Raw genomic sequence first — 57671 nt, forward strand, 5'->3', positions numbered from 1 at the left:
CCCGCGGAGCGGGTACCACAGCGCTGCGCGCTGTGCAAGCGATGCCGTTCGCTTCGCTCACGGCATTCGCCTCGCTTCGCTCTGCGTGACCGCGCTTCGCGCGGTCTGCCCGGCTTCGCCGGGTCAACCCCGGCGCTTCGCTTCGGGGTTGATGGCCTGTCAGGAAGCGGGCGAAGCCCGCGCCCTGACAGGCCGATAGGCCTCGCCCGCCTCCAAGCAGGTCTGGCCCCTCGCTTCGCTCTGGACCTCCGGTGCACTGGGAGGAATGCGCTGCTAGATCGATTCGAAATAGGGGTGGGGCCAGGCTCCTGCCACCGTGTAGGGCCGGAAGCCGGGGTCGGTGAGAATGCGGTACAGGAACTGGGTGGTGGTCATGTCGTAGCGGTCCAGCTCGTCGGCGTCTTCCATGGATGCGATGACGGGCCAGGAATCAGGTTCGCCGTCAACCTGCCAGAAGAAGAGGTCGCTGGACCTGGACGATCCCCAAGGAATCAGCCCGCCGCTGATCCCAGGCTCGTGGATGCGGTAGGGCTCGAACAGAGCGCCGTCATCCGCATCGCCTTCTCGAAGTCCGCTCCACAGCGTGAGCAGGTCTCCGACGAGGGTCTCGTCAGCGCACAGCAGTGTGATCGATGCCGAGAACTCGCCGACACCGAACGCCTCGCAGGCCTTCTTGTAGTCACGGGGCAGTGCGGTACCCAGCTGCTCTTCAATCCACGCCCAGGGCTGGTCGACACCACGTGCGGTGGTGCCGGTCGCGCTGAGCAGGGCGTTCACCCACATGGTTCCGCCTCCGTTGGGTTCGTGGGGACTCGACCGGCCCTCCCTGACCGGGTGACGCACACTATCAACGGCTTCGACGACTGCGGGTCCGGCGCCGGCCGTAGCGTTTCCCCGGGGAGGCCCGGTGGGCGGTGGGGGCAAATCGGTTTCAGACAGTTCCGGTCGGAAGGACTCGCAAGAGTGCGTCAAAACTTGTTGTGCGCTAACCTTTGGAATCAGGAACCACCCCCGGAGCACACCTGTCCGGGGCGCGCATCGTCCCGGGACGGGGGAGCGTCAAACCATGGTGGCAGTGGTCACAGCCGAAGCGGAAAATACGGTCGCGAAGATGGACCCGCTTCCGCATCAGATCGAGGCGTCCGATGCGGCGGTGCGGAAACTCGAATTGCAGCCGGGTCAGGAAATGCCCGCGCAGGGTCTACGTACGCAGGTCATTGCGGCAACCGGTTCAGGCAAAACCTTTATGGGCGTGCTGACCGCGCGGAAATTGCGGGCGGCCCGGGTTTTGGTGCTCGTGCCGACCCTGGATCTGCTGACGCAGATGGCGGCCGCGTGGCGGGCCGGCGGGCGCACGGGGCCGTTCTACGGGATCTGCTCGCTGCGGGCGGATGAGGCGCAGGGGCTGGCGGCGTGCACGACGGACGTGGACGAGCTGGTGGCGTGGACGCGCGGCCGGGAGACGCTGACCGTGTTCGCCACCTACGCCTCGGTGGGGCTGGGGACGCTCCAGCGGGCGCATGAGGCGGGTCTTTCGCCCTGGTCGCTGGTGGTGGTGGACGAAGCCCACCGGGTCAGTGGGCGGGGCAGCAAGCCCTGGGCAGCGATTCACGACAACATGAAGATCCCCGCTGACCGCAGGCTCTACATGACCGCAACGCCGCGCGTGTGGGAGGCGCCGGAGACCGACGAGGGCGGCAGCGGTGCGCCGGTGCTGGTCGCCAGCATGGAAGACGACCCGGACGGGCTGTTCGGCAGCGTGGCCTACAAGCTCACCTTGTCGCAGGCCCGCAATTTGGGGCTGGTTGCGGCGTGGCAGGTGGTGTGTGTCGACGTCACCGACCCCGAGCTCCAGGCGGCCGCACTGCTCGGGATCGAGGCCAGGTCGGACAACGTACGGGGTTCACGTCTCGCGGCGCTGCAGACCGCCGCGGTGAAGACGGCCGCAGAGCGGGGGCTTCGCAGGATGCTCAGCTTCCACTACCGGACCAGCGAGGCCGAAGCCATGGCGGCCGGAGTGCCGGCCGTCGCCACACGACTGTGGGAGGACGACCCGCATACGTACCCGCAGCCGGAGCGAGTGTGGTCGGACTGGCTGTGCGGCGAACACTCCCCCACCCACCGGCAGAAAACACTGGCCACGTTCGCCGACCCCGTCGGCGAACGCATCGACGGCAACCTGATCCCGATGCGCCTGCGGCTACTGAGCAGCGTTCGAGTCCTTGGGGAAGGCGTCGACACCCCAGGCTGCGACGCTGTGTTCTTCGGAGACGTGCGCGGATCCGCCGTCGACATCCTCCAGATCGTCGGCAGAGCGCTCCGCATGAAACCCGGAGAAGGCAAGATCGCGAGCCTAGTAGTGCCGGTTTTCCTGGGCAAGGACGAGGACCCGGACGCCATGCTCACCTCCAAGGGGTATGAGTCGCTGGCCAAGGTTCTGGCTGCGCTCCGCAGTCACGACACGGACACAGTGGAGGCCCTGGCGGAGCAGCAATCGAACACCCGGCACCGGAAGCCGTCAGCGGCCGAGCGCGACGTGGCAGGACGGGGCGAAGAGGCTGGTAGGTCTGCTCCTGCGCAGAGTCTGCTGTCTTTCTCTACCCCGCGTGACCCTGCGGTCCTGGCGCAGTTCATGAAATTGAGGATTCTCCAGCCGGAAAACACGTACTGGCGGCAAGGAATCCAGGCAGCGACCCGGTACGTGAAAGAAAACGGGGATCTGAAAGTCCCATACGCATTCACCACTCCGGAGGACTGGCAGCCCGCCGGATTTCCGCTGGGAACATGGATCGCCGACCAGAGGCGGTTTTACAACGCGGGCGAGATGAAGCCCTCGCGGGTCAAGGAACTCGAAGAACTGCAGATGGTCTGGTCGCACTGGGACGTCGCCTTTCAGGAGGGACTGTCAGCAGCACGAGGGTGGGCGGCCGAACACGGTCACCTCCTCCCGCCCACCACAGCCACCTGGAACGGGTACCCCATCGGGGTGTGGATGAAGAACCAGCGGACCGCGGGCCGCAGACTCATGGAGATCGAGGCGCGGCGGGAGGCCGGCCTGCCGGTCGGCTCCACCGCCGGGGCGCTCACCGAAGAACGCCGCGACGCGCTCGAGGCGATCGACCCGAGCTGGTGCCCGGCCTGGCCGGTGGTCTGGCAGCGCGCCTACCGGCTCTGCCGAGGCCTCATCGAGACCGGCACCCCGCTCCCGGGGCCGGGCGAGGCCACGGTCCAGGGCGAAGACCTCGGAGCGTGGGGCCAGGCGCAGCGCCTGAACTGGGACCAGCTCCGGCCCGCACAGCAATGGATGCTCGAGCACATGCTCCACCTGTCTCCGGCAGAGCCTAACGAGCAGCCGCCAGCGCCCCGCACACAAGCCGACAAGTGGGCGGCGAACATCCGGGCCGCCAAGCAGTTCCACACCCGCGAAGGCCACCTCCAGCCGTCCAGGAAGCACGTCGAGGACGTCGACGGCGCCCCCTACAAGCTGGGCATGTTCATCGACAACGCCCGTCGGCGGGCCGACAAGCTCACCCCGGAGCGGCGGGCGGAACTCGACGCACTCGGCATGCGCTGGTAGGCAGCAGCGCCGCGAAGGGCTGATATCGCGTTACTACGGGAGACGGGGGCGCGGGCGCGCGTGGCGTTTGGCGCAGGTTTCTTTCTCGATCGTCATGCGAGTGTCGCAGTGGAGGCATGTCCACTGGCTCGCCGGAGTGGCGAGAGCCCGTTCAAGGCCAGGTCTGGTGTCTTCAGGGATGCTCTGCAGCCCGGTGGCGGCTTCTTGACGGACGAGGAGGTCGATGTCCGCAAGAAGCGGGTGGGCATCGTGGTGAAGGTGCGTGTCAGCGAGTCTGACGGCGGTGGCTCTGGCCAGCCCTGCTCTGGTGGCCGGGTCGTCGTCGGGTACCGGCACGTCGGGCCAGCGGAGAGTGAGCAGGATCGCGGTCATGCGGCGGCCCTCGGCCGGCAGCCCGGGGAGGGCGGCGAGGAGTTGGCCGGGAAGGGCGGCGGGAAGTTCGTGGGCGTGCAGGGCCATGGTCAGGGCCACGTCGGTGAGCCATTGGTTGCCGGTGCGGAGGGTCTCCAGGAGGAGATCGGTGCTGATGGTCTCCGGGATGAGCTGCGTCTGGGGTGTTCGAGTGCTGGCCTGGTAGAGCAGGCCCCAGTCCGGCCGGTCCGCGTTCTCATCATGGAGGGCTCTCATCTGGGTGGTCACGACTGCTGGGTCGAGACCGCTGGCTGCCAGGGCGGTCCGGCACAGTTCCCGGGTCAGATCTTCGTGGTCTTCCACGGCCCGAGTGGGCTCCATTGCCTCCGTCTCTGCCAGCTCAAGCGCTTGGATGAAGGCGGCCGCTTCGTCCAGATGCCACGCCTGACCTGCCGTGAGGTTCGCTGGGGCGTTCGAGAGGAGGCTGAGGAGCCGGAACGGGGGTTTCCAGCTTCCCAATGAACGCAGGACAGCGGCGAGCGACGGGCTCCGGCCTTCGTGCAGGGAACGGATGACGTCGTCCCGGCCGAGCTGGGACATTTCCTCCTCGAACCATTCCAGGGTAGTCAGCGACGACTTCCAGACCGTCGGAATCACGTCCAGTGCTGTCCCGGGCCTGGCAGGCAGGAGGTTTTTCACGGCGGCTCTGACCAGCCTGTCGGTTCCTGCCAGCTGTCCATGTGGGGGGCCGTCGGTCGCCTGGGGTAGGAGAGCTGCTTGCAGGGTGTCCAGTTCGGTGTTGGTCATCGCGGTGCTGCGCTGGCGTGCCTGCCGCTGGGCACACAGGGCCGCGATCACTGCGGCCTGCTGGCTGCCCATGCGCGTGCTGGCGGCGAGCAGGCGTGTCGTCTGGTCAGTATCGAGGTCGTCGTCGGCCAGCAGTACTGCCAGTCGAGCACGTGGCGGCGCCGAGAACAGGCGTAGGAATCCGGGGCCGGATTCGGTAGTGCGAGGTTCCTGGTCGGGCATGTCTTCCAGGCGCTCCAGCTGGGCCTGGCGAACGGCGTGGAGGGCCGTGTCGTCGAAGACGGCCCCGTCGGTAAGCGCATCGTGGATCAGGTCGAGCAGGCTCCCACGCTGGTGCAGCGCTCGCTCGATCAGGACACGGGCCGCTGTAGGTGACAAGCCGGCGGCAAGGCGTGCGCTTTCCCAGCGGTCCTCATCCGCCAATGCCTCGTCCATCCATTGCGGCAGGTCGGCGGGCTCGCGGACCGCCCAGCGTGCCTCGCCGATCTCCGCGAACAGACGGGTTCGTGCCTGGAGCGTTCCTTGGGGCGTGCTGGTGATGAAGATCCCGGCGGTCGCATCCCAGTACTCGACGATGCTTCGCGCGCTGGCCCGGGCGTGTCCTGCAGGCATCCCCCAGTGATGCTGCAGCCGGTCGCTCACGGCAGCGATCGCATCGTCCCACTCCCCCGTGCCTACGGCGACGAGGTGGGCGATGTCGGCGTAGCAGTCCAGCACCGCGTCGGGCGCCGAGTTCGTGTCGGGCAGTGCCAGGCCCGCGCGGCCGGTTTCCCACTGGCGCACGGTTGTCTCGATGACCTCGGCGAGCAGGCCGGCCCGGGAGGTGGGTACGGACGCCAGGGGGTGCTGGGCTATGAGCAGGACCATGAGCGTGGCCATGAGCGGGACTCTCCACAGGTCCGGCTCTGCGGCCTGGGACTGCTTGACCCGCTGCCGCCGATCAGCGATCCACGTGTCCTTGTCCTCGCCACCGGCGAAGCGATTTGCGGTGGTGAGCAGCAGATGGTCCAGCGTGTCCGTAAGACGGTGTGGGTCGATCAACTCGGACGTGGGCAGGTGCAGAGCATCTGCTGCCCGTGCCGATGAGTGCCTCGAGGTGACCAGCACGTCGAGGCCGGGCGGCAGGTGACCGATCAGATGGGTCACCGCTTCCACCACGGCGTCCCGTCGCTGGAGTACTTCGTCCAGGGCATCCAGGATCAGCAGGGCCTCGCCGTGTTCGATGCGCCGGGCAAGGCCTGCTGCCAGCGACGGCTGGTTCGGGCCCACCGCCGCACGGACAACGTCGGCGACTTGCACACGGTAAGGGCCCACGGCGGGCAGGAGCGGCGCCAGGTCCTTCAGCCGCAGCCACACCGGTACAGGGGCGTGGGCGGTCCTCGCCCACTGAGCGGCGATCAGACGCGATGCCACCGTCTTTCCAGATCCGGGTCGGCCGACCAGGAAGAGCCTGCCCTGGCGCCGCATGATGTCAGTAAGCAGGTCCCGGCCCGAATGCCGGCCATCGTCCTCCCGCCCGCTGAGGGCGCTGACGCGCAAGCTGCCGGTCAGTCCCGGCACGTCCAGCGACGTCAGCCCCAAGCCCAGATCAGCCAAAGGCAGGACGTCGCACCCGCGGGCCAACTCCTCCCGGTACGCGGCGACCGCCTCCTCCTGAGCCTGCATACGGGCTGCCAGTGCGCCGTCGGCATCCGCCACCAGGGGCAGGCGCGCCTCCCGCAGCCACCCCTGCCACACCGCCGCGTCAGACGGTGCCCGAGCCGCGGCCAGCGCATGGGCCGCCGCCCGCAGCGCGCGGAAGGCAGCCATCCCATGGCCCGGTTTCACCACTGCGGCGTTCAGGCATGCCGCCCCCGTGGCTTCCTGCGGCCCGCCCTCACGCGCGTCCACAATGCACACCTTGGCCGCGTCCAGCAGACGCGCCACCGCCACGGCGTCCAGCCCGCGCTTCTCGGCCCGCTGCACCAGCACGTCCAACGCGGACCGGGCATCCGGCGTCAGTGACGCACCCCGGCGCCGCATATTCAGCGCCTCGGCCAACTGCTGAAGGTTCGGCGGCGCGGTGGCGACCATGAGCAGCAGCTCATCCCGCTGCGTGCACTCTCCCGCCTTGATCGACGCACACCACTGGCCCACCGTGTCCCCCACCGCATCCGAGCGCCCATCGAGCTTTGCCTGCATGAAAACGCGGGAGCCGTCATCCAGGCTCACAACCACGTCATCCACATGTACGTCGGCTTCCATCTGCAGGGCTACCGGGACAGCCGCAGAAGACAGCCACGGCACCTGCTCCCCCAAAAGCCCGTACACCACGACCAGGGCCGCCACACCCGCCCTATGCTCGGCACCGGCCTCATTCGCCGCCCCGCCCAACGCACCACGCCGCGGTGAGGACACTACTTCCTCCGCCCTGGCGCCTATGGCGATGACGCCGCGTACATAGAGCACCACGTCAGTGCCCGCCAATCACCCCGTATACCGATGCTATGCCGGGAGCAACCGGGACTACTCGGTGGCGGCAGCGAGGTCTTCTCCTGTGATGGCGGTGACTGTGCCTCCCAAGGCTGCGTCAATGGTTTGCTCGATCGCATGCCAGCTATAGACCACGCCCAGATTGAGTTCCTGGGCGATCTTGATGTGCGGTCCATGGCCGACGACAATTGGGTGGTCCTGGTTGCGCACCAGTGTTGCCGCCACGACGCCGATCAGGACGGTCCGGTTGCCGATCTGAGTGGATAAGGGGCCGGTCCGGAAAACGCCTTCGTTGAGTAGGAACACGGGACTGCCGCTGCTGCCGCCGAAGACTGATCCGTCCACGAGAAAACTTGGTTTCCCCGCGAAGGGCAGCTCCAGCGGAGTCACCGTAGTACCGCGCCTAACGATCGGTGTGAGATGGGCTGGATCCTGCTGGCCGTTGGGGTACCCGATGAAGGTGATCTCTTCGATGGCATCGAAGAAGAGGTCATCGCTACTGGAGGGCATCAGAGTAGTCGGGATGGACTTGAAGAAGAGTCGTTCGGAAGCTTGGAACAGAGGCACCATGCCCATGACTGCAACGTCGACATCGGGGTCAGGGTGACCCACCCATTGGGGGTTGACCAGCACGAAGTTCTCGGCCTGGCCAAGCCTGGGATCTCCAGTCAGGGGGTCCTTCGCTATCGCTCCGATGGTGAGCCGAACGGCACCTTCCAGAACGTGCTTGTTGGTGACCAGGAGGGGCGCATGGCGATTTTCGTCTACCTGTTTGGTCATCAGGAACCCCGTGCCCACACTGGTTCCCCTGTGGCCCTGGTTGACAATGCGAACGGTAGAGAAAAGCAGCTCTTTAGCCGTGGTATCGACCTTCACCGAGTCAGGGTGTCACACGCCGTACCACCAACGCAGCGGACTCTGGAAACAAGTCCTTGACTACGGCGACGTGCGGCGCCCGGAGGCGTTCGCAGACAAGCACCGCGAGCGCCTGGCCGAACTTCTGCACGCCTACGGCCCCGGCAGCGCCCCCGCCGCACACGGCCGCTACGCCCTGGTCGGCCAACCCGAGACGCTGGTGGTCTGCGAATGGATGGAGACCGCGCGGCTGCTGCTGTACAGGCTGTGGGAGGGCGAGCTGGAGGACGTCCTGCTGGACGACCTCGCCTACGTCTGGGGTGTCCGCCGCCCCGCCCGCTGACCACCACTCGCAGCAGCAACCGGCCGGGCCGGGACTCTGAGCAGGGAGCCCCGGCCCGGCCTTTGTGCGCGGCTGTGCCCGCCCCCCTGACACGAGGTGGCACAACCGGCCCGGTGGCTGACATCAGGGCGGCACAGTCGTTGTGCGGGCTCTGCTGTCCTTCGGTGAGAGATCCGCTGTCCCCGCGGTGAGAGTCAGTCCCGGGTGTCGTCCAGTGCCTGGATGATGCCGCGTAGCGGCATGTGGCCGCCGGCGCGGTGCCAGACCGGCCCCTGGGGGCCGTGTGTGGTGAGGTCGTCCAGGGCGGCGACCAGCAGCGGCACGCTGCCGGGCCCGGTGTGGATGCGGGTGGCCGCGCGATGCGGCCGGCTCCGGTGAAGACGATGGCGACCGGTGGCGTGCCGGGGCGGCCGGTGGGCGGGAAAAGCGTGCGTCAGTGCAGCAACGCCCCCTCAGGCCGCGCTGGCGGCAGGCGTCATCAGGGGCAGGCGTGGCCGACGGCCCGGTGGTTCATCCACACCGCCACGTCGCACACCCGCAGCGCACTCACCGTCTCCGGCACCCCCGCTACCTGCCTCAGCTCCAGCAGCTGGCGGTGCAACGCGGCGTCGTCCTCGCGCAGCGCGGCATGGAGAGCGAGCCAAAATGACGGCGGTCGACCAACGGCACAGCGGACGATTCGGTCGTAGACCGGGAGCAGTCGGGGACGCTTGCGGGCCAGGACCTTCCCCGCGATGACCCAGTTGACCCCATACTGCTCGCAGAGCAGATTCCAGGCCTGGTCCGCCGGCGAGCCGTCGGCCACGACGAGCGCGTCCGCATCAACCATGTCGATGTCCCTGGGAATGGCGTGCAGCAGACCGGCCAGCCGCACGCCGAGAGGGCCCTCAAGAATGTCCAGCGTGACAGACGCCGGAACGGTCACCGACAAGGTCTGCACCGCGACCAGGTCCTCCGCCGTGATCCGGTCAGCGACCTCCGGACGGTCTCCCCTACCCGCCAGGTGCTCGAACCGGCTCCCGGTAAACGGCGCCTCACCGGGTGGCATGCCTATGCCGAAGTAACGCCGCAGATCGCCGACGACATGCTCGGAACTCAGCAAGACACGCAACCGCTGCCCCAACGGCGACAACGCCCCACCAGAAACACCGGGCGCTGCGGTAGGAGCGGCCATGAGAACTCCATCCTTCGTCGAAACCTTGAGCAGGTGAGCGGCACCAGAAAGTCCTGTCCGAGAAGCATGCGAGGGCTGTGAACGTCCCGTTGCAGGCCCTCCTCGGTATAGACGGTGGCGCAGCGGGCGAGATGTCGCCCGGGCAGGCCGGAAACGCAGTGTGAGAGTGGCCGCTGGGAGCTGGTCGGCTTTACTCGTCGATGCGTTGGAGCTCGACAGCCCCTCGGTCGCCAGCGGCGGCGAGGCCGTCGACGAGGCGGCGCCATCCGCTCAGAGCAGCAGCGTCGAGGAGCCCGGTTTCGCGGAGGTCGGTGAGCCAGCGGGTGACATACCAGCAGTGGTTGGCGAAGGCGTCGTAGCGGCCGTCGATCACGTGTTCCAGCCAGGACAGGCCCGTGGCGTGCTGCCAGGTGGAGTGGGTGGTGCGGGCGAATCGTGCCAGCGCGTCGGCAGCTTTGGCCTCGCCGCGGGCTCGGTCGAGCCATCGTTCGGTCGCGTCGCCGAGAGCGCTGGGTGTGAGCCAATCGCGGTTCGCCCGGTTGAGGGTGTCGTCGGGGTCGAGGTCGGCGGTGCGCAGTTGTGGGGTGGGCAGCAGCGCGGCGATGGCGTACTCAGCCCAGCGGCTGTTGTCCGCTCGCAGGGTGGCGCCTGCGTCGAGAGCATCGAGCGTGGTGGTGAGGATCAGCGGCCACACGGTTGGGAGAAGTGCGCGCAGTCGGGCGTCGTAGGTAAAGAGGGTAGCGGCGTCGTGCAGTAGCTGTTGCAGGGCGTTGGCGTTGTCGGCGAACGTCCGCAAGTGCGTAGTGAGGGGTTCGGTGCTGCCTGCGGCGGCGAGGGTGATGAGGGCGCGGACGACGAGTTCGCGCTCGGGGCTGTCGTATCCGGCGTAGCCCTCGGTCATCCAGTGGTCGGCGCCGCTGCGGTGCGCGTCCATCAGGGTCGGAAGGAGGAGGGTGGCCTGTTCGGCCAGGCAGGTGGTGTTTCGGGCGGCGGCTGTGCAGGCGATCGGCATGGCAAGCCGGTTCACGAGCAGGTCGGTAGCCGGGACTGCGGGCAGGGTGTCGGGGTAGGGGGGCGGCAGGAACTCCGGCTGACGGTTTCCTGACCGCCAGGGGCCGAGGCGGCAGCCTCCGAGGCCTGCTTGGACGGCGGCCCACAGGGGCTGGTGGCGCCGGCAAGGCGTATCCGTGTCCTTGTCCGCTTCTTCTTTGCAGGGGGACTCCCACACGGGGGCGCAGCCAGCGGCGAAAAGGGTGCGGATGCCGTCTGGCAACGCGGCCAGGCCGATGGTGTTCTGTTTGATGCGGTCCTGGGCGATGCCGAGGTGGTCGAACTGGGCAAGGAGGAGGGAGGGGAGGGCGCGGGCGGCTGAGCCGGAGGCAGCCATCGGATACACCCAGCTGTCGTCATCCCTACTGCCAGGGGGCGCGGTCGTAGGGGTGGTGAGGAGCCTGTCGGCGGCCCAGCGCAGGTCGTCGTCGGGGACGACCGCGAGCCCGCGTGCGTGGCTGATGACGGCGGCGGCCGCGACGGCCGTCGGAGCGTCCTGCGGGTGCAGCGTGCCGAACAACGGTGGATCGGCGGCGACCTTCCGCGCGAGCGCAAGATCAGCGAGAAGCGCATCGGCCTGCCACCCTTCGGGCCGGTTGTCGTAGTCGCCGTAGGTGTGCTGCAGGCGCAGCGCTTCACTGCCGGCTGCGACCTGGGCGGCGAACGGAGCGAATTGCTCGGCGACTTCCGCGGGAGGCGTGTACTGCAGGACGACCATGTCGTTGGTCCGGTAGGCGGGATGGTTTTCGGACCGCAGCAGTGATGCCCACCCCTGGACCCTGGTGAGTTGCCCGTCGGAGTCCTCGCCGGCTTCGGCTCGCGCGGTGGCAACCAGCCGGTCGGCGATCTCGGCCAAAGCGTCCAGCCGTGCCTGATCTCCTGCGACCATGGCACGCTGGGTCAGATCAGCGGCAACTTCGCGCGGGGGCGTCGTGCGCCGGCCGGCACCGGCCACATCGTCCAGCGTCGATCCCCGCACATGGAAGTGGCCCTCGGTAGTCGTCCTCGAGGTCTCGAGGCCCCACACTGCCGGCGAAGTGAGCCAGACATCCAGCAGATCCCCGGCGTCTTCGAGACGACGGACGAGTAGGCCGACGACCAGGCCAGTCATAGCGAGATTGTTGCAGCCGCGCAGCAGCAGACGCACGACCCTCTCGTAGGGCATACCCGCCGCGATAAGACTGTCGGCAAGCCGCTCGACCGCCATCAAGGCGCTCATGCACGGGTAGGGGCCGACGGTCGAACCGCGGTACCAGGCCCACACATGGCTGTCGCCGACGAAGTGGCGAGGCCCGATACCGGGGATGTCGAGGCTGATTCCCTCGAGCGGGGCAGCATCCAGCTCGTCGAGGTTCGCGCTGAGCTGGTGGAGCGTGCGGACACGGCGTGCCGCTGCGTGGTCCAACATCCGGTTGATCATGTCGAGGGCGTCGCCGGGCAGACTGTGCAGAAGCCAGTAGAACGGTCCGAAGTGCCAGGCCGCGAAGGGCGGGCCGAAGCCGGTGTGGCGGTGGCTGCGGATCCCCTCGTCGTGCAGTCCTCCGCCGCCCCAGCGGCTTCGCTTGGGCTGGTAAATGTAGTAGGCCTCGGTGAGGTCCAGCAGCAGTCGCGGATGGGTCCGGGCCATGAAGACGGCACCGAGCGACTCCACGGCGGCTGCCAGGTGGCTTGGGGCCTTGGCGGCTGTGTTCCGCAGCCACTGCTCGCTGGCTTCGTCGGTGTCGGGCCCCAGAGTGGCGAGTGCCTCAACCGCAAAGTCGTCGTAGCGTTCCGGGTGCGCGGCGAGGACGCGGTCGCGGACCTGCTGACGCAGTGGGTCAGGGCCCTGGGTGTCGCGGGCCGAGCCGCGCAGCCACGCCAGCACGAGTTCGCGGATAGTCTTGCCCATCCCCCGGGGGTAAGCGTCGTTCTGTCCCAAGTCACGGTCGGTGCAGTAGGTCAGGGCGACCACCGGTGCAAGGGTGAACGGGTCTGCGACGGTGCTAGTGACGTAGCGCAGGTCGGCGAGGCGCAGCAGAGTTTTGAGCCCGCGATGGTCATCGGCGGCCAGGTCGTCCCAGACGTTTTCGATCGCGGTCTGGGCGTTGCCGAGGGTGAGGAGTGCTTCCATCGGGACTTCCGTCCACCGCTCTCCCCCGTCCTCACCGAGCTGCCGGAATTCGTTCCGCAGTTCGCGCCAGGCGACTGCTCGGTCCCCGGCAAGCAGCTTCGCCTGGCAGGCGAGTCGTACCGCGCGGATCGCCCAGCGAGGCGCTCCGGCCTTCCTCAAGGGCTCCCATCCTTCGCTGAAGAACAGACGACACAAGGCGAAGTCGCGCATGAGGTCGGTGGCGAACTCGTCGCCTGCGGCGAACGCGGGGTTGGCCGGGAGGCGCAGGACCGCGTCGGATCGCAGTCGCGGCAGTGACGCACCGGCGGCGGGTGGGCTGTCCGGCAGCTTGAGCGCGCGGCGAGCAACGGCGAGGACGGCCTGTTCCCGCTCGTCCGGCGACGCGCCTCCGGGAAGGTACTCCTCGCCGTTTCGGACGAGTCCGTTCCAGACGGCAACGAACACATCGGCTTCGGACAGCAGCGTGCTGGTCTCAGTGACGGTGCCGGCTCGCAGCAGGACATCGACCAGGCCCGGCCGACCGACCAGCCACTCGGCTCGCGTGTCGGCGCTGAAGCGGATCAAGGTGTGAAAGGTCTCAACGAGCTGGCGACGCTCGTCGAGAGTGAGCCGTGATACCACGTGCTGGACCACCGTTTCGGGACGGTCCGCCTGCGTTGCAGCGGACTGCACAACCTCGCGCACCCGCGTGGCCCCGTCACTGCGGGTCACGGCAACCACCCCGAGCCCGGCCCTGAAAGCAGCAGTGGCGACGTCCCTCAGCAGATCACGGCGGCCCTCCAGGACAGCTTCTGCACCGTCGATCATTAGCAAGCGAACCGCCCGGATCTCTCCCGCCGCGAACACATCCGTCAACGGGCGCCCGCCCAAGAGGTGTTCGACCTGCACTACCGATTCGGGAAGATCACGCAGGCTCAGACAGGCCACAACCGCGCCATGTTCAATGAGCTGCTGTGCGGTTCGGATCGCCAGAGCGGACTTCCCAACGTCGGGTTCCCCCGTCACCACCAGGCCCGAGCCCGCCCGGCCGGCCTGGTCCATCAAGTCGGCGAGCCGTGCCCGCTCCTCGGTCCGGTCCAGTTCCAGCCGCACTTCACCGGCCCGCAAATCCGGGCGGGTCCCCTCCCGGAGGCGATCCGCTATGCCGTCCAGCATCGACCAGGCCTGCCGGTAAGAAGGAGTCCGTCCCAGTGGGAAACCGCTGAGTTCGCGGCGCACCATCGTCTGGTCCAGGTCCGCGGCGGACGAAGCCCAGGCACCGGAGCGCTCCGCAAGGCGAGCGAAGACGTCGTCAGCTACCGTCGTCGCTTCATCAGCCACGATGCGCCGCAGCGCGGAGACGGCCGTGCTCCGGTCGGACTCGTCCACACCCTCCAATCGCATCTGCCGTACCCGCAACGCCATCAGCCAGCGCCACGTCAACTCCTCGGCATCGACCTGCGACAAATCGTCCTGGTCCTTGACCGCCTCAACGACCAGGGCATCCAGATGCTTGAGACGCTTCCGCACCGCGATCTTGGCCACCCCGGGACGCTCCACAGCAGTGCGGAATTCGGCAGCAGAGGACACGGACCGTGCGATCCGAGCCAGCGCGTCGGTCTGCTGCACGGCCGTACTGGAGATACCGACCGCGAGCGCCACCCGCCAGCGCCCGGCCGCCACCTCATCCCAGCATCTGGTAACCACCCGCAGGAAAGACCGCACCAGCGGGACCGACTTCTCATCGCTCGTGGTCAAGTCAGGATCCCGGCGTACCCCGATCGACACCCGTCGTACAAGGCCGTCACGGGTGCGGCCCTCCACCACAACGTCGTCGATCGGGCTGATGTAGCTGGCCTGCAGACGCACAGAATGCGGGACGACATCGTCACCGAGTTCGCTAATCGGATCCTCGGTCAGCAGGGCGGCAGCCAGCGTCGCTGCGTAACGATGTTCGATCCAGACACCGCCCCCACCAGTGGAGTACGGAGAAGAGGCATCAGTCGTCATCGGCACGCCCGCCAGCTTACGAGCAGGCACTGACACCCCGGCCGGTCCGCCGTACGCCCGTCTCCGGCAACCATCGGCCCTGGACTCGTGTACGAGCAGGAGGCCCTTCGTCAGGAGATCCTCAACCGCCCTGACATCGCCAACACTTACGCGACGTATGCCCACACGTCAGAGGCGATACGGATTCTGCAGTGATCGGTAAAACGGACGAGGCCCACGGTACGGCGGGTGATCTTGGGCGGCCGTGGGCGGCGATCCACGACAACGCCCGCATCCCGGCGGACTTCCGGCTCTACCTCACCGCGACGCCGCGCATCCTGGCCGCGGCGCGGAAGCGGGAGGGCACGGACGACCAGGAGCCGGTGCTGGCTTCGATGTCGGATGACCCGGAGGGAACCTTCGGGGCCTGGCTTCCCGGCGCTGAGCTGGGGCTCTCGGAGGCGATCGAGAAAGGCGTCCTTGCGGGGTTCGAGATCGACGTGCTGGAGATCCGCGACCCCTCGCCGATCCTGGGGCTGTCGGAGGAGTCGCTGCGGGGCCGGCGCCTGGCGCTGCTGCAGACCGCGCTGCTGGAGCACGCGGCCGCGCACAACCTGCGCACCGTCATGACGTTCCACCAGCGGGTGGAGGAGGCCCGCGCGTTCGCGGAGAAGCTCCCGGAGACGGCCGCGGAGCTGTACGCCACCGACATGACGGATGAGGAGTTGGCGGAGACCGACAAGAAGGTCAAGAAGCTGCCCGCGTCGTCGATCGGCGCGGAACTGTACGACCTGGAGCCCGGCCGCCACGTCCCGGCGGACCGCGTGTGGTCCGCATGGCTGTGCGGCGACCACCTCGTGTCCGAACGCCGCGAGGTGCTGCGGCAGTTCGCAGGCGGCATCGACGCCCACAGCCGGCGCGTCCACCGCGCGTTCCTGGCAAGCGTTCGCGTCCTCGGGGAAGGCGTCGACATCACGGGCGAGCGGGGCGTGGAAGCGATCGTCTTCGCCGACACCCGCGGCTCGCAGGTGGAGATCGTGCAGAACATCGGTCGGGCGCTTCGCCTCAACCGCGACGGCAGCACGAAGACGGCCAGGATCATCGTGCCGTGCTTCCTCGAGGCCGGGGAGGACCCGAACGACATTGTCGCCTCCGCCAGCTTCCGCCCGCTCGTGGCGGTGCTCCAGGGGCTCCGCTCGCATGACGAGCGCCTGGTGGAGCAGCTCGCCTCCCGCGCCCTCACCAGCGGCCGGCGCACCGTCCACGTGCACCGCGACGAAGACGGCCGGATCACCGGGGCCGGCGGGGAGGGCGACGGCGGCGAGGACCAGGAGCAGGACGACACGCAGGCCGCCGCCGAATCCGCGCTGCTGCACTTCTCCTCCCCCAGGGACGCGGCCACGATCGCGGCGTTCCTGCGGACCCGGGTCTACCGGCCCGAATCGCTGGTGTGGCTGGAGGGCTACCAGGCCCTCATCCGCTGGCGGGCGGAGAACGAGATCACCGGCCTGTACGCCGTCCCGTACGACACCGAGACCAAGGTCGGAGTCACCAAGGACTTCCCGCTGGGCAGGTGGGTGCACCAACAGCGCAAGGCCCTGCGGGCCGGGGAGCTGGAGGACCGGCGCAAGGAACTGCTGGACGCGCCGGAGGCCGGCATGGTCTGGGAGCCGGGCCAGGAGGCGTGGGAGGCCAAGCTGTCCGCCTTCCGCTCCTATCGGCGGGCAACCGGGCACCTCGCGCCCCGGCAGGACGCGGTGTGGGGCAAGGGCGAGGCAATGGTGCCCATCGGGCAGCACATCGCCAACCTCCGCCGCAAGGGCGGCCTCGGCAAGGACCCGGAGCGGGCGACCGAGCGCGCGAAGCAGCTCGCGGCGATCGACCCGGACTGGAACTGCCCCTGGCCCCTGGACTGGCAGCGCCAATACCGCGTCCTCGCCGACATCGTCGAAGACGAAGGCAGCCTGCCCTACCTCGCACCCGGCGTCATCTGGGACGGCGACGACATCGGCAAATGGCGATGTCGGCAACAAGAACCCGCCACCTGGAAGCAGCTGTCCACCGAGCAGCAGGAGCGGTTGATCGCGCTGGGCATGTACGCCGCTGCGGCCCCGTCTCCCGCCTCGGCGACCGGGGGTGCGCCGAAGGAAGCGGGCAAGGCGTCGCAGGCCTTCCAGCGGGGCCTGGCAGCCCTGGCGCAGTGGGTGGAGCGGGAAGGCATCGACCGGCCGGTACCCCGCGGCCACAGCGAGACGATCACGGCCGACGGCGAGACGGAATCGGTGATCGTCAAACTGGGGGTGTGGATCTCCAACGCCAAAAGCCGCCGCGACAAGCTCACTGCGGAGCAGCGGGCAACGCTCGCTGAGCTTGGCGTCGAATGGGCGTAGAGCAAGCCGATGGCCCTGCACAGAACTTGTGCAAGGCCATCTCACCGTCTCCCGCAGCCGTACCTCAGCGTCGGGGAAGCGCCAGCAGGTTGTCGTTCCAGACACCGTCCGAGCGGGTGCGGAGGTACTTCTCACCATGAGCCGGGGTCACCACCAAGACGTCGGCCCGGTGGCCCCGAGCGTCGTCGGTGTATGCCTTGCCGTTCTCGGTTTCGATCCAGTTGACGATCTGGGCCCGGGTGTTGCTGCCCGTCTTCCCGTCGGCCGGATTGGTCCACCACAGATGGACGATGTGCTCGTGCGCGATCTCGCCGGAGATTCGGACGGCTGTAATCTGGATTGCCATTTTCGTACTCGCTGCTCTTGCCGGCATGAAGCGGCGGTGCCCGGAGCCGGCGCCGGGATCCCGTGCGGCGCCTGTACGGCGCTTCATCCGGGACAGACGACGTAACTCTTCAGTAGCCATATCGGGGGGCGCCTCAGGTCCAGGGCGAGTGCTGTGTCCCTTGCCGTTGATGAGTCAGGGCAGGTAACCGCGGCGGCGAAGCCGATAGCTAACGATGGCCGTGGGTAGCAGACGGCGGATCCCGAAGCGGTAGCTGATCGCGTGTTCCATCGAGGCGATGGTGGCGGACTGGCTGCCGGGGCCGAACCCGCCGAGGTTCATCTGGCCGGCGGCGGTGATGGGTGGCGCTGCCCAGGCGTCACAGCAGGCTGTGGCGACCGGGGTGTTGATCGTGGAGAGGCAGTGATCGAAGAGCTCCCCGAGGGGTCGGCTCTCCGCAGTGATCCATGCGCGGGTCTCGGCGAGGCGTTCTTGGAGGTCGTGGCCTGCTGAGGCGAGGGCGGCGAGTACTTCCGGGCTGTCGCTTGTGCGGCGGCGGATGCGGTAGGGGTATTCGATGCGTGCGACCAGGAGTCGTACGGCGGTGGCGTAGTGGTCGCGGCGGGCTGCCGCTCCGGCACGAAGGCCGGTAAGGATGTGGCCGAGGGCGCCGGCGACGACGGATGAGCCGAGGACCAGCAGCAGGATGGTGGTCAGTGAGTTGTTGGTGGCCGTCGCGGTGGTGCTGGTGTGGCTGGCTGCCATGCTGAGGATCGTCGGGTGGGAGGCGGGGGCGTTGATCACCGGGCCCACCGCCGTGCTTCGTGCTGCAGGGCGAGGGAGCGGACGGGATGTGCGTCGCCGGGAGGCTCACCGTGCGGGGCGTCCTCGGCCGGCCATACGCCGGTCCGGCGCCAGGCCTCCTCGTACATCAGGTGCCGGTGCACGAGGGTGATCAGCGCCTCCAGGCCGTCGTCGGGGATCCAGCGCAGCGCGGGGTCGTCGTGTGGATACTGCAGGCACAGGTCGCGGACGGGTGCGGGGTTGCGGTGCTTGAAGCGGCGTCCGGCGCTGGCAAGCGGGAAGGCGTGCACGGTCAGGTCGGCCCGGACGATCAGGCGTACGCGTTCGTCCGGGTATCCGTCGTGGTGCAGCGCGGGCAGGGGGTGCAGGGTGAGTTCGAGGATGGCTGCGCCGCCGGGCCCGGCGCGGCCCGACGCCTGCTGCACCCCGAAGATGTCTTCGGAGGACAGCAGGTGCCGGGCTGCTGCTGCCGGGTCGGCGAGCGCGCGGCTCAGCGGGTACGCCATGACCGCGCGGGGCGTGCGGGCTGCTGGGCGCGGCGGGAGGACACGGCGCGGCCGGCGGACGTGATGCTGCCTGCGGCCAGGGCTCGCAGGGCGTCGGCAGCGGACTGGGCCTCGGCCTGTGGGAACGGGTCGCCGATCAGCGCGTGCCATATCTCGATCGCGGCCGGGTGGTCGCCGTCCTGTTCCAGGCGGCGGGCCTCAGCCGCGCGGCGGGCCGCGGTCGACAGGACGGCGGCGTAGGAGGAGCGCTCGATGCCGGTCCAGTCCACGGTGAGGTCGTCGATGCCGGTGGGGTCGTAGACCGGGCCGAGGACCGCCTGGGCGGCGTAAGCGAGGGTGTCGGCAAGGGCACGGGCGTCCTCGACCTGGGCGGTGACGGCATCGTGGGCGAACGCCTCCCACAGCAGCCCGCAGGTGTCGTCGAGCACCGGGTGGTCCTTCTTGTACGACTTCAGCATGCGCACCTGGTGGACGAAACGGCCGCCGGTGGCCTGGTTGCGGGCGCTGATGACGCGGTTGAGGGTGCGGGTGTTGGACCACTCCCAGGTGTCGTTCTCGCGGTCGGCGATGTGCACGATCTCGCTGTCGGGATCGGGGTCGGCGAGGGCGGGTACCAGGTCGAAGGTGAAACCGAGGTCGGTGAAGGTCACCTGCAGGGCGTGGGCGGGTTTGTCGTCGACGTCGAACTCGGCCGTTGGGAACAGCTCGGACACGGCTTCCTGGATCAGGGACATCGCGTGAGCTGGGCCGCCAGGGCGGCGGAGGTCGGCCTGCAGGTCCGTGTGCATCACGATGACCATGTCGACGTCCTTCAACGGCTTGAGCATGGTCTTGCGGGCGAAGCTGCCCTGCAGGAACGTGCTGGCTGCCAGGCCGAGCGCGGTGAGCCGGTCCGTGATCTTCACGTGCCGGTTCTGGGCGCTCAGGCGCTCCTTGATGTCGAGGTTGAGATTCTCGTCGAACCTGCTGAAGGCTGATTTTGTGCTGAGCATCGGGTTATGTCTCGCTGTTCTGCCGACCGTGGTGCGGTGGTCCCGGTGTCGGGTGGGCATCCGGTGCGGGTGCCTCGCCGGGAACAGACGACGTAACTCGCCGGTACGGATGGGGACCGGCAGGCGTCAGGAGCATTCGCGGCAACGGTCGCTGCCGGACGTGAACATCGCGGGTGGATGGACGATGAAGCAGCCCTGGCACAGGCGCTCGGCGACTTTCGGGGCGCATCCGCAGCGTCCGCACTCCGGGCACGGGGGGATGCGGCAGGAGGTGCAGGAGCGCTCGAAGGACCGGTATTCGTGGCCGCAGTGTTCGCAGATGTACTCACTCGCCTGGGGACCGGTGTCTGCCGATGAAGGCGCGAAGGCAAGCCAGGGGGCCAGGTCGGTGACGAGGACGACGACGAGGTAGCCGCCCATCCTTGCGGTCTGGGCGTACAGTTCCTGGCCCTGGATGCTGTCGCGGTAGTGGAGGCGGGTGCGCCCGCGCGCGTGTCCGCCGGAGGCGCGGGCCCGGTCGATCACGGGGATGTCACCTTGGAAGCTGCCGCGCTTCAGCGGTGGCAGGCCGCTGGAGGCCGCGAACGCGGTGCAGCCGTCGTCGCCCAGCAGGATGACGTGGCCGGGGGCGGGCAGGTGCTGAGCTGCTCGGACGCACACTGCCATACGCGAGGCTCCGCCGGCCCGCCACAGCTCCACGACGTCGCCGGCGGTAGGTCCGGAGGCGGTCAGATGGCGGTTCACCAGTGTCGCGGGAAGCAGGATCTCCGCCGCGAACGCATCACATGCGGCATCCTCCAGCTGGAGGCCACCGTCGGGCTCCCGGTCGAAGGCGTCCATGAGGTCGAGACTGTTCTTCTGCAGGTGGTGACCCAACTCGTGCAGAGCGGTGAAGTCCCGGCGAGCTCGGCTTGCAGACTCGGCAACGCTGATGCGGGGAGGCGGGCCGATGTCGTAGGCGCCGGCGACGCTGCAGCGGGCGCCGGTCTGGGCCTCGGTAACCTGCCGGACGATCAGCTCCGGCCAGGTCTGCAATTCGGCCAGGCCGCCTCGGGCCAGGGTTCGGCAGGCATTTGGTTTGGATGTCTCCAGCTCCGCCAGCATCGCAGTGGCCTGGGCGCGGGCAGCGGCCGCAAGCACGTAGTTGACCACAGCCGGTCTCCCGTCATCCCAGATGCAGTTCGAAGTAGCGGTCGGCCCGCGCCGTCCAGTCGGCGCGGGCAGGGTCCTCCTGGCGCGCGGCCAGCGCGAAAACGCCGTAGGCAGCGCGGCGCCGGGCCAGACCCTCGCTTTCGCGGTGGTACACGGCAAGGGCACGCACCTGCCCGCGGCGCCGGGGCCGGTTCAGCTCGCGGACCACAGCTGGTGGCGGCGCGGGACCGGCCTTGAGAACTTCGTCCGTGTCCAGGCCGAGGAGTACAGCGAGTTTGTCCGCCTGGTCGCGGGTGAGGGGGGATTGGCCTCGCCGCATCAGCAGGGCTTGTGCGGGCTCCAAATCCAGCTCAGACGCCAGTGCTCGGGTGGTGATTTTGTGCTGCTGCAGCAGATCGGGCAGAGCGCCGGATCCTTCCGGCGCCCATCCTGCGGTCCTCAACATGGCCAGCCGGTCGGCCAGGACCCCCCGGTACTCCGCCACCGCGGCGGCCGGAGATGGCTCAGCTCTCCCCCATCGCGTCCCGGGGGGCAGACCATGCGGAACGTTCGGGGGCGTTGAGGCGGCCAGCGGCACCAGGAGCCGGCTCACCTGGCGGTCCAGGACGTGCCAGGGCAAGGCCTGCCTCAACCCCCACCACAGGGCCAGCGGCTGCTCCAGCGTGGACGCCTCGGCCGGCAGCAACAGCGTGTTTTCGTCGGCGTAGCGTTCTAGGGAGATCGGAATGGCCTGCACTGTGTCGTCGTCGACCGCTGTGATCACCAGCAGCTGAACGATGCCCTCCCACACCGCACGCCAGATCTGACCGGGTTCAGGATCCTGCGGCGGTGCGGTGGCGACGGCCAGGACGGCGTCGGGCACCTTCAGCCCGGCCGCAGCGGCCACCAGCCGCTCGTAGGCGGCACTGCCCTGGGCAGGGTTCATCTGTCTGCCCCCTCTCCTCGGCTGTGATCCATCAGCGCATTCTCTTCTTACCTGATACAGACGACGTCACTCGTACGACTCGAAGGACTCGCACCGCTCGAGCAGTGCCCGCATGACCGCTGCCTGCTCGCCGTCATCGACCAGCGCAAGCCGGAGTTTCTCCTTCAGACCTGCCAGTACGGCCCCGGCCTGCTCCTGCCCGACTTCGAGCAGCTGCGCGGCGTGGTGGGCGTCTTCGTCCAGGTAGGGCAGCACAAGACGCTCGTTCGTGGTCAGCTGCTGCCAGATATCACTGGCGATCCCACCTGCACCTGCGGAGTCGGCCTGTGTCGCCGTGCCCGCCTCGGCTATCGGATCGGAAAACGCCCCATCATCGGCGTACAAAGAGGCGAAGCGGGCCGGTGCCAGCAGCGCGAACCTGTCCTGAAGGACCTTGGCCAGGTCCTCCTCTCTCACCGCTCCGCGGGCGTGCCGCAGAACCTGGACAAGAACAGCTACCAGGGCGTGGACGGTTGCTTTGGGCGTCGGTCCGGAATGATTCCAGCGGGTGATGCCCACACCGCGTACGCGCCAGGCCTCAGCGATGAGATCGTCGAGATCGCCCTGCCACATCGCGTCTGCGGAATATTCGCTCAGCGCCCATCGCGGAGGAGGCCCCGGTACCTGGTGGAAGGACGCGTCCTCGCTCATCAGCCGGGCGATACGGCGCCGCAACTTGCCCCGCGGGGTCTTCTTCGCCTCGTCGATGAGGAAGTTCTTGATCGATGCCAGGAACAACCGCTCCAGCGACGCCTGGTCGAAAGCCTGGGCGAAACAGCCGGTCACGAAGTGCTGTCCCGCACCTTCGCGGGTCAGCATCGCCGTGATCACTTCGTATGCCGCGTCATCGTTCCACTGCGCGTAGCCCTCGGGGGGAGGAAACCCCGACGAGCGGCGGACCTGGTGCACCAGACGCAGCAGCAGCTCAAACGATTCCGGCCCCAACTGGCCCGTCCGCAACAGTTCCTCGTACGCACCATCTGCCATCGCACCACCCCCGATCCACCCGGAACAAACAATCCCGGGCATCGCAGACTGATTACACCCGTCGCCACACCCACTCCAAGCGACACGCCGAAGGCAAGCTGTCCAGCCCCACCGCGCTCCGGGTACAGCTCGGTCGCGATGTCGAGACGTGATGCTGTCCGGCCAGGTCCGGGACCGGGACCGGGACACGACGTGAGCCTCACACGGAAGTAGCGCCCGCTCCGCTGACACGAGGCGAGTCCTTCGTGCAGGACATACAGGCCGTCAGACCTCTTGCTGCCACCGGACGAAGATCCAGGTGCACCTCGACTACCGCAGGAGTTGGGTTGGAACGATTCCGCGTCGGCGCGCCAGCCCCGTCCACGCGGATGCGGTGCCCGAAACCGGCAGGCGCCCTGGCAGCAGCGGCCGACAGCCGGAAGGATGCCCGTAGGGACCGGGCGAAGGTCGCGTCCGAATGTGAGGGGGACAGTTGATCACGGAGGTCGTCGTCGGTGAGGGCCGCGAGGCCGATCTGCGTTCTCTGCACGACTGGCTGCGCCGCGAGCCGTCGCTGCGCCAAACCGAGGTGTCGCTGAAACAGGCGCCCACCCGGCCGGGGGGTATGGGCAGTTGGGTCGAGGCAGTCCAGATGATCACCGACAACGGCTGGCAGGCCGCCTCGTTCATACTGTCGCTGATGACATGGCGTCAGACGAGGGCGGACAGCCCGCAGGTGACGATCCGCCGCGGCGACGTCGAGGTGACCGTTCCGTCCGGCAACCCGGAGGAAGCAGCGCGGATCGCCGTCCTCCTCCAGCAAGCCGTCCAGATCGCCCCTGCCGATGACGCGGACAGGGGCAACGAGCGACAGGATGCCGCTTCTGACCGGGCCACGAGCGGAGATGGCGGCGGCGGGGCCACTGCCGGTACCGGAGATGACGGGGAGGGACGGGAGGGGTGACCGGCCGGCCGGACGCCGGGGCATCGCGGGCGGTGCTGGTTGGGGTCAGCAACTACACCTTCCTGGAACCGCTGCCCTCGGTGGCCAATAATCTGCCAGCCCTGGCGGCGGCACTGGCATCACCCGATGCTTGGGGGCTGCCTCCGGAGCACTGCATCGTCATGGCCGAACCCCACAACGGCAACGAGGTGGCGGACGTGCTCTGGCAGCAGGCTCAGGAGGCCACCGACACTCTGTTGTTTTACTTCGGCGGCCACGGGCTGATCGACGGCCGCGGCGAATTGCTGCTCGGCCTCCCCGGTTCGCAGCACGGCCGCAGTCACACCGGGATCTCCTACCAGTGGCTGCGCGACGCCATGGCCGAAGGCCGCGCGCAGCGCTACGTGCTGATCCTGGACTGCTGCTTCAGCGGCCGGGCGCTGGGCTTGATGAGCGGAACCGGCGACCTGATCGACACCGCGCAGATCGACGGAAGCTACCTGCTGGCCGCCGCCGGCGAGAACGTCACCGCACTCGCCCCGCCCGGCGAGACCCACACCGCGTTCACCGGCGAGCTTCTGGACTGTCTGGCTCAAGGGGTGGCCGACGGGCCGCCCGACCTCGACCTGGAGACCGTCTACCGGCACCTGCGCCGGCAACTGGCCGCCAAGGGCCGTCCGGCGCCGCACAAGCGCGATCGCAACACCGCCGGCTCACTCGTCCTGGCCCGCAACCGAGCCCACCAGCCCCGACCCGCACACCCGCACAAACCGGCTCCGCGAGCGCCATCACCGTGGCCGGACCCGCAGCACTTCACCACCGCGCAGGACTTCCTCGACGGTCTCGGCCAGGTCCGGGCCGTCGCCGGCCAGCAGGTCCGCCACGTCGCCGAAGCGGCCGGCATCTCCCCCGGAACCGTCAGTTCCCTCCTGAACCGCGCGACGCTCCCGGCCAGATGGGCGACGACCGGCGCGTATCTGACCGCATGCGGCCTGGCCCACGAGGAGACCACCGCCTGGCAGGACGCCTGGGAACGGCTGCGCTCCCTACCCCCGCCGCCGGCAGACCCGCCCGTCGCTGACCCAGTCCCACCGCCGCCCCGGGAGGCCGCCCGCCCGCGGTGGTGGAAGTCCAGCAGGACCAGCCGCCGGCCAGGTCCGAAAGCCTGATGCCAACAGCGCGTACGTCACCGTGCGCCAAAGCGATCCGCCCGGACGGGTCGGAGTCGGGCTGCGGCCTGCTACCGGCCCGCAGACGCCGACGGTGCGGGGTGCGGGGTAGAGCCGTCCGCCGATCCGTGCGAGAACAGCCCCAGCCACGCCCCCACGATCAGTAGACCCACCACCGCAGCCGTCGACAAAGGCTTCTTCACCGACCGACGGCCTCGCGAACCGCCGGACTTCTCCACCCAGTGCCCGGCCCGGTAGTAGCGCTGTGAACCCTGCGACACGAATTCCCCCTCCAACTGCCAGCGATGGACCACCCACCACCATCACAAAGTGTGGCAACAAGCTCGCCAACTCGCCCGTAGATCAACCGATTTGGCGGAATTCATTGACTACCTAAAGTGAAATTACTGGTACGCCTAAGCATCCGCGCTGGCCATCGCGACGCCGAACTGCCTTCGGTGGCGCGATGGCCTGCCAGCCTGTCCGGAAGGCGCCGTAGGGCACCCCCGGAACTCCGGTCTACCAGCAGGCACTGACAGTCCCCCCTTGCCGCCGGACCGGGCGACGCCAAAGCGAACCTGCGCTCTTCCCCAGAACGGCCAGTGCCGGGCAGCCCGACGCGCTACATCTGCAGTCAGCACATCGCAACGGGAGGGAAGATGAGGGAGTTCGTCCGACTGTTAGTCCTGCTCGCCGTGGGCGGGGGCGCCTACACGCTCTGGCGCCTCTACAGCTATCCCGGAGGCTGGGCCTACGCTTTCCACCCGCGGCACGCCGCAGCCCGCAACGACCTCGACAAGGCCCGCCGCCCGGCACGCGACCTGGCCCGCGAGGCGAAGAAGGAACTCGACGCAGCCCACGCGGGGATCGAGCGCGCCGACCGCCGGCACCGCGCCGTGGTTCGCAGCATCGAGCAGGAAATCCACCACCTCCGGCACCCAGGCCGGGGACAGGAAGTCGCCGAACTCGGCGGCCTCACTCTCCACCAGCACGCCGTGATCAAAGACGACCGCGAGATACCCCTGCAGGGACTGGCGATCCACCTCGAGCACGCCCAGCAGCAGGACTTTATCCACCTCACACCGACCGACGGCGACCCTTGCCACACGTCCTACCTGCACGCCGAACACGACGCGGACGACGTGCGCCGCTTCGCCGTGCAACTGGAAAACGCCGTCGCCGAAGAACGCTCCCACCGCGTCCGCACGGACAAACTCATCACCCAAAAACAAGGTGAGCTCGCCCGAGCACGGGCAGACACCAGCCTCCACGACGAAGCCCGCGCCCACCTCACCGAAGTCACCAGCCGCCAACGCCAAGACCGCCGACCCCACGCCGCGCAGAGCGAACTCAACGCCGCCCACGACCGCTGGCACAAACTCACCGGCAAACGCCCCCACTGACGGCCACGCCGACCCCTGCGGGTGTGGCCAGGAACCGGGGGCGATGAGTGCCGACCTCACTGCGGCCATCACCCGCACGCTCGGATTCGGAACCGCCGAAGATGTCAGGCTGCCCTCTGAGGCAGTGGAATGCCTGACCATCGATGGGCCCTCGTGGCTGTCACGGACCGTCACCGACGTCGAGGTGCTCTGGAAGCCCCCCCGACATCCGCCCCCGTCGGAACCCCTGTCGAGGTGGCCTTCCTGGCCTCCGACTGCGGCTCAGCCGCCCGCTACACCGGGCGGCTGAGCAATGTCGGCTCCGGGGGGGGTGGGCGCCTCGGTCGATACCGACGTCCACAGTGCTCGGCTGCAGATGCTGCTGCCCTTCGACGACACCACCGCCGGCACGCTCAGGTACTCCTTCGATCTGGAAGGCCACGAGCCCGCAGAGGCGCTGAAGATCATGCGGCTGTACGAGCGGCTTCTGCGCGGTGGAGCGTTCCACCTCAGCCTCGACGGCACGAGCGCCGGTGCCGGAACACTGGCGCCAAGCGGCACTCCGGACCATGTGCGCGAGGTCGAGCACCTGCTGCTGTACCTGTCGGACTGGGCTGTCCTGCAGCAGCACTGCGAGAGCTTCTTCCCCACGCCGCTGACGTATACCGCCGTGGAACGCATCCACGTCCGGATCGCGCGGCTGGTCGTGGAGGGTCGCTGCGTGGCGTATCCCTTCGCCCGAACCCTCACTTTCACGCTCACCGGCCAAGATCATCCGGCTCTTCGCGCCATCCTTGGTGACCGCCCCCAGTACGTGCGGGTCAGTCCCCCCCGGCTTCGAGATCACCGTCGGCGGGCACACCCTCGACATCGAACTCGTGCACCTGTTCCACCCGCAGCTGCACGCCGACAACGCCCGGGAGGCTCTGCGTGCCCTGGACTCCGGCCAGGGCGCGGGCACCCAGGTCACTCTGCGCCCCGCCAACGACATGAACTACCGGCTCTTCCGAGCCGACGCTCCCGACGACGGTCGTCCCCTGGTTCCCACCCCCCTGGGGCTGAACGGCTACACCGACCCTAAGTAGTCCGCCGCCACGTCCCCCAACGTGCACGCGATGAGCAGCGTGTGCCGGGCGAGTCCGGCCGCCACCAGGCGACGTGTAGCGCAGTGCTATCGCCGTGGTGCTCCATTCTCAACTGGCCCCGGTGACGTCTGCGATGGCAAGCCAACCGTGCCTAGATTGCACGAAGCTCGGAGCTGATCCCCATGCCGTCGAGGTCGCTCACGAGCCTCCAGTAAACGTCGCTCTCGTAGAAGCTCGCTGCATCGCCGTTCCCCTCAGCGGGCTCGATCTTGTCCATCTCGGGGACGTCGTAGGCCACCGTGTAACCGGCCTCCGCGTCGTTCCACTGGACCCGGACCACCATGTCCGCTGTGCCGATGTCGTAATTGTCGTTCCCGTAGTTCTTAGCGATGTACTTGAACGGGTACGTGAACGTATAGCTGTCGTCCTTCTTGATCGACCGCAGGTAGTCCAGCTCGTTCTCGAAGCCATAGTTGTTCGACTCACTCCACATGGAAGGAGCGTAATGCTCTGCACCTCTGCCAGAGTCGACACCATAGGCCAGCAGGCAAAGCGCTCGTAGACATCGGCGCCCGTAGACGGTGCCTCCGGGCCACGGTCCCTGGAACACTTGGGTCATGCCGCTCATCCGTGACATCGTCCAAGCCGATTACTCGGTGGTGGAGGAGCTGCTGTACTCGAATCATCTGGGAGACGGCAGGTTCTACGACCCCGAGGGCCTGGACGTCGTCGTGGCCGAGCTCCACGGGTCTGTCGTCGGGGTCGCCGAGTTCCAGCTCCACTGCGACTTCGGGCACGACGAAGGCCGGGAGGCGCATCCCGGCGAGCAGACGTTCATCTCAACGATGGCCGTCGCCCTTACCGGTCGTCGCGGCGGGGTCGGGCGGGCACTTCTCACCGAGATCGCCCGCCGGGCCCAGAAAGCCGGCGACACGTTCCTGGCCCTGGTGCCGCAGGACGGCGCCGACGCAGCTGACCGGCAGGCGTTCTTCCAGGCGTGCGGGTTCACGCTCTACGGCCCCGCCGAACCGGGCGCGGCATGGGGCTGCCCGGTCTCGGAGATGCTCGCTGTGAAGGGCGCGGCTGACGCCGCAGGTGAGTAGCCTATCGCCGGCGTCATCGTCGGCTCCTCCCGCCAGATCACCTTGAGCGGGGTACGCGACGATGCCTCATGGGGCGTCCATGAGACCGAACTTCCCGCACTCCTGTGGACTGTCCCCTCCCCTGACTCCCCCGCCCACGCCGAATGGCACGACCAATGGGAACGCCACGTCCTTACCCGCCAGCCCTGACCTCACCCCACACAGGGCCCCTGGTGTTCTCACCCATGAAGACCGCATCGCCGCCGGCTCGCACACTCGCGCCCCGCGTGCCACCGACAGTGGCCCGCGGGGCGCTGCACGTTCCCTGGCGACCGGGACGCGACCCTGTCCATCCCCGTTGCTGGCCGGTGGCCAGCAGAGGCTACTGCGCGTCGACGCAGGGCCCTTGGGCGCGGAAGCGCGCGCGGGTTTCCGGCCAGGGCGTCGCGCTGTCGTGGCCGGAGCAACCGACGCCTCCGCACAGGGGCGGGAGCCGGGCGCCGGCCTTCCGTTGTGCAGCGCCACTCGCCCGTACGCCTCGTAGCGCTCGCGGCCGTCCTCACCGTCCACGAGTTCGTTCGCGAACTCCTGCTTGGTCCAGCGTGCGAGGTTCTCGCCCGGGGCGTAGCGCCACCTCCGGAGAATCATGGCAATGATCTCCGCCTCAGTGCATCCCGCGCGTAGGCTGGCCGTGCCGCAGGCGTGCCGAATCTGCCCGGCACAGCCCCGAAGGACCTCGCGGGCGACCTGACGGGCCAGGATGTCGCGGTCCACGTACGGGTCGACGGCCTCGAGGACCAGGCGCCGGAGCTCCTCCGGTGGGAGCGCGCTCAGCAATCTGCGGCGGTTGAATAACCGCCGCACAAAAAATTTTCGCACCGTGTGACATTCGCACTTCTACTCTGCACATGACTCCGTACAACCAGATGACTGCTGGTCTTCGGGCGCGCAGAAAGGGCGCGGTCAGGGCGGAAGTGGTCCAAGACGGAGATATTTTTATGCATGTGACAGGTGAGGTCGCGGAGGCCGTCGACGACGGCCTGTCCGCCGAGCGGTCGGCCCGGATCCGGAGGGACGCCGTTCGGGTCAGCGAACTGGCCTCGAGCGGCTTCGAGGGGCCGGCCTACGGGGTGTTCGAGAACGAGCTGTGCCGGGAGGCCTGGCCGATCCTGCGCGGCATGCTCCGCGACGGCCGGCTCCCCCGGACCGCGCTGAAGTGGTGCGCGGAGCGGGGCCTCCCGTTCTGGATCCACCCCGACGACTACGCGCTGTTGCACTCGGACCCCCGGGCCCGCGACGAGATCCTCGTCGACGTGGTGATGCGGGCGCGGACGTCGTTCCGCCGCAATGCGCTGGTCAAGGGCGGGTGGAATCCCGACTACAAACACGGTCGGAGGGCCGGCTGCCTGACCACGTACTTCGTGGGCCAGTGCATCTGGGAGTTTCGCCGCGTGTACACGAGGTGGGCGAAAGACCGCCAGCAATGGGCCAAGCAGCACGCGCTGTACGACGGTTCGGAGGAGGCCGCGCACGCGAACCCGAAGCTCTTCGGCCTGCTTCTGGAGGCCGGCTACCTTTCCGAGCCCGAGGCCACCGTCCTCAGCACCAACTTCGAGGACATCCTGAACGAGCAACCGCCGGTCACTCAGGCCGTCATCCGCATGACCGTCGAAGGGTACGCGGACACCGAGATCGCAGACGCGCTGCGCCTCACCCATGCGGCGGTCCGGATGCGCAAGACCCGCTTCCGTGGCGCCCTGTACGACGCGGCCCGCCAGCGGCGTATCTGGCTCCCCGAGCAGCTTCACACCAAGGCCGGCAACCGCCACCGCAAGCAGCGGGGTGCCGCGTGACCGTGCAACTGCTCGTGGTCCTGATGCTCGTGCTGGGCATGTGCATCCTCTTCTCCGCGCTCGCCGGCCTCATCGGGTTCGGCATCGCCCGTCTGCTCAAGGCCCCGGTCGACCGGGCAATCGGCTGGGGGAGCATCGTGGCACTCAGCTTCATGACCCTGTGCATCGCCCTGCTAGCGATCATCGTGCCGCTCGTAAGTTGAGGGCTGTCACGTGCGTGGGCGCACGGGCTGCACAGCCGTACTGTGCAGCCCGTCGCCACCGGACACCGGCCCCTGCGGCTCCCGCTCCGCTGCCGCGCGCTACGCAGCACGCCGGCAGCTTGTGCAGAACGGCGTACAGCAGGTCGCCATCGGGTGGTCCAGGACCTGGCACAGCTCCAGCACCCGCCGGACCTCGTCATCACCCAGCGCCCATACGACCTGAACAGTGGCCGGCAGCCGGAACACCAGATCCATCGCCAGCCACGGCTAGCTGATCTGCTCGACAGGACGTCCCAGCACCGTCGCCCGCCGCGCCGCCGCCGGATCGACGCCCGCCCCCAACAGCTCCGCATCGATCCGGTCCGCGTTCGGGTTCCGGCCCTCCCCCAGCAGCAGCTCCGCCTGCCGCTCGGTGACCTCCGACCCGGCCACCAGTCCCAGCCCGGCCAGGCCCCGGCCCGTCCAGAAGCCGGGCGGGACACCCGCCTCATCCTGAGCGGCGCGCAGCGGCGTCCCCGCCGCGCGGCGGCCGTCGCCAACCATCACACCGCGAAACAGGTACCGCCGCCCGGCACCCGATCCGACCTTCGACTCGCTCAGCACCCGGCTGTGCAACCCCGCGCGCGACCGGCAGCACGGCCCGGTCCCGGGTCCCTCCCGCCAGGCGGGAGACCGTCACCGGATTTCCCCAGCGGCTCCCGCCAGGCGGGCAGAACCGGCAGCACGCGACGGTAGTCCGCGGCCGTGGGCACAGTGCGCCGCATGGCCAACGAACTGCTCCACGGAGACCTCTGCCCGCTGTGCGACCGGCGCCTCACCCGGCGGGTCACCGCCACGGTCCGGTCAGCCCAGTCCGACTACCCGACACGAATCGACTCGGTGCCCCACTGCGACCGCTGCGCCAGCGACATGCTCCGCGCGCACGAGTGGGCGGACCTGATGCGCGCCCGCTACGAGAGCTGATCCCGGCCGTGCGAGTGCTGCGCCGCAACCACTGCAGTCTCATCTGCCCCGAAATTGCACTTCTACCGTCTCTTCCGGCTCCACCGGTACCCAGAGCACGCCAACCCGCTTCTGCTCCGACAGCCCGCCCCCGCTGACCGCACCACGTCACCCGCCTCGCTTCCACACGGACGACCACCATCGCCCCCGGCACCCGCCGGGGGCTTCGTGTTTCCCGGAGGACCGACGTGTCCTCCGCCCGGACGGCGCCGCGGACCGGTGCCACTGTCACGCGCTGGCCGCCTCCTCTGGAGCGATTGGCCGGGGTGCACCCGCCCTGCGCGGTGGCCCTACGCCGTGCTTCCGGGTAGTTCGATGCGCAGGAGCACTGGACGGGTGAGGGCGGTGTGCGGGCGCCAGTCCGTGTCCCACGCGTGCAGCAGGAGGTAGTACACGCCATCGCGGGCGGTCAGGGCGGTGGCGGCCGCGGCGGAGACCTGCAGCAGGCGGGTGTGTTCCCGAGTGCCCAGATCGGTGCTGTACAGGGCCACTTCGTTGTCAGTCCGGCCGAGACTGAGCATGGCGTGCTCGCCGATCGGGTGGAGGGCGGTGACGTCACTGAGGGGAGCGGCCTGGAACGCCTGGTCCGAATCCGGCGGGAGGTCCAGGCGCATCTCATCGGTGATGTCCAGCTCGCCCGCGAAGTAGCTGGAGGCGATGTACAGGGTGTTGCGGCCGGTGATGGCGACCTGCTTGATCTGGCCGCCGAACTCGATCGGGTGAGGTTTCTCCTCCCCCGCGCGGCTGCCGAGGCGGGTCAGGGTGTGCGATCCGTTCCAGACACGCCCGGTGGGGCCGGTGGTCGAGAACATCCAACGTTCGCCGTCCGGTCCCGCGAGTAGCTGACTGCGCGGTTTGAACGCGCCGGCCACAGCCGTCAGGGCACGGCTGTCCCAGCGCACAACCGCGGACTCGCACGCCGTGAAGAAGCTGGCGTCCGATCCGAGAAGGGCCGAACCCGAGCAGCTGCTCAATGGGAGCTCCCAGTTGGTCTTCCTCGTGTCCGGGTCCAGGCGCATCACGCCCTGGTCGCAGGTGAGCAGCATGGCGCCATCGGCAGATGCGGTCATGCCGGTGAAGGTGAGCGCAGGAGGTTCGTCGGTCACCAGCAGCGCCTGGGCGCGCACTCCATCGGCCAGGTAGGACACGCCAGGCTTGCCACTCGGATCGGTCCAGCGCGGGAGCTCCGGTGGATACGGGTTGAGCATGAGGCGTTCAAGCGGGACGTGGGAGCCGCCGCGCCGGCTGGTCCAGGAGAACAGCAAGTGCAGGAGCTGGTCGGGGTCGACCAGGCCGGTGAGCATGGCCTCGATGTGCGTGCGGTCCAGGAGAATGATCTCGGGGTGGTACTCGGTGAACTCGTGGACGGGCTTGGTGAAGCCGGACATGGACACGAGAACGGCGGCCGTTCCCGGTGGGCGGACCTTCAGCCGCAGATAGAGCTTCGCGACTGGATCCAGATTGATCGGCTTGCGCTCCCACTTCGCCTCGAGGATGTAATAGGCGCGGCCTACGGAGAAGCCCACATCGGTCTCGTCCCGGTTGCGGATGCCCCGCTGGTCGGAGTGCGCTTCCAGCCCCCAGGCGCGCAGCAGATCGCGCAGGAAGAGATTGAAGCGCTGCCCGCGGCAGGTCTCCGCCCCCTTGGGCATGTCCTTCAGCTGCTGGTATCGCGTCAGCAGGTCCCGCAGTTCGCCATCGTTCACGGCCGTCATTCTTGCGCCTGGACAGCAGGCTTCCGCCCCCGAGGAGGAACATCCGCAGGCAACTCACGAGGTGTCGAACCTGCTGCGGTGTCGAATGCTGGGGCTGAGGAGGATCCGATCGACCAGCAGCAGCGGGCTCCCGCTCCTCCCCCACTCTGTCCGTCTAAAAGAGTCCACCCGGGACACCAGACCAGAGTCACCAACCCCCTCATGATCGCTACTCCGTCACAAATGCGGCTTGGGCGGCGTGTCCTTGGCGTCATCCGCGAGCAGTGAGCTGACAGTCTGGCGATACCTGTCTGCCAGCTCCACGGCGCGATGGACCTGTAGGGCCGGACCGGTCGGCCCGTCCGGGCGGGGGTCCGCGTCGGCAGGTTGCTTCGCCCCGGGTGCTTCGGCGGAGGCGCCTGCGCGGTCGTCACGGCCCGCATAGAGCGCCAGCAGCGCGTGTTCGTCGACGTCGAGCAATTGTCCGTAGGACTTGAGCCAGTCCTGTTCGGCGTCGACCGGTTCGCCTGCAGACCCCTCGTCGGCCAGTGCCGCAAGGACTTGGTGGTGGAGCCGCTGAAGTGCAGAGAGTCTGCTGCCTTGCTGGAATCCGAAAGCAGGTTCGTCGATGTTGTTCAGGATCTCCGCCATTCGCCTAGCTCCCGGCGGCGGCCACCCGTTCGGCCAGGCGGTGCGGTGCGCCCACAGGTCGAGGATGGCACGGCGGCACTGCTCGGCCGCGTGGGCGGCCTTCTCTGCCGTTCCGGCCGTCCGTGCATGGTCGGCCGTGGTGATGAGGTCGGCGATGTGGTGGGCGAGCCACCTTGTGAGGGTGTCACCGGTTGCGGTGGCGTCCATTTCGTGGAGGATCTTCTCGCCGAGCTTCATCAGGTCGGTGTCGGAGAGTATCAACCCGCCCGGCTCCGTCGACGAGGTAGAGCCTGCTTCGCTGGGTCCGGGCCTGTGCGGGGCCGTCCGGTCTGAGGTCAATCTGTACCTCCACGATGAGCTGCATGCCGGTGGCGGCGAGGAATCCGAGCAGGCGCTGGCGGACGACGGTGGTGCGGTAGCCCGAAGACTGGACTCGCTGGATACGGTGGCGCGCGTCGAAGTCCTCGTCGGACCACAGCGTGGTCCGTGCCAGGCGGCGTCCCGTGGGATCGAGCAGGGCGTCTCCAGTGGAGGCGACGGTGCACGCGGCCCACCGCCGGAACTCGTCACCTGGGAGGGGGAGTTCCCAGGCCAGTCCGCGAGCTTGGTGATCGAGCTCGTCAAGGCTCTCGCGCTCGTAGGTGCCCGCGGCAAGCCAGCCGCGCAGCCGGAACGGCCCGTGGTCGACCTCGGCCTCCGTGTCACCCTGCATCGGCAGTCTCCACGACCAGAGGTCCTTCGCGGCCTGGAGGGCGCGCTGGAGCGCTCGTGCGTGGGCCGGGCCGACGAGTGCCGATCTGATCGAGACGGTGCCGCGTTCGTCGGGGTGGGCGACGTCGGTGCTCGCCGCGACGCACACGTGTTCCGCAAGGGCGCCTTCTGTCAGGCCGAGCAGGGCGTCGAAGTCGGTAGGCCGGGTGCCGAGCCACTTGTCTAGCGGCCGGGTGCCGAACAGGGCGGGCTCTGCCGGGATCGCGGAGCGCAGGTCGGCGCGCCAGCCGGTGGCGGACACGGGGAGATGCCCAGAGAGCCAGTACATCCACGGGTCGTGCTCGTCCTCGTCGTACCTGCCGATACTCACCGGGGTTCCGCAGTCCACCAGTTCGCCAGCGGCGAGCATCATGGCGTGATACTCCATGTACAGGTGGAGGCCCTCCTCCGGCGGGATGGACCCGTGACGGTGCATCATGCGTCCGGCGGTCTCCTCGTCGCGCAGCTCCCGGATGTCGGCCATCCAGTCGTCCTCGGAGAGCTGCCACTCCTCGACGATCCACCGTTCGGCCCGTTCGCTAACCTCCGCAATGTCCACGCCGAAGACCCGGGCCAGGGGCGTGAACCAGTACGGCAGCGTATCGGTGGCATCGAAGGCGTAGCGGGCGCCGGTCCGGTTGCGGTTCTCGTCTCCGAGGGGGCGGTGTCGGCCTCGGAGTGCGTGGCAGGCAGCGGGGCGGTTCGCCCAGGCGAGGTCGCCGGTGTCGTATCCGGGGGTGGCTGCGGCAAGGGTGAGCGCGGTGGTGCGGGCGAGTTCCCTGATCTGGGCGTGCGGGAGGGTGCGGTCGGTGGCGGTCGCGGCGATCACCGGCAGGTGGCGGGCCAGAGCGGCAGGGTTGTCGTCGGCCACGCGTTGCAGGACGGTGAGCAGCCACACACGGGCCGACAGCCAGTAGAAGTGGAGGTCGCGGCTGCGGAAAGCTCCTGCGGTGGTGCTGTGCAGGCATGTGGCCAGGCGGTCGGCGATGGCCGGGGACAGGGGGCTGTGGGTGTCGAGGAGCAGGCCGCGGGCAGCGTGGGCGGCCTGCCAGCGGACAGCCTTGCGTTGATGTCCGAACGCGCTCCACAGCAGCGAGCCGATGACGTCGGCCGGCGTGGTCGCCGGCGGCAGGTTCGGGCCGGGTGGCGTTGCGGCGGGGACCAAGGTGCGGAGTTCACGGGCGGCGGCGTCGGCCGCCTCGTGCGGTTCGGCGAGTTCGGCGAAGATCAGGGCCAGGTTGAGCATGTGTTCGGCCGTGAGGTGCGGCCGGTGCTCGTGGATCGCGGCCAGGAGGTCGCCACAGAGGGTCTGTGTCGTGGCGAAGGCGCTGAGCGCTGCCAGCAATAGGCGCGGTCCGGCGCCGTGGGTGAGCTCCGGCAGGTGGCGGTTCAGGATGCCGGGCAGTGCCTGGGCGGCCCAGGACCGCACGCCGGCCCATGCCTGCCAGGTGCGGATGAGTTCGGCGACCGCCCTCAGGACGGCGCAGGTGTCGATCTCGTGGTTGCCCATCAGGGCGACGGTGGCGTCGAGGGCTTGGATGCGCTCCTGGGGCGGGGTGTTGTGCACGGTTGCGGCGATGAGCTCCGCCAGCTCCTGGCGGTCGGGGTAGGTCTGGAGGAGACCGTCGAGAAAGGCGCTGTCGGCGAGCCGCCTCCATGCGGGTGCGCCGGCGGCGGGTGCCTTGGCCTGGCGTATGCGGCTCGCGAAGGCCTGCCGGCGGCGCTGGGAAAACTCGTCATCGGTCCGGAAAGGCGTGACCGGATCGAGCATGGCGTGCAGTTCGCTGTCGGTGACGCGGTTGTCCTGCGCCCAGTCGAGCAGGTCCTGGGCGAGGCCGGGCTGTTGGACCGCGGGCACGCTGGAGCGCAGCCATCGGGCGGTGCGTCGCAGTTCCCTGCGGGCCAAGCTGATCCGCTGGGCGTCCCTTGGAAGGGCGTCGAGCAGGGTCAGGGTTATTGCGGTCCGCTGTTCGGGGTCGTCGATCAGGTGCTGCAAGTAAGAGGCGTCCTGGGGGGTGAGGAATCCGGTGGCGACGGATGCGGTGATCAGCGGGGTGACGGCGTCCGCGAGGGCGTGGCGCGTTTCGTCGTCCCAGCGGCTCGCGGCCGCGAAGGCGGTGGCCGGGCTGAGGGCGGCGGCTGCGTGCAGCAGGTTCTGATAGGGGACGGCATCCTCGTCCGCGGCATGGTCGGCTGCGGCCTCCCCTGCCACGAGGAGTCGCTCAGCGAGGTCGGTCGCCTGCTGCTCGGAGCAGGCAGGGGCGCCCCGGGCTGCAAGGCGGGCGTGTGCGCTCAGCAGGCGGGCACCGTTATCGTCGATCCCTGCGGCGGCTTCCGTCGCACGGGCGAAGTACATCTCACCGAGATGCGGTGACACCTGCCCGGCATATTGGGCGCAAGTGGCGAGGAGGTCGACGCGGCCCACCGCGGTGTGCTGGTGTTCCTGAGCGTGGGTGGCTGCCCGTTCGCACAGGTCTGCGGCGAGGGTCGGGTCGGTGTTGCGCCTGTTCAGGGTGGCGGCCATGTCGAGCCACAGCCAGGGGGCCTGGCCGTGGACGAGGACCGGGCCGCGGTCGGCGAGGTCGTGGAGCAGGCTGGGGTCGCTGGTGTGCGTGCCGGCTGCGAGGATCGCCTCGGTGGCCAGCAGTGCCCACGCCCGGTACGTCTTCGCGCCGCGGAACCAGCGGTGGGCGACGCTGTCGTCCTGCCGCCGGAGTTCCTCAGCGATGGCGGACGGGAGGGCGTCGGCGCCCTCGGCGAGGAGCGCCCGTGCCCGGAGCATGCACATGCGCAGCAGCGGGGTGGCGTGGTCCAGCCATTGCCGCCGGTTGTAGGAGTGGCGGTCGCTGCCGGTGCGGTCATTGGGGTCTGTTCGGAGGTGACTGGGCAGACAGGCGGTGATGTCCGGGTCGCGGCCGTCGAGGACAGCGAGCAGGGCGTGCTGGCGCAGTGCCAGAACGGTGCCCGCCTGCGAGTGCCGCATTTCGGACGGGAAGTCGTAGGTGGGACGGAGCCAGTGCTCGGTGAGGCGCCGCGCGAGGGTGCGGTCGCCGTGCTGGGCGGCGCTCTCGCACAGTTGGACCTGCCAAGTGGAAGCCTGTGCGGCTGGTCTGTCCAGGCACGCCTGGACGCATACGTCGATCCAGGCCCTGTCCGAGGCGTCGAGTCGGTCGCTCAGATGCGCGATGAAGGGGGCGTGGTAAAGCGGCGGGATGTTCAGAGACTCGAGGTCGACCCGTGCCTGCCGCGGAGTGGTGGAAGGGGCGGTCGTGAGGGCGAGGGCTGCCACAGTGTCGAGCAGGTCGGCGGGGCTGGTCCAACGCCTGAGCCAGTGGGCCGCAGCCCCGGGGCCTGACAGCAGGTAGTGGGCGTACACGCCGGCGGCGAGGTCTTCGGGTTCCAGGGACCAACCCCAGGTTTTGTGGGAGGGCAGGTCTGTTCGGCGCTGCAGCCATGCTTCGGCGTTGCGCAGGTGTTCGCGGGCCTGCGCGTGCGTGGCGTTGTCCTGGGCGAGGACGACTGCGGCGCGAATGTGGGCCGGGCCGAGCCACGGCTGCGAGGTGTCGCGTACCAGGCGGCGTGCGAGGGTCGGGCGGTTACTGTAGCGGGCGGCGAGGCCTGGTCGGGTGCGCAGCAGTTCTGTCAGCGCGGTGGTGGAGAACGTGGCCGTGCAGGCTCGGATGACCAGGCGTGCGGCCTGTACGCCGGTGCTGTTGTCGGCTGCTGCCCGCAGGGCGAGGTCAAGACGGCGGTCGCGGACATCAAGGCGGTCGAAACCGTCCAGGATGCCGGCGGGCGCGGGCTCGTCGAGGACGAGGTCGATGGTTTCGTCCCCGCGGCCGGCGTCGTAGAGGTGGTCTGCCACGTGCGTGGCAGCGTCGGGATCTGTGGCGCGTGTTGCCAGGAACAGGTCGGCGAGGCGGTGGTGGGCCTCGCGAAGGTCGTCGTCGGTGAGCACGCCCATGACGTACGCCTCGAAGTCCTCGTCCCGGAAGGCGATGGTTTCGCCTTCGAGGGTGACACCGGGCTGCAGGCCGTGGGCGAAGGCGGTGATCTGGGCGGTGGTGACGTTGAGGGCCTGCGCGAGCGGTTCGATCCGCACGGGGCGGGACAGGGCAGCCAGGAGCGCGAGCCATCGGAGGCCGCCCGCGTCGGTGCCCGTGGTCTGGAGTCCCGAATTGACCAGGTCTTCGAAGAGGTGATCCGGAGTGGTGCGGCACTGGGCGAGGATGCCGGGGATCCCGTCGCCTTGGGCCGTAGCAACGCTGAGCGCGTAGAACTGGGTCCGGGGATTTCCTGCGGTCGCCTCGTGGAAGAGCGCCGCTTCGGCGTCGGTGGCGCCGGGCGCATAGCGGCGCAGGTGCGCGCCGGACAGGGAGGGGTCGAAGGGGCGCAGCGTGACGGTCGCGGTGGTGCCTTCGGTGAGTTGGGAGATGCGGTGCGAGCGGGCGGTGAGGATCAGGCTCGTCCGGTCGGGCAGGCCCAGGTCGCGCAGCCCCGGCATGAAGCCTCGCTCCCGCTTACGTTCGGCGGCGGTGGCGGCGTTGTCCGCGGCATCGACGACCAGGACGAGACGACCGGTCTCGGGGAGCGTGTCGACGGCCTGCTGGAGCGTGCGGGTGAACTGCTCCCACAGATCTTCCTCGTCGCGGGATGCTTCCAGGAGCAGCGGAGTTCCGCAGGTTTTCGCCAGGTCGTTAGTGACCTGGGTGATGAACCTGCGCGGGCTGTGGCGGCCCTGTCCGGACTGGAGGTAGCCGCCGGCGCCGAAGCAGTCGTACATCACAACGACCGAGCCGGGCGGCAGGCTGTCCTGGAGCTGAGTCATGGTGGTGGACTTGCCAGCTCCGGCGCCGCCGTGGACGAGGACCCGCGCGCCGGGTGCGGCGAGGGCCGCGGCTGCGATCTCGGGGGCGCTGGGCGCGGGCAGCGGGTCGTCGACCTCGGCCAGCATCGGCGGGGCCGGGTAGAGGGTCTGGGCCCCGGGGACGCCGAGGGCGGCCAGGACGTCCGCGCGGCGGATGCCGGGCCGGTGGGCGAGGTCAGGAAGGGCGTGCCGCCGGATGAGGTCGAACAGCTTCAGCGCGGAGGTGTCGGGCTGGTCCGGGGAGTGGGCGGACATCGCGGCGCGGACGGCGAGCTCAAGGCTCACGCGGCCCTGCTGTCCGCAGTCCGAGAGGTCCAGCACCGTCAGGAAGTCGCAGAAGCCGCCGCTGCCCAGGTCGCCCTTCAGACTCTGGTAGAGCGTGTCGATGACCGTGCGGTCCTGGTCGGTGAGCGCGCTGAGCAGAGCAGCCGCCCGGAGGGTCCCCCGGGTGGCGGCGATGGCCTTCTTGGCTGCTTCGACCGCCCGCGCCAGCCGGGCGTCGGCCGGTTGGTTGCTGACCAGCTGGATGGTCAGGACACGCAGTGCGTAGTCTCGGCCGTGGACCTTGGCGAACTTGGTCCAGACGTCGGCGAGGTCGCGAATGATCGCGCGGGCGGTGCCGGTCGGTTTGCCGGTCACCGAGCTGGTGCGTTGCTTGATTTGGCACAGCCGCGACGCAGTCCACGCTTTGTCGGGGCTGGTGGTGCTGTGCTTGAGCTGGGAGATGACGAGCGCGGTGGCCGTCGTGGCGTCCTTGCCGCCGAAGTACTCGGCGACATCGGCTGCCTCATAGGTGTCATCGGGATCATCGACGTGCACCAAGCCCTCGACCGTAAGCACGCGTAGCGTGCTCGCCGGGTCGATCAGGGCCAGGGCCCGCCTAGAGGCCCACCAGAAGTGGTAGTCGTCACCGGCGTTGGACGGTCGCGCTCCCGTGATGTCCCCTCCTCAGTCACCGGGAATTGTTTCAGATCGCGCCTGCACCCGTCGGGTAGCCGAATCGATGAGCAAGCCTGGCGAAGGCGTGAGCCGGCGTTGCGGCCACCGCAGCTCTACTCCGGCCCGTCGAAGCCGTTCATCTTGCGCAGGAGCCAGAGCACTAGCTCGAGGCTGTAGGTGAGTTCGGGGTTTTCCTCCAGTGCCCGTGTGAGTTCGTCGGTGAGCCCGGCCCATGCCCGGAAGTTGCCGTGGCAGCCAGCGTCGTCGATCACCGGGATGTCCGCGGCAGGGGCTGCGCACCAGACGGGGTGGAACTTGTACACGGTGTCGAGGACTTCGTTGGGTGTGAGGGGGGTGAACTTGGTCCACAGCTTGATGCGGCTCTTCCAGGCGGGCCGGGCGAGCATTTTGCGGCGGAAGTCGTGAGCGCCGACCAGGACGATGGACAGGTGGAGGTCCCGTCTGTCGTACAGGGCGCGCAGGTAGTCCAGGCTGCGGTTGTCGAGTCGCTGGGCCTCGTCGCACAGCAGGGTGTGGGGCCGTTGGGCGAGGACGGCGAGGATGGCTGCGTCGCGGGCGGTGTCGCTGGTCAGGTCGCCGGGGACGTTGAGGCCGGTGGCGAGGGCGTGTCTGAAGGCTTTGATGCCGGTGCCCAGGGGTTGGACGGGCACGGTGGTGTCTGGGGCGAGGTCGTGCAGGGTGACGCCGACGGTGATTGTCTTGCCGGTGCCGTAGTCGCCGTATACGCACATGATCTTGTGTCCGTGGATGGCTGTGGTCAGGTCTTTTTGGGTCCGCAGGACGGCCTGGGTGGGCACGAGGCTGGCGCCGGGGACTTTCAGGTAGGACGCCAGGTCGAAAGGTGGTGCGGCGGGGGCTTCGGGCATCAGTGGTCGCTTTCCGGATCGGCTGCGAGCGGCTCGGACGTTGCGCCCCAGGAGGCGGTCGGGGGCGGCAGCGGCAGGAAGGGCTCGGCCGGGTACTGCCGCGGCGGTTTCGGTGCCTGTTCGGCCGGTCCGGTGGTGGCCCAGATGGGTGTCGGTACGGGGAGTGGCAGGAGGTCGTGCTGCAGGGCGGGGCCGGCTGTAGGTTCGGGTTCGCCGAGTTCGTGCAGGTGTTGCTGGACCTGGTCGTGGGACATCGCCTGGGCGTACTGGGGGTGCTGGGGGTCGGTGACGGGGGCGTGGCGCTCGATGCGGAGTTGTTCGGCGCGGTCACGCTTGCGGCGGATCTGTGTGGCTTTGCGGTCGGCGGCCTGGCGTACCTCGCGGCGCTGTTGCGGGGTTGCCTGATTGGTGGCGACGGCGGAGCCGAGGTGCTTGCCGGTAGTCGCGTCGTACAGTTCGACTTCACGGTCCTGGTTGGGCATGTGCCGCAGCATGACCAGCGTGCCGGCCAACCCGTCGTCGTTCATCCAGGGCGCGATGTAGCGGTTGTTTTTCCAGGTGACGCCCTTGTTCGTGATCTTCCGTGGCTTGTCGGGACCGGCGAGGGTGTAGGTGTGGAGGGCTTCGGCGTCGATATCGAAGATGACAGTGAGGTCGTCGTCCCATGCCTGTGCCGGTGTGCGGTCGCCCAGGTGGGGTTTGGGCCGCTGGTGGTTCCATTCGTCGATCCACCGTTCGACCTCGGTGACGAAGTCCTTGAAGGACATCAGGCCGTCGGTGCTGGCGGGCTTTTCCGATCCGCTGGGTCGGGTTCGGGGCTGCTTGCCTGGCGGGGCGTCGTCGACGAAGCCGGGCAGGCCCTGGAAGAGGTTCGACTTGACGGCGCTGTTGAGGCCCTCGACAGTTCCCTTGCGGTCGGGTCTGCGGGGCGGCAGCGGGTGCAGGGGAACACCGAGGTTGCCGAAGGCCTGGCTGACGACCGTGCTGAGGAAGTCCGCGCCACGGTCGATGCGGACGGTCTTGGGTCGGCCTCCGAAGGGGCTGTAGGGGCCGCCGCGGGCCAGAGCGACGCGTGCGGCGGCCATGATCGAGCCGCTGTTGGGGAACCCCGGGGTGATGGATTTTCCGGGAACTACTTTGGTGAAGCCGTCGATGAACCAGGTGATCCACGGCTTGACGGGCCGGCCGTCGACGTTGACCCACACGCTTGCCTGGACGTGGTCGCCTTCCCAGACCTGGTTGCGGTGGTCGAAGATCTCCTGGCCGTGGACGGCGTAGCGGCGTGCCGCGCACTCGCCGTGGCGCAGGCCATCGAGGAAGGCCTTGTCGAAGGCGGCGTTGACGGCGCTGTAGAAGGTGGCCAGGCACGGCAGCGGAGGGTCGCCTTCGTAGGGGTGGGTGGTCAGGCGCTGGAAGGTGGCATTGATGTTTCCGCGCTGGATCGCGACTTCGTCGATCATGTTGGCGGTGAGGGTGAAGCGCCTGCGCTGGGCGGGGGTGTAGGTGCCGCCGTGGGCGCGGGCGTTGTCCATCCACCGCTTCACGGTCTTTTCGTCGACGCCGTAGGACTTGGCGACGATCTTGCGGTGGGGTGCTGTGTCGGTGTTCTGCTGTTCCAGTTCCAACAGGTGCCGGACGGATTCGATGCGCAGTTCGATGTCCTGCGCGGGGATGTGTGCGGGCATGCGGGGGTAGCTCCTGCGCTGGCTGGGCCAGGGGCGGGCGTTGTCAGGCCGGGGTGTCAGGCCGGGGCGAGGGTGAGCAGGCCGGCGCCGTAGGCCTTGGCTTTGCCGATGCCCCGGGTCAGGGCGTGGCGCAGTTGGTCGGCGTCGGTGATGGTGGCGTGGCCGTCGAACTGGATGAGGGAGTGGCAGGGGCCGGCGGGGTCGCGGCGGTGGAAGGCGCGGATGGTGGCGTCGGTGGTGTGGATGGCCAGTCCGGCGCGGGTGGCCCGCCGGGTCCACCAGGCGGTGGCGTCGGTTCCGTTGAGGGCGATGCGGCGCTGTGGCTTGTCGGGGTCGGTGGGGTGGGGCTGCATGGTGATGGGGTTGGCGGTGATGCGGTAGCGGACCGTCATGCCGCAGGTCAGCAGGTACAGGATCGGGCTGAGGTTGTGGACATGTGCGGTTCCGTAGCCGTCTGGCAGGTGGTGCAGCAGCGGGGGGTGGGTGGTCTGGACGATGAGCGTGGGGGCGGGGCCGGGCTCGAGGCGGAAGAGGACGCCGGAGGATTGGCGGGGGTGGGGTCCGAGGTTGTCGGGGGCCAGGCGCATGACGGTCTTGTGGAGGGCGACGGTGTCGAGCAGGTCACGGCGGGCGTGGGGGTTGCTGCGGCGCAGGCGGATGCGGGTGAGGGTGGCGGTCAGCGGGCCGGCGTCGAGGACGGCGGGCATGGCGGCTCCTGATCGAGGAGGTGGTCGAGCAAGTGGTGGGGGGTGCGGTCGGCGCGGTGGTGGGCGTGCCGGTAGGCCGTCAGGGCGTGCAGAGGCTGGGGGCCTGCGTACAGATCGGCCGGCAGGGGTTCGGTGGTGGACCACACCGAGTAGGTGGTGTAGGTGCGCTGGCCGGGGGTGAGGTCGAGGGGGCTGTGGGGCAGTTCGTGGTGGCGGCAGGCGACGGTGGTTTCCGGGTGCTGTTCCCAGATGAAGCCGACGGGCGTGGTGGTAGCACCTCTCGGTGGGGGTGCGGGCAGGCTGAGGGGCACGGCAGTGCGCAGGGCGGTGACGGGGTCGGGGGCAGAGGCTGCCAGTACGAGGGGCTCGTCGGGGATGCAGCAGCGGCGACCGAGGTAGGGGGCCCAGATGGGGTGTTCCAGGGTGGTGGCGATCCGTTCCACCAGAGGTTGGGGGCCTTGGACGGCGACGGTGAAGACCGCGTCGGCGAGATAGTCGCGGCGGGTGACCAGGGTGGAGCGGTCGGCGCTGCGGTAACCGCCTTTGCTCGTGCGCAGGCCTTCGCCATGGGGGCGGCCGCCGCCGACGGTGTGGAAGTCGGTGTGGAGACTGCCGGGACGGTCGACGCGGATGGTGAAGGTCAGGTCGTGGTAACTGGGCTTGTCCGGAAGGTCGTGGTGGGGGGCCAGGGCGCGCTGGCGGGGCCTGCCCTGGGCGGCGGCGAACATGCCGATCAGGGCGGAGCGGGTGGGATGGGGGTGGGTGCCGCGTCGGTGGAAGGAGGATGCGCTGCCGTAGGAGCTGAGCGGTCCGGCAAGCCGCAGCAGCAGTGCGCTCACGATGCGGCGGCTGCCTGTGCGGGCAGCAGGGGGATGTCGAGACTGCCTGCGGCCGGTGGCGGGGTGGGGGTGAAGGCGGCGGTGGTGCAGGTGGCGATGAGGTCGTCGTAGCCGCGGTGTGCGGTGCCCAGGGGCAGGTCGCCGTCGTCGAAGGTGGTGTAGCCGTGGGCGTGGCGGTGGGCGGTGCCCAGGAGCCGGTCGGTGGCGGCGGCGTAGGCGCACAAGGTCTGGAGGGCGGGGGTGGTGTAGCCGCCGGCGCGCGGGGCTTTGACGGGCTGTTCGAAGGCGGGTGCGTAGGAGACGGGTCGGCGGTCACGGATGGTGTAGTGGACCAGGTGGGGCAGGGTGTGGGGGGCCGTGCTGGTGCGTTTGGCCTGCGGCATGCTGAGGATGAACGCCTCGGTGAACAGCGCGGTCAGACGGCGGGCGTGGTCGAGGTCTCCGGTGTTGCGCTGCAGGTCGGTGATGTTCAGGCAGGCGTAGCGGTAGAGGGTCGCGGTGGTGAAGTAGGCGGTGTCCATGTGGGCGCTGCCGGATGTGCCGGGGCGGGGCCAGTCCTCTACGGCGGTGAACCAGTCGGGTTGCGGGTCGCCGGCGTGGACGCTGAAGGCCGGTGCGAGGTCGACGGTGCCGGACACGGTGCCGCCGGGGATGTCGGTGAGCATCCGCCCGAGCAGGTTGATGGTGCCGGTGCGGTCGGTCAGCAGGGCGTTGACGTCGGCGGTGGGCAGCAGGCGCGTGTCCGGGATGGTGCGGCGCTTCTTGCCGGCGGGTTTGCGGACGGCAGGCGGGGGCGTGTCGGGGGCCGCCTGCGGGGCGCGGTCGGCCGCTTCCTTCGCGGCTTGGGTCAGGACGCCTCGGTGGGTCTGGCACAGGGCGGCCAGGCCGGTCAGGACGTCGGCGGGAAGGTAGAGCATGGTTGCCGTGGCCTGCGGGTCGCTGCCGGGGGCAAGGCCTTTCGGTCCGGCGCAGCGCGCGACTTCCGCGGCGGCGAAGGCCGCGAGGTCCGGCGGCCAGCCGTCGCCGATCAGGTGCTTCGTGAGGCGGTAGGGCAGGTTGCGGGTGCGGGCGGCGTACTCCTGGGCCTGCTCTTCGATGGCGTGGCGCACGGCGTGTTTCCAGCACTGGGAGGACACGCATGCGCGCACGACGTTCCCGTAGGTCAGGGTTTTGGGTTCGCCGTCCTCGTTGCTGTTGAGGCGGGAGGCGGGCACGTTGTGCAGGATGTGCAGTTCGAGGAAACGGGAGGCCATCATGTCTCCGCAAGGTCGGTGAGGGCTGGGGTGTCGCCGCCCACGGCGAGGTGGAACGACAGCGTCCAGGCGCTGGTGATACGGGCCCGGTCGGTGTCCCACCAGACCAGGTCGTCGAGCAGGACGGCGAAGTCGGTGTCGAGTCCGGCCTGGTCGAGGAGCTTGGCCAGGGCCGGCAGGCGCGGGTGGAGCAGGTCGGTGCTGAGCTTTCCCAGGGCCCTCAGCCGGCGGGTGGCGCTGTCGTGTGCGATGGCGCGGCGCAGGACGGCCTCGGCGAGGGTGCGGCCCAGGTCGGGGCGGCGCCGCCATGCCTGCCCTGTGAGGCGGGCCGCCTCGGACCCGCTGGTGGTACCACCGGCCGGTCCCCAAGCAGCGGTGCCGGGGGGATCGGCGGTGCCGGCGCTGTCGGCCGTGTCGTCTGCCGGGCTGCCGGCGGCGCCTTGGGGAGTGCGGGGAGGAAAACCGGCGGCCGGCGGTGAGGCCGGGGTGACCGGGAGGAGCGGGGTGGGCGGCGGTGTGCCTGCGGCGGTCCCGGCGTGCAGGGGGGCCTGCGGTGGTGGCTGGTCGGGGGTGTGCGGGGTGCTGGTGGCGGCGATGAGTGCGGCCACCGTGTAGTGGGCGCGCGGTGCGTACTTGCGGATGGGGTGCCGGAAGACGTGCTCGGCCAGGTAGGAGTGGGCGTCGGCGCAGTGGCTCAGGTCACGGCCGCGGCTGCGGCTGATCGCCCTGCGGGCACCGGGATCCTGGCACAGGCCGTGGACGGTGTCGATGAACAGGTCGTGGTCGGCGCGGTGTTCGGCAGCTGTCGTCATGCGGGGGCCTTGTGGGGTCGCCGGGAAGTGCGGGGGGTTGCGGGGTCGCGCAGCAGGGTCGCGATGGCGGCGGCGAGGACCTCGCCGGCTCGGGCGTGCTGGGACAGGCTCGCGGTGGACACGGTGCGCAGGGCGCGCACCGCGTCGGCGGCGAACGCGGGTCGGACGGGGGCGTCGGGGGTGTCGTGGATCAGGCGCCAGAACGTGGCTTCGGCCTGCGGCCAGTAGGCGGCGCGGGCGCGTGCGGACCACGCGGGATCCTTCGCGCCGGGCTTGTGCGGGCGGGCGGCGGCCGGTGGTGAGGTGATCTCTTTCCAGGCGCGGCCGGCGACCTTGCCCAGGAGGTGGCCGAGCTGTTCGGCGATGGTGCAGCAATCGCGGATCCTGCGGGCGGTGTCCGGGTCGTGTTCCTGGGCCCAGTTCCAGATCGGCGGGGTCAGCGCGCTGTACCACAGGCGGTTTTTGACCAGGCCGACGTCCTGGTCGAAGCCGATCACGCGGACCCGCAGGGCGTCGCGGACGTCTGCGGGCAGGTCGTTGAGGGTGGTGAAGGCGGTCGGGCGTGGGCTGGCGGAGTTCTCCTCGCCGGCCAGGAGCAGCGCGTCCAGGTCGCGCCAGACCGAGCGGCCGGTCTCCGCCAGGCGCGGGACGCGGCGCGTTTCGACCGGTGCCTTGGGGTCGGTGCGGTAGGCCAGGTAGGGGTCGGTTGCCTCCAGCCGTGGCTGCTGGGTGGCCCAGGTCAGGTAGGCGTCGGTGACGGTGGTGCCGTCGGCTCCCGGTACCAGCAGGACCGCGTGCCGGGAGCGGCCGGTCAGCAGCCTGCCGGGCCAGGTCACCGGTGGCAGTGGCGCCAGGGGATCGGGGACAGCCGGCTCTTCCCAGGGGCAGGCGTCGGCGACGGTGTTCTCGTCGTCGGTCAGCGGCGGCAGGCCCAACGCCAGGGTCTCCAGGAGATTGCGGCCCAGCGGGTGGAAGGACAGGGTGCCGCGCAGCGGGCCGGCCGAGCCCTGGCCGCTCGCTGTGCCTCCTACGGTGCGCGGTGTCTGCCGGCCCGGGTTGCCGTAGTAGTGGTTGATCAGGAGGTGCCACAGGGCCTGGTCGGTGGGAGCCGGTGCGGGATCGGTGTCGGTGTCCGGTTCGAACCAGCACAGGTTGTGACCCGAGGGCCGGCCCATGATCAGCGCGTTGATCCCGGAGGGGGCCCGGCACTGGTCGGCCAGCGAGGCGTCCTGCATCCAGGGACGCTCGGCATCGAAGGCGTCCCAGGTGTACCGGTCGAAATAGGCGTCGATACCGGCCGGGTCCAGGCCGCCGCGGGTGTTGAGCAGGTCGGTGCGGCGCTGGTTCCACTCCTGCACGCTGGTGCCGGGCTGGTCCAGCCCGGTCAGGCGGGCAAGGATCGCCACCAGGACCCGCAGCAGGCATGCGGTGGCGGGGGCGTGGGGAAGCGCAAGATCATGGATCTGGTGGGCGCGGCAGAACAGTTCCCTCAATCCGACAGGCTCTACGTGTTCGCCGGTTCGGACCGGCACCCACGGGCGGGTGTCGACGGGATATCGGGGGCGGTCGGCGGGGGCTGATGGGCGGGGAGGAATCGGTCACCTCCGTCGTGCGAGGACCGGTACGCGACCCGACGGCCCGGGGCCTGGCGAGCCCGGCCGCTCCCGAACCGCACCGCACGAGGCGGCGGTTCGGGCGTGGCCGGTGCGACAGCAGAGCCGAAAGTCACGCCCTGTCACATTACCCAGGTCAGTACAGATCCCCGCGAATCACTGCAAAAATGAGATTCTTCTCCCCCGGGTCTGCTAAGCACCCACCGTGCGGATGCCCTGCGCCCTGCCGAAGGCGCCGCGCAGCGGGCCTGTAAGGGGCCGCGGCTCGGCGGCGCGCGGTCAGACGGCGGGGGTGTGCTGGTGCACCAGGCCGAGTTCGGGGTCCAGGTGCACCAGGTGGTCACCGAACGCTGTCGGCGCCCGGTCGGCGGTCAGGGGCAGCAGGACCAGGTCGCCCAGCAGGGGGTGGCCCCTCCAGGCAGTGGGCGGCCGCGGGTGGCCGGCGCCCGGGCGGGCCACCCACGCCGCGGGCACCGGCACGCTCCGGCCGAGGAGAGCCCGCACGTGCGCGGGCCGCAGATTCCCTTCGGGCAGTTCGAAACGGCCCGCCGCGTCCAGGGCCAGCCGTCCGTGCGGCGTGCGGTAGCAGGGCAGCAGCGGGCGGGGCAGCATCCCCAGGCGGGTGGCGGCCGTCGCGGCGGTCAGCGGCTGGCGGTGCAGGTCGAACAGCGACGCCACGCGGTGCGGCGGCGGGATCAACTGGGCGGAGCTGAGGTGCTCCTGCGCCCTGACCGACGCGGTGTAGGCGCGGTGCAGTTCGACATCGACGGCGGCGCCCTTCTCGGTGTCCAGGGCGGCTTGTACTTCTTCCACCAAGGCGGGCACGGCGTCGGGCAGGATCAGCGGCTGCCCGGCAGTGCGGCCAGCCAGCGTCGCGGCGGTGGCGTGGAGAGTGAACGCGGGGATGTGTGACCAGTGCCCGGGCACGTCCAGGGCGCCGTCCGGGCCGACGGGGTGGCACACCGTCAGGCACGCGCCGGCCTCGCGGACCCACGCAGGCCGCCGCTCCTGCCCCGTCCAGGCGTGCTGGAACCGCCACAGCCGGCCCAAGCGTTGCAGCAGCCAGCTGATCGGGGCGAGGTCGCTGATCATCACATCGACGTCGATGTCGAGGCTGACGTCCAACAGGCTCGTGGTGACCACGATCATCCGCCCGGGATAGGGCCGGTCGCGGCCGAGGGCCTGTCGTACCCGGCGCATCAGGCGCTCGCGCTGCCGGCCGGGGAACCGGGCGTGCAGCAGGACCAGGTCAGCGGGCCGCCCGCCGAAATCCAGGGTGTCGCGCAGGTACCGGTAGGTCTCCTGCGCATCGGTCACGGTCGCGGCCGTCACCGCCGCGTATCCCCCGCCGGACACCACCGGGGCGACCAGTTCTCCGATCACCGCCAGGCGCTCTGCGGCCTGAACCTGCCGCGGCGCCGGCCCCAGCGGCCGGTACACCACGTCCGCCCGGCCCATCACGACGCTGCGGCGCTGCCGCCCGCGGTGCCGTTCACGGTCGGCAGCCGCCATCACCGTAGTGGCGCCCGTAGCGGCGTCCGCGATCAGCCACCCCGGATACGGGGCCACCAGCGGCCCGGCCGAGGCGGCGGCGCCGGCCCCCCGCAGGTAAGCACGCACCAGCCGCTCCCCCGCCCGGGCAGGAAGCGTCGCGGACAGCACCACCACCGGTGTACCGAAGGCGCCCAGCCACACCAGCAGCCGCTCCAACTGGCGGAACGTGAACGTGTCCAGGACGTGCGCCTCGTCGATGATCACGGCCTTGCCCGACAGGGCCAGCATCCGCAACGGGCTGTGCCGCACCGGCAGCGCCGCCATCAGCGCCTGGTCCACCGTGGCCACCGCGAACTGTGCCAGCAGCGCCCTGTCCCACCCGCGCAGCCACCGGTCCGGGACTGTGACCGCCTCCCGGGGACGCTCCCGCTCCTCCCCCTCGCCCTCGTCCCACACCGTGTCGTTCCACGGGGCGTCCCGCGTCGATCCCTGGAGGTCCGCCGCGATCCGCTGGTCGGTATAGGCCCGGTTCAGCCACGGGTGGTGGTGCACCAGGCCCAGCGGCGACCTGTCCGCGCCGTGCGCCTCCACATACCTCGCCGCCACGTCGTAGGCGGCATCCGCGGTCGCCGTCGTCGGCAGCAGCCAGCACCAGCCCGCCGTCCCGCACGCCGCGTTCAGCAACCGTGCCGCTTCCAGGCCCGCCGCGGACTTCCCCCCGCCCGTACCGTCCGTGACCAGCACCATCGCGCCCCCACCGCCCGCCCCCGCCTTCTGCAGGGCCCTCATCAGCGACGCCTGCATCACATTGGGCTCCGGCAGGCTGTGCGCCCGGGCGAACGGCACCTCCGGCAACACCACCCGGCTCAGCCCCGCACGGTCCACCAGCCGCGGAGCCTGCGCCCGAGAGCCGGCCATGTGCTCGGCCGCACCCACCGCCGGCGCCGACGCCCGCCTCGTCCAGTACCCGCGCTGACTCACCAGCCGGTCCGCGAGCATCACCACACCCGTGATCAGCACAGCCGCCTGCGCCGACATCCGCGACGGCACCACCTCCACACCCAGCAGATGGTGCACGACCCGCACATACCGACGCCGCAAGTCCGTCCACAGCGGGCCGCCCAGCCTGCCGTCCTGCCTCAACTCGGCCGTAACGTCCAACGCCGGATACCTGCCGTGATGACCACCGGCGACCTGCGCCACCCGCACACCGGCGCTCGCGTTGCCCGCCACCTCGAAGCCCAGCTCCGCCAGCACCGGCAGTAGCGCAACCATCGACGCCCGACCGTGCGGCATCCACACCCAGCCGCCCGCATCAGCCCGCAGCGCCTCCCCCACACGCGCCCACGCCACCGGCTCACACGCCTGAAAAGCACTCACTTTCCCGATGTCGTGACAGGCCGCACAGAACGCCACCAGCCGGCCCGCCTGCTCCAGCGACACCCCCAAACCATCAGCAATGACTTGCCGCTGCCGGACCGTCAAAAACAAGCGCCACAAAACCTCCCCCACCGCACCCGCATCCAGCAAATGAAACAACAACGCATACGACTCCCCCGAAGCACTATCGAACTTCCCCCAAGGGCCCAACGGGATCCCCCCGCGCCCCGCATCCTCCACCACACCCACCAGCACCCACCTCCACAACAATCGCCGCGACCACGACCACGATGAAGCCAGATCAACAAAGTGCCCTCGCCAGAGCACCATCGACAGAAAAACGCTGGGAAACGACCACAACAGACCACTCAAGGTCGTAGATCCGCATGCATCCGACCGACCCCAACGCACCCGCCGCAAACCGCTGGACAACGCACCCACAAAAACCACACCATGAAGAGCGCGGAACACAAAACCCACCAAACACATGCGACAGCACACCCAGAAACCATGTAAAGAAAGGACCAAGCCCGCATAACAGCCCGGGTCAAAAAGCCTGCTCCCCATGCGCGTGGCCTGCCAGTACTCCGACCAGTCCCCATACCACTGCTCCCCCCGCACGAGGGGGTACCGCGTACTGGGCGTAGCGGGCGAGTTTCTCCGCGACCTGCTTCCCCTGCACATGGGGGTACCGCGCTGACGCTCTCGCAGGCACGGGACCGGGGCCTCTGCTCCCCCGCGCGTGGGGGTCCGCACCGGCCGTCAACAGGGGCTTCGGTGAGTTGCGCCGCTCCCCTGCGGATGGGGGTACCGTTTGCCCCTGGCGCCCCTGGACTGGCAACGCCACTACTGCTCCCCCAGCACATGGGGGTAGCGCGTCGGTGATGACGTTCCACCACTGAGTTGAGGACTGTTCCCCTGGGCGAGGGGGTACCACAATGCTGGTATCGGAGTTCGCCCGATTCCTCAGCTGTTCTCCCTGCGCAGGGGATACCACCATGGTGGTGGCCCGGCAGGACTTCTCTCGCCGCTGCTCCCCTGCGCGCGGGGGTAACGCGGGCACTGGGGCGAGTTCACGGTGGTGGCGGAACTGCTCCCCACTACACGCGGGGGTACCGCGCAGGGCTTGTGAGGGCTGGTCGATCACCGCGCCAGCTCCCCTACCTGGGGGTATCGCAGTGACCCGACGGACGTCCTCCGCAGGTTCGAGTTGCTCCCTCTACGCGCGGGGTAACGCGGTCAACATGGCGCTGGGCGAGATCATGGGCTACTGCTCCCCCCTTGCATGTGGGGGGGGTAGCGCCCCGCCCTACTCGTACGTGACGGCCGAGCTCGCCTGCTCCCTCTGCACATTGGGGGTACCGCGCGGGCTCTACCGGTTCAACCCGCCCTACAGCTACTCCCCCTGATGTGGGGGTACCACCCGTGGGATCTTGCAGCTCAACCCCTGGCTGACCTGCTCCCCTGCATGTGGGGGTACCGCCGACCCGACGATGGTCGCGCAGTGGGCTCAGTTCTGCTCCCCTTACATGAGGGGGTACAGCGGACCCTGCGCGGCGGTTGTTGTCGCGGAAGTACTGCTCTCCCTGCACACGGGGGTATTGCTGAGCGCCGCGACGCCCTGGAGTCGATCGACCCGCTGCTCCCCCTTGTAAGCGGGCGGTACCGCCCCGCCCTACTCGTACGTGACGGCCGAGCTCGCCTGCTCCCCCTGCGCGTGGGGGCACACCGCAGCCAGCGCGACGTCTTCTGGAGTTCCAGCCTCAGTGCCAAACTCATCAAAGATCAACTGCTAGGAAAAACACACGCCTGAGCTGCGGCGACATCCTCCGCAGCTCGGACACGTCGTTAGAAATCAGGCGGCAGATCATCGGAATAACCTGGACATCGAGCCTGTAGTTCACAGCGACTCGGCTGGGAGCAACTGCTGCCCGCGCAGGTGTGGCTGCTGGAGAACATGCTCCACCTGTCCCCCGTAGCGCCTGACGAGCGGCCACACGCGCCCCGTACACAGGCCGACAAATGGGCCACGAACATCGGCGCCGCCAAGGAGTTCCACACCCGCGAAGGCCACCTCCACGTCCCCAGGAAACACCTCGAAATCGTCGACGGGGTCCCGTACAAGCTCGGCACCTTCATCGACAACACCCGCCGCAGAGCCGACAAGCTGACGCCCGAACGGCGCGCGGAACTCGACGCACTCGGCATGCGCTGGTGAGCAGCGCGGCCGAAGGGCCGGGCTCTCCGACTGTGGTCACGCGTGCCATCGGCCGTACCCTCCAACTGTGTGGACGGAGTAGTCACACGATCGGCCGGACAAGTCCTTAAAGCGCCTCGCTCCCCCCGGGTCCGAGGCCGGGGGCGCCGGGCAGGCCCGGCAGGCCCGCGAGCACGCGGTTGGCGCGGTGGCGCCAGGTGTACCGCCCCAGGGCCTGGCGCCGGGCCTCGGCGCCGAGGGCGCGCCGCAGGGGCTCGTCGGCGAGCAGTTCGAGGAGCGCGTCCGCCCAGGCCGCCGGCTCCGCGGGCGGTCGCAGCAGGCAGTTGACCCGGTCCTGGAGGACCTCGCGCAGGATCGGCAGGTCGGAGGCGATCACCGCAAGGCCCTGGGCCATGTACTCGAACACCTTCATCGGAGAGGCCCAGCGGCCGGTCTCGCCGAGCCCGTCCACGGTGTAGACCTTCGTCTGGTACGGGGCCAGCACGACATCGAAGAGCGGGTAGTAGGACCATACGGCGCCGGGCGGCCGGTGCCCGTGGAAGTGCGCGTTGGCGGGGCGGGGGCGCCCGCCCCAGCGCGCGAGGTCCTCGGGGGTGCCGCCGACCAGGTGGAAGTCCAGGCCCGGCAGCCGGTGGGCCAGTTCGAGGATGAGCTCGATGCCGCGCCCTTCGTACAGGTGGCCGACGTAGCCGATCCGGGGCACGCCCGGGCGTCCCGGCAGCGCCGGAGTATCCGCGGGGGACGCGGGCGGGTCGGCGCCCTCGGGGGCGACGACGATCGGCGGGAGGCCCTCGTCGCCGTAGGCGGCCCGGTAGGCGTGGGCGAGGGCGTGCGTGATCACCACGAGCCGGGCGGGCGAGCCGGACTTGAGCAGGCGCGCCTCGATGCCCAGGGTGTTCGGGTCGTCCCGCAGGCGGTGGGTCTCGTACACCAGCGGCGCGACGCCGACCGCGGCCGTGAGGGCGTACAGGTCGTGGCCGTAGACCAGGTCGGGGGCGTCCGGGCCGGTGAGCAGGCCGCGCACGCGGGCGGCGCGTATCCGGTAGCCGGCCGGGGTCCAGTCGGGGCCGGACACCCACCGGATGTGGAAGCCGGGCCGGACCCCGTAGTAGGCGTGCGGGTCGTCGACGGTGAAGGTGCCCGCCGTGGTGTAGAGGGTGACCTCGTGGCCGCCTTGCGCGAACGCGTCGCACATGCGCATGGCGTGGACGCTGTTGGCGTACAGCGACGGGACGCTTCCGGGGTGCAGGTAGGCGATGCGCACGGCCGGCCTACCCCTGGCCCGCCGGCCGGGCGGGCCTGCGGCGGCGGCCGGCACCAATCCCGGCGGCCGGTTCGTGGCACGTGATGTCCGTTGCGTCCATGGGCGTCTCCTCGCGGTGGGCCAAGACGGGCGGGCGGTGTCGCGCGAGTCCTCACGGGTACCTGCCGGGCGCCGCCTCGGGCGGGGCGCGCTTGACCCGGACGGCCGGGACCGGGAGGCGGTCGGGTACCGCGGACCGGCCGCTCCCCACGGCGCCGGCCAGGCGGTCGGCACGTCGGCACGCCGGCACCGGCCCGAGCACGCAGCATCATCGCGTGCGCCCCTGCACGTTCCAAGAGCCGCGTTTCGGCCTGGCGCACGGCCCCCTCCCCCGGTCGCCCCGACGGGGTCCGGCGACGCTGCAGGCGGCAGCGCGGGCGCCGGAGTTGTCGGCGGGCGTGCTGACCGCCGGGAAACCGGGCCTTCAAAGGCGCAGCGAGTCGGCGGTGAGGTGGGCAAGTTGCCGGGAGATGCCCTGGCGGAGGGTGGTGCGCGGCGCCCAGCCCAGCAGTTCCGCCGCGCGTGACCGGTCGGCGAGGGTGGTGTCCACGTCGCCCGCCTGGGCGGGCAGGCGGGTGACGGGCACCGCGTGGCCGGTCAACTCCTCGACGGTGGACAGGACTTCGGCCACGCTGGTGCTGACGCCGGCGCCGACGTTCAGGACGCTCGTGCCGACGGGGCGGGTCGCGGCGGCGACGGCGGCGCGGACGATGTCGCCGACGTAGGTGAAGTCGCGGGAGTTGCCGCCGTCCCCGTACAGGGTCAGCTCCGGGCCGCCCAGGGCCGCCGTCAGTGCCCGGCCGATGAGCATGTCGGGGCGTTGGCGCGGGCCGTAGACGGTGAAGAAGCGCAGTACCACTGCGGTGAGCGTGGAGGCGGCCTGGTCCGCGTGGGCCAGGCAGAGCTGTTCTCCGGCGAGTTTGCTGACCGCGTAGGGGGACTCGGGGTGGGGTGCGGTCGTCTCGTGGGTGGCTCCGGCGCTGCTGCCGTAGACGCTGGAGGAGGAGGCGTAGACGAGGCGGGGAACGCGGGCTTCCTCGCAGGCCGACAGCACGCGTTCGGTGGCGAAGACGTTGCATGACGTGTATTCACCGAACCGCTCGCCCCACGAGCCGCGTACTCCGGGCAGCGCGGCGAGATGGAAGACGGCGTGGGAGTGCCGGAACAGGGCGGTGAGCGGAAAGGTCCGCAGGTCGGCGGTGACCAGGGAGAAGCGGGGGTGCTTGAGGGCGCGGCTCAGACGTGCCGTCGTCGCCGGGTCGCCGTCCGGGGCGCGGCGGTCCACGCCGACGACCGTGTTCCCGTTCGTCAGAAGGGCCTCGACGAGGTGCGAGCCGATGAAGCCCGCGGCCCCCGTGACGACGACTCTGGTCGGTGCCGGCCGCTGATCGTTCCCGTGGCGCACGGAATCCTCCCTGGACGCGTAGAGCGGATCAGTCGTTGACGGCTGCGGTGTCCGCCGTGTGGAGGCCCTCGGCCGGCGTAGGGGCTTTGCGTGTCGCCGGTGTTCCGAGGCCGCCCGTCCCCCGTGGTGCGAGGTCGGCGAGGACCAGGTCGGCGCGGCGGCGCCAGGTGTAGTGCTGGAGGAACTGCCGCCTGGCCTCCTCGCCGAGTGAGGCGCGCAGTAGCGGGTCGGCGATCAGTTCGGTGAGGGCGTCGGCCCATGCCTGCGGCGCGTCGGACGGGCGGAGCAGGCAGTTGACGCGGTCCTGGAGCACCTCGCGCAGGACCGGGAGGTCGGAGGCGACGATGGCGCGGCCGTGCGCCATGTACTCGAACAGCTTCATCGGGGAGGTCCAGCGGCCGATCTCGTCGATCCTGCCCCAGGTGTAGACCTTCGGCTGGTGAGGGGCGAGGACGACGTCGAACAGGGGGAAGTACCGGTGGAGTTCGGAGGGCGGCTGGTGCCCGTGGAAGTACAGGTTGGGGTGCGGGCAGGACTCCTGCCAGCGGGCCTGGTCCTCGGTGGTGCCGCCGACCAGGTGGAAGTCGAAGGCGGGCAGCCGCCCGGCGAGATCGATGATCAGGTCGATGCCGCGTCCGTCGTAGAGGTGGCCGACGTAGCCGATCGTCGGCGCGTCGGGGCGTCCCGGCAGCGGGGCGGTCGCCGTGGCGGCGGCGGGGGGGTCGGCGCAGTCGGGGGCGACGTGGATCGGCAGCGTGCCCAGTTCCGGGTAGGCCGCTTGGAGATCGTGCGCGAGCGCGCGGGTGACGACCACGATCCGCGCCAGCCGCGGGTGGCTGAGCAGGGCTCTTTCGAAGCCGGCGGGCAGGTCCCGGCGCAGCTGGTGGACCTCGTAGACGAACGGGGCCAGGTCGGCGGTGACGGCGAGGGTGTGCGGGTCCCGGGAGTAGAGGAGGTCGGGGACGGCGTCACCGGTGAGCAGGTCTCTGATGTCCTGTCCGCGTCGGCGGTAGCCGTCCTGGGTGTAGTCGGGGGCGGGGACCAGCCGGATCGGGAAGCGGTGGCGGACGCCGTAGTACGTGTAGGGGTCCTGGTCGGTGTAGGTGCCCGGCAGGGAGTACAGGGTGACGTCGTGTCCGGCGTCGGTGAACGCGTCACACATGCGCATGACGTGGACGCCGTTGGCGAAGAACGAGGGGATGCTGCCGCCGTGCAGGTACGCGATGCGCATGGTTCCTACTCTCTGCTCTCGTGGAGCCGGTCGGCCGGGGTCGCCGCGGCCGGTCGGGAACGCTTCCCGCGGCCCCGAGGTGGACGGCGGGCCGGGCCGGGTCCGGTGGGGGGCCCGGGTCCTGCTGGAGTAGGGCGGCAGTCGGGCCGCCGCCCGGCTCACCAGCGCACCGGCAGGGTCCGCGGGGATCGGGTGATCTGGCCGCGCTTCCACTGCGGGGGGCCTGCCGCGCGCAGGGTCGGAAGGCGCCGTACCAGGGCCGCGAGGGCCTCCTGGAGCTGGACCCGGGCGAGTTGTGCCCCGACGCAGAAGTGCGCGCCATGTCCGAAGGCCAGGTGGGCGGGCGCGGCCCGGGTCAGGTCGAGCAGGTCGGGTGCGGGGTAGACGTCCTCGTCGTGGTTGGCCGAGGAGGTCAGCG

42 protein-coding genes (1 of these 42 running past the window's edge) are annotated in these 57671 nt (G+C 69.6%); 12 read left to right on the forward strand and 30 right to left on the reverse strand.

Annotated elements, in window-relative coordinates; genetic code table 11:
• Window positions 1-273 precede the first annotated feature (273 nt).
• Entirely contained in the window at window positions 274-783 is a 510-nt protein-coding gene (locus ACIPAE_RS37185; RefSeq protein WP_402451514.1) for an SMI1/KNR4 family protein, read from the reverse strand.
• 283 nt (window positions 784-1066) lie between these two features.
• On the opposite strand from ACIPAE_RS37185, the gene ACIPAE_RS37190 reads away from it, so the two are divergent.
• Entirely contained in the window at window positions 1067-3577 is a 2511-nt protein-coding gene (locus ACIPAE_RS37190; RefSeq protein ID WP_402451517.1) for a Helicase associated domain protein, read from the forward strand.
• Window positions 3578-3610: 33 nt separating this feature from the next.
• Here the strand turns inward: ACIPAE_RS37190 and ACIPAE_RS37195 are convergent, their stop codons facing one another.
• Together ACIPAE_RS37195 and ACIPAE_RS37200 are read right to left on the reverse strand one after the other, a co-directional pair.
• Window positions 3611-7063, reverse strand: coding sequence for an NACHT domain-containing protein (locus ACIPAE_RS37195; RefSeq protein ID WP_402451519.1), 3453 nt, complete (start codon window positions 7061-7063; stop codon window positions 3611-3613).
• Window positions 7064-7240: 177 nt separating this feature from the next.
• On the reverse strand, window positions 7241-8083 hold the full coding sequence (locus ACIPAE_RS37200; RefSeq protein WP_402451522.1) for a trypsin-like peptidase domain-containing protein: 843 nt from the start codon (window positions 8081-8083) through the stop codon (window positions 7241-7243).
• 70 nt (window positions 8084-8153) lie between these two features.
• Here ACIPAE_RS37200 and ACIPAE_RS37205 point away from each other — a divergent pair, with 70 nt between their 5' ends.
• Window positions 8154-8405: a hypothetical protein gene (locus tag ACIPAE_RS37205; RefSeq protein WP_402451523.1), complete on the forward strand. Its 252-nt coding sequence runs from the start codon at window positions 8154-8156 to the stop codon at window positions 8403-8405.
• A gap of 194 nt (window positions 8406-8599) precedes the next feature.
• Here ACIPAE_RS37205 and ACIPAE_RS37210 read toward each other — a convergent pair whose 3' ends face one another.
• From ACIPAE_RS37210 to ACIPAE_RS37220, 3 genes are all read right to left on the reverse strand, one after another.
• A complete protein-coding gene (locus ACIPAE_RS37210) occupies window positions 8600-8728 on the reverse strand; it encodes a hypothetical protein (protein WP_402451525.1) in 129 nt (42 codons plus the stop codon).
• Between the two features lie 155 nt (window positions 8729-8883).
• Window positions 8884-9579 (reverse strand): DUF6308 family protein, encoded by a 696-nt coding sequence (locus tag ACIPAE_RS37215; protein ID WP_402451527.1) that lies wholly within the window; start codon window positions 9577-9579, stop codon window positions 8884-8886.
• 190 nt (window positions 9580-9769) lie between these two features.
• Window positions 9770-14734, reverse strand: a complete 4965-nt coding sequence (locus ACIPAE_RS37220; RefSeq protein WP_402451529.1) for a hypothetical protein — start codon at window positions 14732-14734, stop codon at window positions 9770-9772.
• 185 nt (window positions 14735-14919) lie between these two features.
• Between ACIPAE_RS37220 and ACIPAE_RS37225 the strand changes: the two genes are divergently transcribed.
• Window positions 14920-17097 carry a Helicase associated domain protein gene (locus ACIPAE_RS37225; protein WP_402451530.1) on the forward strand — a complete coding sequence of 726 codons (2178 nt, stop codon included), beginning with the start codon at window positions 14920-14922 and terminating at the stop codon, window positions 17095-17097.
• 64 nt (window positions 17098-17161) lie between these two features.
• Here ACIPAE_RS37225 and ACIPAE_RS37230 read toward each other — a convergent pair whose 3' ends face one another.
• From ACIPAE_RS37230 to ACIPAE_RS37260, 7 genes are all read right to left on the reverse strand, one after another.
• Window positions 17162-17443, reverse strand: coding sequence for a DUF3892 domain-containing protein (locus tag ACIPAE_RS37230; RefSeq protein ID WP_402451532.1), 282 nt, complete (start codon window positions 17441-17443; stop codon window positions 17162-17164).
• A gap of 174 nt (window positions 17444-17617) precedes the next feature.
• On the reverse strand, window positions 17618-18187 hold the full coding sequence (locus ACIPAE_RS37235) for a hypothetical protein (protein WP_402451535.1): 570 nt from the start codon (window positions 18185-18187) through the stop codon (window positions 17618-17620).
• Window positions 18188-18222: 35 nt separating this feature from the next.
• Complete coding sequence (locus ACIPAE_RS37240; RefSeq protein ID WP_402451538.1) at window positions 18223-18732, reverse strand: hypothetical protein; 510 nt, start codon at window positions 18730-18732, stop codon at window positions 18223-18225.
• Window positions 18717-19724, reverse strand: a complete 1008-nt coding sequence (locus ACIPAE_RS37245; protein WP_402451540.1) for a hypothetical protein — start codon at window positions 19722-19724, stop codon at window positions 18717-18719. Before ACIPAE_RS37245 ends, ACIPAE_RS37240 begins: the two co-directional genes overlap by 16 nt.
• A 126-nt stretch (window positions 19725-19850) precedes the next feature.
• On the reverse strand, window positions 19851-20876 hold the full coding sequence (locus tag ACIPAE_RS37250; RefSeq protein ID WP_402451543.1) for an ImmA/IrrE family metallo-endopeptidase: 1026 nt from the start codon (window positions 20874-20876) through the stop codon (window positions 19851-19853).
• 13 nt (window positions 20877-20889) lie between these two features.
• Window positions 20890-21801, reverse strand: a complete 912-nt coding sequence (locus ACIPAE_RS37255; protein ID WP_402451546.1) for a hypothetical protein — start codon at window positions 21799-21801, stop codon at window positions 20890-20892.
• Window positions 21802-21867: 66 nt separating this feature from the next.
• Window positions 21868-22827: a hypothetical protein gene (locus tag ACIPAE_RS37260; protein ID WP_402451548.1), complete on the reverse strand. Its 960-nt coding sequence runs from the start codon at window positions 22825-22827 to the stop codon at window positions 21868-21870.
• A gap of 472 nt (window positions 22828-23299) precedes the next feature.
• On the opposite strand from ACIPAE_RS37260, the gene ACIPAE_RS37265 reads away from it, so the two are divergent.
• The 4 genes from ACIPAE_RS37265 to ACIPAE_RS37280 all read left to right on the forward strand — a co-directional run bounded on the left by ACIPAE_RS37265 (window position 23300) and on the right by ACIPAE_RS37280 (window position 27385).
• Window positions 23300-23770 carry a hypothetical protein gene (locus ACIPAE_RS37265; protein WP_402451551.1) on the forward strand — a complete coding sequence of 157 codons (471 nt, stop codon included), beginning with the start codon at window positions 23300-23302 and terminating at the stop codon, window positions 23768-23770.
• Window positions 23767-24918, forward strand: a complete 1152-nt coding sequence (locus ACIPAE_RS37270; protein ID WP_402451553.1) for a caspase domain-containing protein — start codon at window positions 23767-23769, stop codon at window positions 24916-24918. Before ACIPAE_RS37265 ends, ACIPAE_RS37270 begins: the two co-directional genes overlap by 4 nt.
• Before the next feature lie 659 nt (window positions 24919-25577).
• Window positions 25578-26321, forward strand: coding sequence for a hypothetical protein (locus tag ACIPAE_RS37275; protein WP_402451554.1), 744 nt, complete (start codon window positions 25578-25580; stop codon window positions 26319-26321).
• A 776-nt stretch (window positions 26322-27097) separates the two neighbouring features.
• Window positions 27098-27385, forward strand: coding sequence for a hypothetical protein (locus ACIPAE_RS37280; protein ID WP_402451557.1), 288 nt, complete (start codon window positions 27098-27100; stop codon window positions 27383-27385).
• A 151-nt stretch (window positions 27386-27536) separates the two neighbouring features.
• On the opposite strand, the gene ACIPAE_RS37285 is transcribed toward ACIPAE_RS37280, so the two are convergent.
• Entirely contained in the window at window positions 27537-28013 is a 477-nt protein-coding gene (locus tag ACIPAE_RS37285; protein WP_402451559.1) for a hypothetical protein, read from the reverse strand.
• Here ACIPAE_RS37285 and ACIPAE_RS37290 point away from each other — a divergent pair.
• From ACIPAE_RS37290 to ACIPAE_RS37300, 3 genes are all read left to right on the forward strand, one after another.
• Entirely contained in the window at window positions 28003-28488 is a 486-nt protein-coding gene (locus tag ACIPAE_RS37290; protein WP_402451561.1) for a GNAT family N-acetyltransferase, read from the forward strand. The genes ACIPAE_RS37285 and ACIPAE_RS37290 overlap by 11 nt on opposite strands.
• Window positions 28489-29471: 983 nt before the next feature.
• Complete coding sequence (locus ACIPAE_RS37295) at window positions 29472-30320, forward strand: hypothetical protein (RefSeq protein WP_402451564.1); 849 nt, start codon at window positions 29472-29474, stop codon at window positions 30318-30320.
• Complete coding sequence (locus ACIPAE_RS37300; RefSeq protein ID WP_402451566.1) at window positions 30317-30523, forward strand: hypothetical protein; 207 nt, start codon at window positions 30317-30319, stop codon at window positions 30521-30523. The genes ACIPAE_RS37295 and ACIPAE_RS37300 overlap by 4 nt, the downstream gene beginning before the upstream one ends.
• Before the next feature lie 267 nt (window positions 30524-30790).
• Here ACIPAE_RS37300 and ACIPAE_RS37305 read toward each other — a convergent pair whose 3' ends face one another.
• Window positions 30791-31126 carry a relaxase domain-containing protein gene (locus ACIPAE_RS37305; protein WP_402451568.1) on the reverse strand — a complete coding sequence of 112 codons (336 nt, stop codon included), beginning with the start codon at window positions 31124-31126 and terminating at the stop codon, window positions 30791-30793.
• 159 nt (window positions 31127-31285) lie between these two features.
• Between ACIPAE_RS37305 and ACIPAE_RS37310 the strand changes: the two genes are divergently transcribed.
• Complete coding sequence (locus tag ACIPAE_RS37310) at window positions 31286-31486, forward strand: hypothetical protein (protein ID WP_402451570.1); 201 nt, start codon at window positions 31286-31288, stop codon at window positions 31484-31486.
• Between the two features lie 329 nt (window positions 31487-31815).
• Here ACIPAE_RS37310 and ACIPAE_RS37315 read toward each other — a convergent pair whose 3' ends face one another.
• From ACIPAE_RS37315 to ACIPAE_RS37365, 11 genes are all read right to left on the reverse strand, one after another.
• Window positions 31816-33231, reverse strand: coding sequence for a restriction endonuclease (locus tag ACIPAE_RS37315; RefSeq protein ID WP_402451572.1), 1416 nt, complete (start codon window positions 33229-33231; stop codon window positions 31816-31818).
• Window positions 33232-33456: 225 nt separating this feature from the next.
• A complete protein-coding gene (locus ACIPAE_RS37320) occupies window positions 33457-34107 on the reverse strand; it encodes a hypothetical protein (RefSeq protein ID WP_402451574.1) in 651 nt (216 codons plus the stop codon).
• The gene (locus ACIPAE_RS37325) at window positions 34055-40306 is read right to left on the reverse strand and encodes an AAA family ATPase (RefSeq protein ID WP_402451670.1); all 6252 of its coding nucleotides are present in this window, start codon (window positions 40304-40306) and stop codon (window positions 34055-34057) included. Before ACIPAE_RS37325 ends, ACIPAE_RS37320 begins: the two co-directional genes overlap by 53 nt.
• 233 nt (window positions 40307-40539) lie before the next feature.
• Window positions 40540-41313, reverse strand: coding sequence for an AAA family ATPase (locus ACIPAE_RS37330; RefSeq protein ID WP_402451576.1), 774 nt, complete (start codon window positions 41311-41313; stop codon window positions 40540-40542).
• A complete protein-coding gene (locus ACIPAE_RS37335) occupies window positions 41313-42998 on the reverse strand; it encodes a Mu transposase C-terminal domain-containing protein (protein ID WP_402451578.1) in 1686 nt (561 codons plus the stop codon). Before ACIPAE_RS37335 ends, ACIPAE_RS37330 begins: the two co-directional genes overlap by 1 nt.
• 56 nt (window positions 42999-43054) lie before the next feature.
• Window positions 43055-43705, reverse strand: coding sequence for a type I-E CRISPR-associated protein Cas6/Cse3/CasE (gene cas6e, locus ACIPAE_RS37340; RefSeq protein ID WP_402451580.1), 651 nt, complete (start codon window positions 43703-43705; stop codon window positions 43055-43057).
• Window positions 43675-44544 carry a type I-E CRISPR-associated protein Cas5/CasD gene (gene cas5e, locus ACIPAE_RS37345; protein ID WP_402451582.1) on the reverse strand — a complete coding sequence of 290 codons (870 nt, stop codon included), beginning with the start codon at window positions 44542-44544 and terminating at the stop codon, window positions 43675-43677. The genes cas6e and cas5e overlap by 31 nt, the downstream gene beginning before the upstream one ends.
• Window positions 44541-45800, reverse strand: a complete 1260-nt coding sequence (cas7e, locus tag ACIPAE_RS37350; protein ID WP_402451583.1) for a type I-E CRISPR-associated protein Cas7/Cse4/CasC — start codon at window positions 45798-45800, stop codon at window positions 44541-44543. The genes cas5e and cas7e overlap by 4 nt, the downstream gene beginning before the upstream one ends.
• Complete coding sequence (locus ACIPAE_RS37355) at window positions 45797-46609, reverse strand: type I-E CRISPR-associated protein Cse2/CasB (RefSeq protein ID WP_402451585.1); 813 nt, start codon at window positions 46607-46609, stop codon at window positions 45797-45799. Before ACIPAE_RS37355 ends, cas7e begins: the two co-directional genes overlap by 4 nt.
• Window positions 46606-48141 (reverse strand): type I-E CRISPR-associated protein Cse1/CasA, encoded by a 1536-nt coding sequence (gene casA, locus ACIPAE_RS37360; RefSeq protein WP_402451588.1) that lies wholly within the window; start codon window positions 48139-48141, stop codon window positions 46606-46608. Before casA ends, ACIPAE_RS37355 begins: the two co-directional genes overlap by 4 nt.
• 360 nt (window positions 48142-48501) lie before the next feature.
• Window positions 48502-51351: an HD domain-containing protein gene (locus ACIPAE_RS37365; RefSeq protein WP_402451671.1), complete on the reverse strand. Its 2850-nt coding sequence runs from the start codon at window positions 51349-51351 to the stop codon at window positions 48502-48504.
• A gap of 1702 nt (window positions 51352-53053) precedes the next feature.
• Here ACIPAE_RS37365 and ACIPAE_RS37370 point away from each other — a divergent pair.
• Window positions 53054-53314: a helicase associated domain-containing protein gene (locus tag ACIPAE_RS37370; protein WP_402451591.1), complete on the forward strand. Its 261-nt coding sequence runs from the start codon at window positions 53054-53056 to the stop codon at window positions 53312-53314.
• A gap of 106 nt (window positions 53315-53420) precedes the next feature.
• Here the strand turns inward: ACIPAE_RS37370 and ACIPAE_RS37375 are convergent, their stop codons facing one another.
• From ACIPAE_RS37375 to ACIPAE_RS37390, 4 genes are all read right to left on the reverse strand, one after another.
• Complete coding sequence (locus ACIPAE_RS37375) at window positions 53421-54578, reverse strand: glycosyltransferase family 4 protein (protein WP_402451593.1); 1158 nt, start codon at window positions 54576-54578, stop codon at window positions 53421-53423.
• A 463-nt stretch (window positions 54579-55041) separates the two neighbouring features.
• Window positions 55042-56022, reverse strand: a complete 981-nt coding sequence (locus tag ACIPAE_RS37380) for an NAD-dependent epimerase/dehydratase family protein (RefSeq protein WP_402451594.1) — start codon at window positions 56020-56022, stop codon at window positions 55042-55044.
• A gap of 28 nt (window positions 56023-56050) precedes the next feature.
• Window positions 56051-57253 carry a glycosyltransferase family 4 protein gene (locus tag ACIPAE_RS37385; RefSeq protein WP_402451597.1) on the reverse strand — a complete coding sequence of 401 codons (1203 nt, stop codon included), beginning with the start codon at window positions 57251-57253 and terminating at the stop codon, window positions 56051-56053.
• 158 nt (window positions 57254-57411) lie between these two features.
• A protein-coding gene (locus ACIPAE_RS37390; protein ID WP_329361114.1) for a cytochrome P450 crosses the window boundary here: on the reverse strand, window positions 57412-57671 show its final stretch. Its footprint extends 928 nt past the window's final position; only the last 260 of its 1188 coding nucleotides appear in the window; the start codon falls outside the window, past its right edge; its stop codon occupies window positions 57412-57414.

The organism is Streptomyces sp. NPDC087270 (assembly GCF_044744625.1).
GTDB lineage: Bacteria > Actinomycetota > Actinomycetes > Streptomycetales > Streptomycetaceae > Actinacidiphila.

Excerpts from the sequence above, each read along its gene's own strand:
- ACIPAE_RS37215 (WP_402451527.1), bottom strand. The coding sequence starts at position 9,579 with ATGGCCGCTCCTACCGCAGCGCCCGGTGTTTCTGGTGGGGCGTTGTCG.
- ACIPAE_RS37285 (WP_402451559.1), bottom strand. The coding sequence starts at position 28,013 with ATGAGCGGCATGACCCAAGTGTTCCAGGGACCGTGGCCCGGAGGCACC.
- ACIPAE_RS37190 (WP_402451517.1), top strand. The coding sequence starts at position 1,067 with ATGGTGGCAGTGGTCACAGCCGAAGCGGAAAATACGGTCGCGAAGATG.
- ACIPAE_RS37335 (WP_402451578.1), bottom strand. The coding sequence starts at position 42,998 with ATGCCCGCACACATCCCCGCGCAGGACATCGAACTGCGCATCGAATCC.
- ACIPAE_RS37330 (WP_402451576.1), bottom strand. The coding sequence starts at position 41,313 with ATGCCCGAAGCCCCCGCCGCACCACCTTTCGACCTGGCGTCCTACCTG.
- ACIPAE_RS37245 (WP_402451540.1), bottom strand. The coding sequence starts at position 19,724 with ATGCTCAGCACAAAATCAGCCTTCAGCAGGTTCGACGAGAATCTCAAC.
- ACIPAE_RS37385 (WP_402451597.1), bottom strand. The coding sequence starts at position 57,253 with ATGCGCATCGCGTACCTGCACGGCGGCAGCATCCCCTCGTTCTTCGCC.
- ACIPAE_RS37355 (WP_402451585.1), bottom strand. The coding sequence starts at position 46,609 with ATGACGACAGCTGCCGAACACCGCGCCGACCACGACCTGTTCATCGAC.
- ACIPAE_RS37235 (WP_402451535.1), bottom strand. The coding sequence starts at position 18,187 with ATGGCAGCCAGCCACACCAGCACCACCGCGACGGCCACCAACAACTCA.
- ACIPAE_RS37260 (WP_402451548.1), bottom strand. The coding sequence starts at position 22,827 with ATGGCAGATGGTGCGTACGAGGAACTGTTGCGGACGGGCCAGTTGGGG.
- ACIPAE_RS37240 (WP_402451538.1), bottom strand. The coding sequence starts at position 18,732 with ATGGCGTACCCGCTGAGCCGCGCGCTCGCCGACCCGGCAGCAGCAGCC.
- ACIPAE_RS37275 (WP_402451554.1), top strand. The coding sequence starts at position 25,578 with ATGAGGGAGTTCGTCCGACTGTTAGTCCTGCTCGCCGTGGGCGGGGGC.
- ACIPAE_RS37230 (WP_402451532.1), bottom strand. The coding sequence starts at position 17,443 with ATGGCAATCCAGATTACAGCCGTCCGAATCTCCGGCGAGATCGCGCAC.
- ACIPAE_RS37320 (WP_402451574.1), bottom strand. The coding sequence starts at position 34,107 with ATGAAGCTCGGCGAGAAGATCCTCCACGAAATGGACGCCACCGCAACC.
- cas6e (WP_402451580.1), bottom strand. The coding sequence starts at position 43,705 with ATGCCCGCCGTCCTCGACGCCGGCCCGCTGACCGCCACCCTCACCCGC.
- ACIPAE_RS37255 (WP_402451546.1), bottom strand. The coding sequence starts at position 21,801 with ATGAACCCTGCCCAGGGCAGTGCCGCCTACGAGCGGCTGGTGGCCGCT.
- ACIPAE_RS37290 (WP_402451561.1), top strand. The coding sequence starts at position 28,003 with ATGCCGCTCATCCGTGACATCGTCCAAGCCGATTACTCGGTGGTGGAG.
- cas7e (WP_402451583.1), bottom strand. The coding sequence starts at position 45,800 with ATGATGGCCTCCCGTTTCCTCGAACTGCACATCCTGCACAACGTGCCC.
- ACIPAE_RS37310 (WP_402451570.1), top strand. The coding sequence starts at position 31,286 with ATGGCCAACGAACTGCTCCACGGAGACCTCTGCCCGCTGTGCGACCGG.
- ACIPAE_RS37370 (WP_402451591.1), top strand. The coding sequence starts at position 53,054 with ATGCTCCACCTGTCCCCCGTAGCGCCTGACGAGCGGCCACACGCGCCC.
- ACIPAE_RS37185 (WP_402451514.1), bottom strand. The coding sequence starts at position 783 with ATGTGGGTGAACGCCCTGCTCAGCGCGACCGGCACCACCGCACGTGGT.